This window comes from Photorhabdus luminescens subsp. luminescens (assembly GCF_001083805.1).
GTDB lineage: Bacteria > Pseudomonadota > Gammaproteobacteria > Enterobacterales > Enterobacteriaceae > Photorhabdus > Photorhabdus luminescens.
Map to the genome: position 1 here is coordinate 403699 of NZ_JXSK01000002.1, position 57671 is coordinate 461369.

Annotated in this window: 54 protein-coding genes, 1 other RNA gene and 1 pseudogene (2 of these 56 only partly in view); 23 read left to right on the forward strand and 33 right to left on the reverse strand. The window is 42.4% G+C overall.

The window, feature by feature from the left end; genetic code table 11:
• The 3 genes from TI10_RS06720 to acrR form a co-directional block, all read right to left on the reverse strand.
• Positions 1–19: the start of an energy-coupling factor transporter transmembrane component T family protein gene (locus TI10_RS06720; RefSeq protein ID WP_049582550.1), read on the reverse strand. It extends 611 nt beyond the left edge of the window; only the first 19 of its 630 coding nucleotides appear in the window; its start codon is at positions 17–19; the stop codon falls past the left edge of the window.
• The gene (locus TI10_RS06725) at positions 16–690 is read right to left on the reverse strand and encodes an energy-coupling factor ABC transporter ATP-binding protein (protein WP_049582551.1); all 675 of its coding nucleotides are present in this window, start codon (positions 688–690) and stop codon (positions 16–18) included. Before TI10_RS06725 ends, TI10_RS06720 begins: the two co-directional genes overlap by 4 nt.
• A 410-nt stretch (positions 691–1100) precedes the next feature.
• On the reverse strand, positions 1101–1742 hold the full coding sequence (gene acrR, locus TI10_RS06730) for a multidrug efflux transporter transcriptional repressor AcrR (protein ID WP_049582552.1): 642 nt from the start codon (positions 1740–1742) through the stop codon (positions 1101–1103).
• A 129-nt stretch (positions 1743–1871) separates the two neighbouring features.
• Between acrR and TI10_RS06735 the strand changes: the two genes are divergently transcribed.
• The 3 genes from TI10_RS06735 (at position 1872) to TI10_RS06745 (ending at position 7489) form a co-directional block, all read left to right on the forward strand.
• Complete coding sequence (locus TI10_RS06735; RefSeq protein WP_049582553.1) at positions 1872–3065, forward strand: efflux RND transporter periplasmic adaptor subunit; 1194 nt, start codon at positions 1872–1874, stop codon at positions 3063–3065.
• An 18-nt stretch (positions 3066–3083) separates the two neighbouring features.
• Entirely contained in the window at positions 3084–6233 is a 3150-nt protein-coding gene (locus tag TI10_RS06740) for an efflux RND transporter permease subunit (protein ID WP_049582554.1), read from the forward strand.
• Between the two features lie 1052 nt (positions 6234–7285).
• Positions 7286–7489 carry an HHA domain-containing protein gene (locus tag TI10_RS06745; protein WP_011147992.1) on the forward strand — a complete coding sequence of 68 codons (204 nt, stop codon included), beginning with the start codon at positions 7286–7288 and terminating at the stop codon, positions 7487–7489.
• A gap of 100 nt (positions 7490–7589) precedes the next feature.
• Here TI10_RS06745 and ffs read toward each other — a convergent pair.
• Positions 7590–7686, reverse strand: an RNA gene (gene ffs / locus TI10_RS23545) — signal recognition particle sRNA small type.
• A gap of 134 nt (positions 7687–7820) precedes the next feature.
• The gene (locus TI10_RS06750; RefSeq protein ID WP_049582555.1) at positions 7821–8267 is read right to left on the reverse strand and encodes a YbaY family lipoprotein; all 447 of its coding nucleotides are present in this window, start codon (positions 8265–8267) and stop codon (positions 7821–7823) included.
• A 249-nt stretch (positions 8268–8516) separates the two neighbouring features.
• Here TI10_RS06750 and tesB point away from each other — a divergent pair, with 249 nt between their 5' ends.
• Complete coding sequence (tesB, locus tag TI10_RS06755; protein ID WP_049582556.1) at positions 8517–9380, forward strand: acyl-CoA thioesterase II; 864 nt, start codon at positions 8517–8519, stop codon at positions 9378–9380.
• Between the two features lie 69 nt (positions 9381–9449).
• Here tesB and amtB read toward each other — a convergent pair whose 3' ends face one another.
• The 5 genes from amtB to TI10_RS06780 all read right to left on the reverse strand — a co-directional run bounded on the left by amtB (position 9450) and on the right by TI10_RS06780 (position 15368).
• Positions 9450–10733 (reverse strand): ammonium transporter AmtB, encoded by a 1284-nt coding sequence (gene amtB, locus TI10_RS06760; protein ID WP_049582827.1) that lies wholly within the window; start codon positions 10731–10733, stop codon positions 9450–9452.
• 22 nt (positions 10734–10755) lie between these two features.
• Complete coding sequence (gene glnK, locus TI10_RS06765) at positions 10756–11094, reverse strand: P-II family nitrogen regulator (RefSeq protein ID WP_049582557.1); 339 nt, start codon at positions 11092–11094, stop codon at positions 10756–10758.
• A gap of 179 nt (positions 11095–11273) precedes the next feature.
• Positions 11274–13058 carry a SmdB family multidrug efflux ABC transporter permease/ATP-binding protein gene (locus TI10_RS06770; protein ID WP_049582558.1) on the reverse strand — a complete coding sequence of 595 codons (1785 nt, stop codon included), beginning with the start codon at positions 13056–13058 and terminating at the stop codon, positions 11274–11276.
• The gene (locus TI10_RS06775; RefSeq protein WP_049582559.1) at positions 13051–14820 is read right to left on the reverse strand and encodes a SmdA family multidrug ABC transporter permease/ATP-binding protein; all 1770 of its coding nucleotides are present in this window, start codon (positions 14818–14820) and stop codon (positions 13051–13053) included. The genes TI10_RS06770 and TI10_RS06775 overlap by 8 nt, the downstream gene beginning before the upstream one ends.
• Positions 14821–14906: 86 nt before the next feature.
• Positions 14907–15368: an Lrp/AsnC family transcriptional regulator gene (locus tag TI10_RS06780; protein ID WP_049582560.1), complete on the reverse strand. Its 462-nt coding sequence runs from the start codon at positions 15366–15368 to the stop codon at positions 14907–14909.
• A gap of 127 nt (positions 15369–15495) precedes the next feature.
• Here TI10_RS06780 and TI10_RS06785 point away from each other — a divergent pair, with 127 nt between their 5' ends.
• On the forward strand, positions 15496–16548 hold the full coding sequence (locus TI10_RS06785) for a PLP-dependent cysteine synthase family protein (RefSeq protein WP_049582561.1): 1053 nt from the start codon (positions 15496–15498) through the stop codon (positions 16546–16548).
• A gap of 32 nt (positions 16549–16580) precedes the next feature.
• A complete protein-coding gene (gene queC / locus TI10_RS06790; protein WP_049582562.1) occupies positions 16581–17279 on the forward strand; it encodes a 7-cyano-7-deazaguanine synthase QueC in 699 nt (232 codons plus the stop codon).
• Between the two features lie 29 nt (positions 17280–17308).
• Here the strand turns inward: queC and TI10_RS06795 are convergent, their stop codons facing one another.
• From TI10_RS06795 to bolA, 9 genes are all read right to left on the reverse strand, one after another.
• The gene (locus TI10_RS06795) at positions 17309–17716 is read right to left on the reverse strand and encodes an acyl-CoA thioesterase (RefSeq protein ID WP_046394481.1); all 408 of its coding nucleotides are present in this window, start codon (positions 17714–17716) and stop codon (positions 17309–17311) included.
• A 154-nt stretch (positions 17717–17870) separates the two neighbouring features.
• The gene (locus tag TI10_RS06800; protein ID WP_049582563.1) at positions 17871–18245 is read right to left on the reverse strand and encodes a ComEA family DNA-binding protein; all 375 of its coding nucleotides are present in this window, start codon (positions 18243–18245) and stop codon (positions 17871–17873) included.
• Between the two features lie 150 nt (positions 18246–18395).
• Positions 18396–20267, reverse strand: a complete 1872-nt coding sequence (gene ppiD, locus TI10_RS06805) for a peptidylprolyl isomerase (protein WP_049582564.1) — start codon at positions 20265–20267, stop codon at positions 18396–18398.
• 177 nt (positions 20268–20444) lie between these two features.
• On the reverse strand, positions 20445–20720 hold the full coding sequence (gene hupB, locus TI10_RS06810) for a nucleoid-associated protein HU-beta (RefSeq protein WP_011148005.1): 276 nt from the start codon (positions 20718–20720) through the stop codon (positions 20445–20447).
• A 228-nt stretch (positions 20721–20948) separates the two neighbouring features.
• On the reverse strand, positions 20949–23303 hold the full coding sequence (gene lon / locus TI10_RS06815) for an endopeptidase La (protein WP_049582565.1): 2355 nt from the start codon (positions 23301–23303) through the stop codon (positions 20949–20951).
• Positions 23304–23510: 207 nt separating this feature from the next.
• Positions 23511–24782 (reverse strand): ATP-dependent protease ATP-binding subunit ClpX, encoded by a 1272-nt coding sequence (gene clpX, locus TI10_RS06820; RefSeq protein WP_049582566.1) that lies wholly within the window; start codon positions 24780–24782, stop codon positions 23511–23513.
• Positions 24783–24918: 136 nt separating this feature from the next.
• Positions 24919–25542: an ATP-dependent Clp endopeptidase proteolytic subunit ClpP gene (gene clpP / locus TI10_RS06825; RefSeq protein WP_049582567.1), complete on the reverse strand. Its 624-nt coding sequence runs from the start codon at positions 25540–25542 to the stop codon at positions 24919–24921.
• Between the two features lie 272 nt (positions 25543–25814).
• Positions 25815–27119 (reverse strand): trigger factor, encoded by a 1305-nt coding sequence (tig, locus tag TI10_RS06830; protein WP_049582568.1) that lies wholly within the window; start codon positions 27117–27119, stop codon positions 25815–25817.
• Between the two features lie 378 nt (positions 27120–27497).
• A complete protein-coding gene (bolA, locus tag TI10_RS06835) occupies positions 27498–27812 on the reverse strand; it encodes a transcriptional regulator BolA (protein WP_049582569.1) in 315 nt (104 codons plus the stop codon).
• A 243-nt stretch (positions 27813–28055) separates the two neighbouring features.
• Between bolA and TI10_RS06840 the strand changes: the two genes are divergently transcribed.
• The 9 genes from TI10_RS06840 (at position 28056) to TI10_RS06880 (ending at position 37825) form a co-directional block, all read left to right on the forward strand.
• Positions 28056–28634 (forward strand): lipoprotein, encoded by a 579-nt coding sequence (locus TI10_RS06840; protein WP_049582570.1) that lies wholly within the window; start codon positions 28056–28058, stop codon positions 28632–28634.
• A gap of 53 nt (positions 28635–28687) precedes the next feature.
• Positions 28688–30166 (forward strand): muropeptide MFS transporter AmpG, encoded by a 1479-nt coding sequence (gene ampG / locus TI10_RS06845; RefSeq protein WP_049582571.1) that lies wholly within the window; start codon positions 28688–28690, stop codon positions 30164–30166.
• 249 nt (positions 30167–30415) lie between these two features.
• The gene (locus TI10_RS06850) at positions 30416–31177 is read left to right on the forward strand and encodes a nucleoside-specific channel-forming Tsx family protein (RefSeq protein ID WP_049582572.1); all 762 of its coding nucleotides are present in this window, start codon (positions 30416–30418) and stop codon (positions 31175–31177) included.
• Positions 31178–31526: 349 nt separating this feature from the next.
• Entirely contained in the window at positions 31527–32462 is a 936-nt protein-coding gene (cyoA, locus tag TI10_RS06855) for a cytochrome o ubiquinol oxidase subunit II (protein ID WP_049582573.1), read from the forward strand.
• 4 nt (positions 32463–32466) lie between these two features.
• On the forward strand, positions 32467–34458 hold the full coding sequence (gene cyoB / locus TI10_RS06860) for a cytochrome o ubiquinol oxidase subunit I (RefSeq protein ID WP_049582574.1): 1992 nt from the start codon (positions 32467–32469) through the stop codon (positions 34456–34458).
• Positions 34448–35062 (forward strand): cytochrome o ubiquinol oxidase subunit III, encoded by a 615-nt coding sequence (locus TI10_RS06865; protein ID WP_049582575.1) that lies wholly within the window; start codon positions 34448–34450, stop codon positions 35060–35062. The genes cyoB and TI10_RS06865 overlap by 11 nt, the downstream gene beginning before the upstream one ends.
• Positions 35062–35394, forward strand: coding sequence for a cytochrome o ubiquinol oxidase subunit IV (locus tag TI10_RS06870; RefSeq protein ID WP_049582576.1), 333 nt, complete (start codon positions 35062–35064; stop codon positions 35392–35394). Before TI10_RS06865 ends, TI10_RS06870 begins: the two co-directional genes overlap by 1 nt.
• A gap of 13 nt (positions 35395–35407) precedes the next feature.
• Complete coding sequence (cyoE, locus tag TI10_RS06875; protein ID WP_011148018.1) at positions 35408–36292, forward strand: heme o synthase; 885 nt, start codon at positions 35408–35410, stop codon at positions 36290–36292.
• 156 nt (positions 36293–36448) lie between these two features.
• Entirely contained in the window at positions 36449–37825 is a 1377-nt protein-coding gene (locus TI10_RS06880; RefSeq protein ID WP_049582577.1) for an MFS transporter, read from the forward strand.
• Between the two features lie 125 nt (positions 37826–37950).
• On the opposite strand, the gene TI10_RS06885 is transcribed toward TI10_RS06880, so the two are convergent.
• Positions 37951–38442 carry a YajQ family cyclic di-GMP-binding protein gene (locus TI10_RS06885; protein ID WP_049582578.1) on the reverse strand — a complete coding sequence of 164 codons (492 nt, stop codon included), beginning with the start codon at positions 38440–38442 and terminating at the stop codon, positions 37951–37953.
• Positions 38443–38577: 135 nt separating this feature from the next.
• Between TI10_RS06885 and panE the strand changes: the two are divergent.
• Both panE and yajL read left to right on the forward strand, forming a co-directional pair.
• Positions 38578–39490: pseudogene (gene panE / locus TI10_RS06890) on the forward strand (2-dehydropantoate 2-reductase).
• Positions 39453–40043: a protein deglycase YajL gene (gene yajL, locus TI10_RS06895; RefSeq protein WP_049582580.1), complete on the forward strand. Its 591-nt coding sequence runs from the start codon at positions 39453–39455 to the stop codon at positions 40041–40043. The pseudogene panE and the gene yajL overlap by 38 nt, the downstream one beginning before the upstream one ends.
• Positions 40044–40122: 79 nt before the next feature.
• On the opposite strand, the gene thiI is transcribed toward yajL, so the two are convergent.
• Positions 40123–41571 carry a tRNA uracil 4-sulfurtransferase ThiI gene (gene thiI, locus TI10_RS06900; RefSeq protein ID WP_049582581.1) on the reverse strand — a complete coding sequence of 483 codons (1449 nt, stop codon included), beginning with the start codon at positions 41569–41571 and terminating at the stop codon, positions 40123–40125.
• Between the two features lie 197 nt (positions 41572–41768).
• On the opposite strand from thiI, the gene xseB reads away from it, so the two are divergent.
• The 4 genes from xseB to TI10_RS06920 all read left to right on the forward strand — a co-directional run bounded on the left by xseB (position 41769) and on the right by TI10_RS06920 (position 46113).
• Positions 41769–42047 (forward strand): exodeoxyribonuclease VII small subunit, encoded by a 279-nt coding sequence (gene xseB / locus TI10_RS06905; protein ID WP_049582582.1) that lies wholly within the window; start codon positions 41769–41771, stop codon positions 42045–42047.
• A gap of 4 nt (positions 42048–42051) precedes the next feature.
• Positions 42052–42969, forward strand: a complete 918-nt coding sequence (gene ispA, locus TI10_RS06910) for a (2E,6E)-farnesyl diphosphate synthase (RefSeq protein ID WP_049582583.1) — start codon at positions 42052–42054, stop codon at positions 42967–42969.
• A gap of 64 nt (positions 42970–43033) precedes the next feature.
• Entirely contained in the window at positions 43034–44899 is a 1866-nt protein-coding gene (dxs, locus tag TI10_RS06915; protein WP_049582584.1) for a 1-deoxy-D-xylulose-5-phosphate synthase, read from the forward strand.
• A 575-nt stretch (positions 44900–45474) separates the two neighbouring features.
• Positions 45475–46113, forward strand: coding sequence for an Abi family protein (locus TI10_RS06920; RefSeq protein ID WP_336431666.1), 639 nt, complete (start codon positions 45475–45477; stop codon positions 46111–46113).
• Positions 46114–46267: 154 nt separating this feature from the next.
• Here the strand turns inward: TI10_RS06920 and TI10_RS06925 are convergent, their stop codons facing one another.
• The 12 genes from TI10_RS06925 to queA form a co-directional block, all read right to left on the reverse strand.
• On the reverse strand, positions 46268–46540 hold the full coding sequence (locus TI10_RS06925) for a type II toxin-antitoxin system RelB/DinJ family antitoxin (protein ID WP_011148029.1): 273 nt from the start codon (positions 46538–46540) through the stop codon (positions 46268–46270).
• A 189-nt stretch (positions 46541–46729) separates the two neighbouring features.
• Positions 46730–47221: a phosphatidylglycerophosphatase A gene (pgpA, locus tag TI10_RS06930; RefSeq protein ID WP_049582585.1), complete on the reverse strand. Its 492-nt coding sequence runs from the start codon at positions 47219–47221 to the stop codon at positions 46730–46732.
• Complete coding sequence (thiL, locus tag TI10_RS06935) at positions 47214–48203, reverse strand: thiamine-phosphate kinase (RefSeq protein WP_049582829.1); 990 nt, start codon at positions 48201–48203, stop codon at positions 47214–47216. Before thiL ends, pgpA begins: the two co-directional genes overlap by 8 nt.
• A gap of 99 nt (positions 48204–48302) precedes the next feature.
• Positions 48303–48719: a transcription antitermination factor NusB gene (gene nusB, locus TI10_RS06940; RefSeq protein WP_049582586.1), complete on the reverse strand. Its 417-nt coding sequence runs from the start codon at positions 48717–48719 to the stop codon at positions 48303–48305.
• Between the two features lie 26 nt (positions 48720–48745).
• A complete protein-coding gene (ribH, locus tag TI10_RS06945) occupies positions 48746–49216 on the reverse strand; it encodes a 6,7-dimethyl-8-ribityllumazine synthase (protein ID WP_049582587.1) in 471 nt (156 codons plus the stop codon).
• A 126-nt stretch (positions 49217–49342) separates the two neighbouring features.
• On the reverse strand, positions 49343–50452 hold the full coding sequence (ribD, locus tag TI10_RS06950) for a bifunctional diaminohydroxyphosphoribosylaminopyrimidine deaminase/5-amino-6-(5-phosphoribosylamino)uracil reductase RibD (RefSeq protein WP_049582588.1): 1110 nt from the start codon (positions 50450–50452) through the stop codon (positions 49343–49345).
• Between the two features lie 4 nt (positions 50453–50456).
• Positions 50457–50906, reverse strand: a complete 450-nt coding sequence (nrdR, locus tag TI10_RS06955) for a transcriptional regulator NrdR (protein ID WP_036775072.1) — start codon at positions 50904–50906, stop codon at positions 50457–50459.
• A 115-nt stretch (positions 50907–51021) separates the two neighbouring features.
• Entirely contained in the window at positions 51022–51990 is a 969-nt protein-coding gene (gene secF, locus TI10_RS06960) for a protein translocase subunit SecF (protein WP_049582589.1), read from the reverse strand.
• 10 nt (positions 51991–52000) lie between these two features.
• Positions 52001–53848 carry a protein translocase subunit SecD gene (gene secD, locus TI10_RS06965; protein WP_074524822.1) on the reverse strand — a complete coding sequence of 616 codons (1848 nt, stop codon included), beginning with the start codon at positions 53846–53848 and terminating at the stop codon, positions 52001–52003.
• 27 nt (positions 53849–53875) lie between these two features.
• Positions 53876–54205: a preprotein translocase subunit YajC gene (yajC, locus tag TI10_RS06970; protein ID WP_011148038.1), complete on the reverse strand. Its 330-nt coding sequence runs from the start codon at positions 54203–54205 to the stop codon at positions 53876–53878.
• A 92-nt stretch (positions 54206–54297) separates the two neighbouring features.
• Positions 54298–55422 carry a tRNA guanosine(34) transglycosylase Tgt gene (gene tgt, locus TI10_RS06975; RefSeq protein WP_036808812.1) on the reverse strand — a complete coding sequence of 375 codons (1125 nt, stop codon included), beginning with the start codon at positions 55420–55422 and terminating at the stop codon, positions 54298–54300.
• 150 nt (positions 55423–55572) lie between these two features.
• Positions 55573–56640 carry a tRNA preQ1(34) S-adenosylmethionine ribosyltransferase-isomerase QueA gene (gene queA / locus TI10_RS06980; RefSeq protein ID WP_049582591.1) on the reverse strand — a complete coding sequence of 356 codons (1068 nt, stop codon included), beginning with the start codon at positions 56638–56640 and terminating at the stop codon, positions 55573–55575.
• A 104-nt stretch (positions 56641–56744) separates the two neighbouring features.
• Here queA and TI10_RS06985 point away from each other — a divergent pair, with 104 nt between their 5' ends.
• Positions 56745–57341: an acyl carrier protein phosphodiesterase gene (locus TI10_RS06985; protein WP_049582592.1), complete on the forward strand. Its 597-nt coding sequence runs from the start codon at positions 56745–56747 to the stop codon at positions 57339–57341.
• A gap of 309 nt (positions 57342–57650) precedes the next feature.
• A protein-coding gene (locus TI10_RS06990; protein ID WP_049582593.1) for a peroxiredoxin C crosses the window boundary here: on the forward strand, positions 57651–57671 show its start. Its footprint extends 582 nt past the window's final position; only the first 21 of its 603 coding nucleotides appear in the window; its start codon is at positions 57651–57653; the stop codon falls past the right edge of the window.

Sequence of the window (57671 nt, forward strand, 5' to 3'; positions counted from 1 at the left end):
TATATCCAGACAGACTCATAGCATCATCCTTACATATTCAGGAATAGCAATAGAGGGTATGTCATCAACTACCACACGACCATCATCAAATACCAGAACACGATCAAATCCCGACAAAAAATCAAGGTCATGAGATACTACAATCACGGTTTGAGATAAGTTATCAATTGCTTCGGCAACACGGCGCTTGTTTCGTAAATCCAGCAAGGTTGTAGGCTCATCGAAAATAATGTAATCGGGCTCCATCACCAGAACACCAGAAATCGCAAGGAGTTGTTTCTGACCACCACTTAAAAGATGGGCAGGATACTCCCTAAATTGAAGTAAATCATATCGAGAAAGCGCCTCTTGTGTTCTTTGTTGAATCGTGTCCTTAGAAAAACCAAGATTTTTCATTCCAAAGGCCAAATCTTCTTCAACGACTGGAAAAACGATCTGATTGTCAGGATTCTGAAATACGAAGCCCACCTTACGCCGGATCGCTTTACCCTCCGTTCTGGTGTTCAGACCATCCACCAAAACATCACCACTTTTCGGTACCAACAATCCATTAAGAAGACGTGCGAATGTACTTTTGCCACAACCGTTACTACCTATGATGGCAATCCGTTTTTCCTTTAGCTGCAAATTTAATTCTTTCAATATCACTCGCTCGCCATAGGCATGCGTTACATTTCGTATTTCCAACATAGATGGCTATCCCTTAACAACCGCGGTCAACAATATAACACTGCTCTTACTTAATGCTGTGTGTCTATAAAATCCGTAGGGAAAACTCAATCAATGTACTGATTTCAGCGTCATCAACCAATTCCAACTTGCTGATATCACGAGCAGCTATTCCACGCTCGCCAAATCTAATCAGTACATTTTACACCGTCAGAATCTTCAAAATTTACCTTAGGTTATAGCTTTTTTTGACCTCTTACCTAACAAAACCGGCAACAGCATCTGATATTAGAAATATTTTTTGCTTAGTTCCCCAATCTCATCTCTTATATAACAGCAGATAAACAAAGAGCATAAGATAATGACTTTTTGCCATTAGCCACATTGTTAGCAATTACCAAAATAGAATTTTCCTCTATTATTCTAGTTCTTCATTTTTCAGTGATTTTCATATGCTCACTATATTTAAGCATATCGATAAAACTGTCTACTAACGACTCCGCTTCTTTTTGAATATCAAAACTATCTGGCGCAAATAACCAATTTTCCAATAAGCCCGTTATCAATCCTCTTAACATGATAGCCGCTCTACGCAAATGAAGATTATAAGGAAGCTGACCTGATACAATACAACCAGAAAGAGACTCTTCAATACGCACGTAGTCTGCAACACACAGCTCCTGACGGACTTCCACCAAGGCAGACATTTCACCGACAAACTCACATTTGTGGAAAAAAATCTCCATTAATAGCCGGTTTTTCGGATCGTCAACGACCGACGTCAGGATATGGATGATTAAAGTTCTTAAAATCAGGAGTGGATTATTAGGATATTTTGCTTGATACTCTTTTTCTAATTCGTCAATCTTAGAATCTGTTATTCTACAAGCTTCGGAAAACAGGTCTACTTTATTTTTAAAGTGCCAGTAAATTGCCCCTCGGGTTACCCCTGCTGTTGTGGCAATATCTGTCAGTGAAGTAGCAGAGACACCGCGCTCAGAAAACTCTTTTATAGCTGCGTCTATAATCTGTTGCCGGGTCTCCTCAGCTTGTTGTTTAGTTTTTCGTGCCATACACTCTAATTTTAACCTAAAATGGATTTACATACATTCGCGTATGTTTGTATTATAGCATGCTGTTATTAATGGAGTAATGGTTTTACGGATTGAAGGGTCAACATCTAAAAATATTGAGGTTTACTTATGCGAATAAACAGGGGAGTTTTGCCTCTGGCTACAGTACTGGTATTCTCAGGCAGCTTAGCTCTTTCAGGATGTAACGACAAAGGCTCTCAGCAGGGTGCTGGGAATCAACAGGCTCCTGAAGTCGGTATCGTGACGCTGAAAAATGAACCTCTGATGGTCACGACAGAACTTCCAGGCCGAACGTCAGCCTTCCGCATTGCAGAAGTTCGTCCACAAGTAAGCGGTATAATTCTAAAACGAAACTATAAAGAAGGTAGCGATGTAAAAGCAGGCACATCTTTATATCAGATAGATCCAGCAACTTACCAAGCTGACTACGACAAAGCTAAAGCTGAGTTGGCAAAAGCTCAAGCTAATGCAGAGATCGAACGTTTGACAGTCAACCGATATAAGTCACTGTTAGGTACAAACTATGTTAGTCAACAGGAATTTGATAAAGCCAGCGCCGACTACGCGCAGATGAATGCTATAGTACAGGCAGCAAAATCGACTGTAGAGACCGCCCGTATCAATTTGGCATATACCAAAGTTACAGCGCCGATTAGTGGTCGTTCCGGCAAATCTACTATAACTGAAGGCGCTCTAGTTTCTGTTGGTCAACCAACAGCATTGACAACTGTTCAACAACTCGATCCAATTTATGTGGATGTCACTCAGTCAAGTGATGATTATCTGCGTCTTAAAAATGAAATCGCCAAAGGTGTTGTGCAAAAAGGGGACAATAAGGCCAAAGTTCACCTGATCATGGAAAATGGCAAAAATTACAGTGAAACAGGTTACCTGGAATTCTCTGATATCACTGTAGATGAAACAACAGGCTCTATCACTATTCGTGCTATATTCCCTAACCCAAATGAAGAGTTACTGCCAGGCATGTTTGTTCGTGCAAAACTGGAAGAAGGTATTCGCCGGGATTCAATACTCGTTCCTCAGCAAGGAGTTACCCGTACACCTCGTGGTGAAGCTACTGTCATGGTGGTTGGTGCAAACGAAAAAGTCGAACCACGCATTATCACAGCTAACCAAGCTATCGGTGATAAATGGCTAGTAACTTCCGGTCTGAAAGCAGGTGATCGGGTCATTGTTACTGGTTTGCAAAAAATTAAACCCGGCATACCGGTTAAAGCAGAAGAAGTGGACTTAAATGTAAAATCTGCTGCAAACCAAGCTGAACCTGCGAAAAAGTCTTAATTTAGGAGTCGGTGATTCATGCCTAAGTTTTTTATAGATCGGCCAATCTTTGCATGGGTAATCGCAATTATCACCATGCTGGCTGGGCTGCTGGCAATTATGAAATTACCCGTGGCGCAATATCCTACTATCGCACCACCGGCGATTTCTATCGCCGCCACTTATCCCGGCGCAGATGCCACCACTGTACAAAACACCGTTACTCAGGTTATCGAACAGAACATGAATGGTATCGACAACCTGGTTTATATGTCTTCCGACAGTGATTCTGCTGGAAACATGAATATCACACTAACCTTTGAAGCGGGTACTGATCCCGACATTGCACAGGTACAGGTACAAAACAAGCTGCAACTCGCTATGCCTCTGTTACCACAAGAAGTGCAACAGCAAGGGATACGTGTAGATAAATCCACAGCCTCTTTCCTGATGGTTGCCGGATTCATCTCTGAAGATGGCTCCATGTCACAGGACGATATCTCTGACTATGTTGGCGCAACCGTCAAGGACCCTTTAAGTCGAGTAACGGGTGTAGGTGATACAATGCTTTTCGGTAACCAGTATGCCATGCGTATCTGGTTAAATCCTGACAAGCTCGTTAACTACAAAATGACGACCCTGGATGTAATAAATGCAATCAAAGCGCAAAATAACCAAATAGCCGCCGGTCAATTAGGAGGAACCCCCCCCGTTCCAGGTCAACGCTTGAATGCTTCGATCATTGCTCAAACACGTCTAACCTCACCGGAAGAGTTCAGTAATATTCTTCTGCGCGTCAATACTGATGGTTCTCAGGTCCGTCTGAAAGATGTAGCAAATGTGGAACTAGGTGCAGAAAGCTACAACATCATTGCCCGCTATAACGGTAAACCTGCTGCGGGTATCGGTGTCAAACTAGCAACAGGCGCTAACGCTTTGGATACATCCAAAGCAGTAAAAGAAGCGCTAAAAAATATGGAACCTTTCTTCCCTCACGGGCTGAAAATCGTCTATCCATATGACACCACACCATTCGTTAAAATTTCTATTAACGAGGTGGTAAAAACACTCGTTGAAGCAATTATGCTTGTGTTCGTGGTAATGTACCTATTTCTCCAAAATTTCCGCGCTACACTCATTCCAACCATTGCAGTTCCAGTCGTGCTCTTAGGAACATTTGCAATACTCGCTACATTTGGCTATTCAATAAATACACTAACCATGTTTGCTATGGTTCTTGCCATTGGCTTATTGGTAGATGATGCCATTGTTGTTGTAGAAAACGTTGAACGTGTTATGCAGGAAGAAGGTCTATCGCCAAAAGAAGCAACCAGGAAATCAATGGGACAAATCCAAAGCGCCCTAGTTGGTATTGCAATGGTGCTGTCTGCTGTATTTATCCCAATGGCCTTCTTCGGCGGTTCAACCGGTGCAATTTATCGTCAATTCTCGATTACCATCGTATCTGCAATGGTACTATCTGTGCTGGTAGCCTTAATCCTGACACCAGCTCTATGTGCCACTATGTTGAAACCCATTGCCAAAGGTAGCCACGGTAAGCAGACCGGCATCTTTGGTTGGTTCAACCGCATATTTGACAAAAGTACCCACCACTATACTGACAGTGTCGGTCGTATTCTACGCAATACAGGCCGTTATCTGGTAATTTATGTATTCCTGGTGGCTGGCATGGCCCTCATGTTCACACGTTTACCATCCTCCTTTCTTCCTGAAGAAGATCAGGGAGTATTGCTGACAATGGTTCAATTACCTGCGGGGGCAACACAGGAACAAACAGAGAAAGTTCTGGATAAGGTAAGCGATTACTTCAATACAGAAGAAAAAGATCGTGTGGTTTCTGTATTTACCGTTAGTGGCTTTGGTTTTAGTGGTCAAGGGCAAAACACTGGGTTGGGCTTTATAAGCCTGAAAGACTGGGGTGAACGTTCTGGCGCTGAAAACAAAGTACCTGCTATTGTTGCCCGAGCTAGTGCTCACTTCCAGAAAATCAAAGAAGGTATGGTTTTTGCGTTTAACATCCCGGCAATTGTAGAGTTAGGTTCAGCAACCGGCTTTGATTTTGAATTAATTGATAAAGCAAACCTTGGACATGACAAGCTGACAGAAGCCCGTAACCAATTACTTGGCATGATACAACAGCATCCAGATATGTTAGTAGGTGTTCGTCCTAATGGTCAGGAAGACACCCCCCAATACCGGCTCAGGATAGATCAGGAAAAAGCTGAAGCTCTCGGTGTTTCCATCGCTGATATTAACTCAACACTCAGCACAATGTTTGGTAGTAACTATGTGAACGACTTTATTGATCGCGGTCGTGTCAAAAAAGTCTACGTTCAGTCGGAAGCGCCTTATCGTATGCTGCCAAGTGATATCTACAAACTGTATGTCCGTAACAAACAAGGTGAAATGGTTCCATTCTCTGCCTTCATAGATACATCCAAAGAACCGTGGACCTACGGTTCGCCACGCTTGGAACGTTACAACGGTTTGCCATCAATGGAAATTCTGGGTGAAGCAGCTCCAGGTAAAAGTACCGGTGATGCAATGGCCCTGATGGAAGAACTGGCATCTAAGCTACCAAATGGGATTGGTTTCGACTGGACAGGTATGTCCTATCAGGAACGCTTATCCGGTAATCAGGCCCCAGCTCTGTATGCATTATCATTGATAGTGGTATTCTTATGTCTGGCAGCACTGTATGAAAGCTGGTCAATTCCATTCTCAGTTATGTTAGTAGTACCACTGGGTATCGTTGGGGCCTTGTTAGCAACAACATTCCGCGGTTTAGATAACGATGTTTACTTTAAAGTTGGCTTGTTAACCACTATCGGTTTGTCGGCGAAAAACGCGATACTCATCGTTGAATTCGCCAAGGATCTGATGGAAAAAGAAGGCAAGGGGTTGATAGAAGCTACGCTAGATGCAGTAAGAATGCGTCTTCGCCCAATCCTAATGACATCACTAGCATTTATGTTAGGTGTTATCCCCCTAGTACTAAGTAATGGTGCAGGCTCCGGCTCTCAAAACGCAGTGGGTACTGGGGTATTAGGCGGAATGATTGCAGCAACCTCACTAGCAATCTTTTTCGTACCAGTATTCTTTGTAGTTATAAGACGACGTTTCAGTAAGAAAACGGAGGAGATTGAACCTGCGTCAGAATCTCATTAAATACTACCAACAATAACCAGGAGGCCGTCAAATCGGCCTTCTTAAATATAATAGTTGCTTCCATCTGGCAAGATTCTGATTATTAATCTATCCGCTTAATCTTTAAGTAGTTTTGTTTAAATTTAATTATAATCACCACTTATGAGTATAAAATAGCTTTAAAAATCCAAGCATTAGTGACTTTAATAAAATTAATATGAAAGTTGTCAGACAAAAATTACTTTATCTTTTTTTACACTAAATGACAAAAAACAATACCAGCACATAGTGACTTATGTAATAATGATGCTATATTCATTGATTATTGTAGCCATCAGGCTATAATCTGCCGTTACCGGTATCTGAGGCTAATACTGTTTTATATAAACCTACATATTAACTCACACATACTAGCCGATATTTATAGTTTATTGAGTTAATGTATGAATTTTTGTTAAGAACTGATTCTGATTTACCAGAAGCAAATCAGAACCATCTGTAAAAAAGATAAATAATCCCAAAGAACGATTATAGATACATAATAATAATCTCTCGAAAAAAATTTTATAATACGTGTATATGCCTAGTGTTTAACTCAAAAAATTAAGTAATGGCGTATACAGGAAGATCAACATAGCATGGATGAATATTCACTCAAGATGGCATAATATTGATGAATTAAAATGCTTATGTGAGAATCTAAGGCAAGAAGCACTTCTGGTGCAAAGTACACAGAGATGAGACTGGTTATGAAAATAATTTTTACATCTCAGGATAATTTAAAGCTAAACAAATAGATTGAATACATATCAACTTTAGTTTGGTACTTTAAAATAAAATATTCTGATGATTTAAGCCTTCTCTCTTGAATTGATAAATGTATTGATAATACATACACTTACATGTTGTTTGGAAACAAATTAAGATTAGCGTTTCCAAACCTGTGGAATAGTAAAAAACTAATGAACGCTCAACCAGCGTCCTGTTACAGGATTTAAATTGCTCCTTGAGCAAAATTTGATTGAATATTTCCCTCAATAATTTTTTATATATGTTAAATAAGAAAGGCGATTATGACTAAAACTGATTATCTGATGCGTTTAAGAAAATGCACCACGATTGATACACTAGAACGTGTGATTGAGAAGAACAAATATGAACTTTCAGGAGATGAACTTGAACTATTCTACTCTGCTGCGGATCACCGCCTAGCTGAGCTGACCATGAATAAACTGTATGATAGAATTCCACCTTCAGTATGGAAATACGTTCGCTAAAATAGTCTTTATCAGATAGAAAGTGATCCGAGCCGGTAAAGTGCTATCGGCTTATTTTAGATCATTGATTTATTTAGGCTATCAATGAAATTGGCGAGGGCTCTGCCAGCGACATCCCGGCACACACATCCCCTGCTATGGCTGCTTCCTTCCGGACCTGACCAAGTTAACAAGTTAGCGTTGCGGGAGAACCAACAGAGCCCCCATTACGACGTGTTGCTTTAACTTCAAAGCGGCACCATTATCATTCATACCTACTCAAATAGCAAGATAAGCAGGCCCGAATGCTGATTTATTGCACATTGTAAGTCAATACAACCAAGAAAGTGTATTATCTAACGGCTTTCAACGTAATTTCGATATCTTTAGTCTTCCCATTATTAATCACTTCATATGCTGTATCTGTCACAAACATCAAGCGACTATGCAGCGAAACAGAAGCACTGACAACAATGCGTGCACCCGGCTTAATTTTATCTGGTTGATAAGGCAAAACAAAATGGAAAGGTGATTGTTTCCCACCTAAACGCTCTACCTTCTGAGACAGAGTAACTGAGGGTGCATCAAGCAAAGATACATCAGATAAAGCCACTGTCAGAACAGCATCTGCTGGCAATGCCATACGCTGTAGTATATTAATATTTCCTTCAACAAAAGACCGTTTCATTGGATTTTCAATCTTTTCCACCTGAGTATCTACTACCTCAGCACCTTTGGCGCTACACCCGGCCAAAGCAACCGCTAGTAATACGCCGGTGGAGAGCTGCCATAACTTCATACACATTCCTCCATTATTAACTAATCTATATAAATATTAAAATAAATTGAAATGTCAAATCATTAAATCTAAATCATTTGAATTATAGATTAAAAATTTGAATATAAAACGACAATAAATTTCATATTCTTTATTGCCCTACTGTCAGGACTTAAAACATTTACAATTAGTTATTTATTAATCATCTATTAATGAGACAATAATCATCCCTTGTACTCTCGATAACCTAATAGAAAACAAAGGCGTATTATGAGCAAGTCATTACAGAATCTGATAAATTTGATGAAATTGGAAAAAATTGAGGAAGGTATTTACCGAGGGCAAAGCGAAGATCTCGGTTTTCCTCAGGTTTTCGGGGGGCAAGTGATTGGTCAGGCACTATATGCCGCCAAACAAACCGTTGTCGATGACCGAATAGGCAATTCTTTCCATAGCTATTTCTTACGCCCCGGAGACAGTCACAAACCTATCGTCTATGATGTTGAAATTCTACGTGATGGAGGAAGTTTTAGCGCCCGGCGAGTCAGTGCCATTCAGAATGGCAAGCCTATCTTTTATATGACTGCCTCATTTCAAAGCCATGAAGAAGGTTTTGAACACCAGAATATAATGCCGGATGTGCCTTATCCAGAAGAGCTTATCCCCCAGGACGAAATCGTGAAAAAAATGTCGCATCTACTGCCACAGAAGATGCAGAATACTCTTCTTTTTCCCTGTCCGTTAGAAATGAGGCCTGTAAAATATCACAGTCCATTCAATTGCCTGCCAGAAGAACCTATACGCTATGTTTGGTTCCGCAGTAACGGCAATATGCCTGATGATCCCTTTATTCATCAATATCTACTTGGCTATGCCTCTGATTTTAACTTTCTACCAACCTCGTTACAGCCACACGGTGTCGGGTTCCTTGAGAAAAATATTCAGATAGCAACAATTGACCATTCTATGTGGTTCCACCGCCCGTTTAGATTAGACGACTGGCTACTATATGCTGTAGATAGTCCGTCAGCTTCCGGTGCTCGTGGTTTTGTTCGGGGACAGATTTACAATCGTGAAGGGATACTTGTTGCTTCCACTGTACAGGAAGGTCTAATTAGGAAACGCAACAGATAAATGAATAAGGCAGCAAACTAAGAACCCTCATTACATTTTGTGGTCTTATTGCTGCCCTCTTATTACAACTTAATTATAAGCACTCTCTCCATGAGAATTAATATCCAATCCTTCCCTTTCAATTTCAACCGTAACCCGTAGCCCTACCAACAAATCTGCGACTTTAAAAGCAATAAAAGCAACAACAACTGACCAAACCACACAAACCAGTATACTAAAAGCCTGAATACCAACTTGCTCCAACATGGTTATACCCTCTGCATGGCCGGTTCCTCCCAAAGATTTAGCCGTAAAAATCCCAGTCAGTAGACAACCCACAATCCCACACACGCCGTGTATACCAAATACATCACATACATCGTCAACACGTAACCATCGTTTTAAAGCCACCACCCCCCAAAGTCCGGTAAAACCCGCAATCAAACCAATGATTAATGCACCACCAACACCCACCATTCCGGCCGCAGGTGTAATACCAACCAGTCCAGCAATACAGCCTGAACAGGCCCCTAAAAGAGATGGTTTATTACGGAAAAGCCATTCTGCAAAAATCCATGACAGGATAGCGGCAGCCGTCGCCACAATAGTATTTAAAAATGCCAGAGCGGCTATCTCATTAGCAGCACTCGCAGAACCAGCATTAAAACCAAACCAACCAATATAGAGCACCGCAGTACCAGTGAAGACCATCGGCAAATTATGTGGTTTAAATGCCTCTTTCCCAAAACCAGTGCGTTTTCCCAGCAAGTAAGCACCAACTAATCCAGCGACAGCAGCGTTAACATGGACAACCGTACCACCAGCAAAATCCAATGCTCCATCCTGTGAAAGTACACCACCACCCCAAACCATATGCGCCATAGGCAGGTAAGAAAATGTCAACCACAGCACACTAAAAATTAACAAAGCCGAAAAGCGAATACGCTCCCCTAATGCGCCAATAATCAAAGCAACTGTGATACAAGCGAAAGAGCCTTGAAATGCCACATGAATTAGCTGATAAAAATCTCCACTTAAGTCAGTGAATGCTAAATTCTTTAGCATCATTTGACTAAAACCACCGAAAAAACCATTCCCTGGTGCAAAAGCCAGGCTATAACCGTAAATCACCCACAATACACATACTAACGCAAAGCTCACCATGACCTGAGCCATTAGCGATAAAACGTTTTTACTCCGTAGCAATCCACCATAAAACAGAGCAATTCCCGGAATGGTCATAAACAGAACAAGGACTGTACAAATCATCATAAAAGCATTATCAGCTTTATCAACAACACCTTCCGCTGCCTGAGATAATGATGGTAAGCAACTGGCTACAATACCGGCAGCCACAGAGAATTTTCTTTTCATATCTATCTTCTCTATCAGTGAGTTACAGTGCCGCATCGTTAGTTTCTCCTGTTCTAATACGAATAGCCTGTTGCAATTCGATGACAAAGATTTTACCGTCGCCAACTTTTCCAGTGAAAGCTGATTGCTGAATAGCATGAATTACCTCCTCAACCAATTCATCTGCTACAGCAATATCTATCTTTATTTTAGGTAAAAAATTGACACTATATTCCGCTCCACGATAAAGCTCCGCATGTCCTTTCTGACGCCCAAATCCTTTTACCTCTGTTATGGTCAACCCCTGAACACCAAGACCAGAGAGAACTTCCCGAATATCCTCCAATTTGAATGGTTTTATAATTGTCGTAATGAGCTTCATACATCCCCCTTCCATCCAGCTATTATGTTTGCAATAAGGAAATAGCAAGGGATGTGCCAGAAACTAAAAACATATAAAAATCAAATGATAATAAAGAAAATAAAAATTATGGAGAATAAGAAGGGAGGAGAACAGAGAATATGCCCTCCCGCGAATGCACCAAATTAGTGCAAACTTAATTAAATTAGCACCTCTTTCCCAGAGATTGTGCCACAATCATTTAGCGTTTCACCTACTTGTTGCAACTGATACATCTGGTAGTAACGCCCACGACTCGCTAATAATTGTTGATGGTACCCCTGTTCAATAATTGCACCACGATGCAGCACCAGAATAGTATCAGCCTCCACAATGGTAGACAGACGATGAGCAATCACGATCAACGTTGTTTGTTGACGAATCAATCTCAAGGCTTGCTGTACCGCCTGCTCCGTACCAGAATCAATATTTGCAGTCGCTTCATCAAGGATCAAAATTTGTGGCGTTTGCACTAACACTCTCGCCATAGCAAGTAATTGTTTTTGACCGGCTGACAATGTATTACCTTGCTCTCCCAAGAGAGTATGAAGTCCATCAGGCAATGTACGTATTAATTCAGCTAATTGAACAGTTTCCAATACTTGCCAAACCTTCTCTTCTGAAATATTCCGACCAAGCGTAATATTTTCAAAGAAAGAGTCAGCAAGAACGACCGGGTCCTGCTGAACTATTGCCACTCCATTACGTAATACAGAATGAGACAAGGATGATACTGGCCGGCCATCAAGATAAATTTCCCCTTTCTGCCACGGGTAATACCCCATCAGCAAATTTGCCAACGTACTTTTACCACTACCGGTATGACCAACCAAAGCAACAAAACCATGAGCCGGAACCTGTAAATTAATATCTTGCAAAACTATTTTTCCATGCCGGTAGGAAAAACTAACATTTTCTATATCAATTCGACCACTGGATAGCGGCTGACTATCTATGCCATAACCTTGTTGAGGGCTATCCATTAATTCAAATATTCTCTCACCAGAAACGACCGCTTGTTGCAGAATCGATTGCTGAGATGTCAGTTCAATGAGCGGTTCATTCAACCGCCCTAAATAATTAATAAAAGCATACAATACCCCGACACCAATCGCCCCTGGCCCACTAATTCCAAACAACACAATGAGACCGCACAATACCATAGCAGATAGCAAGCTCAGTAATGGGCGTAACAAAAGCCCATCTAATCTCAACGCTTGCATTCTCGCCTGATAATGAGCCCGATTGGTTGACAGCATACGCTCACCAAAACGCGCCTGTTGACGGAACTGCTGAACAACACTCATTCCATTAATGACTTCGTTAAACTCGTCATTAATATCAGCCAAATAACTACGTACCCGACGGACGATTGGTGTACTAAGATACTGATATATCGCCATAACAATCAATACGACAGGAAAAATAAGAATTGCAATTAATGCCATACGCCATTCCAGTATAAACATGGCAATCAACATCGCACCAATCAATGCCATACTGCGAAATACCGTAGGAACTACATTGACATAAAGATCTTTAATGACTTCAGTATCATTCGTTACACGGGAAATCAACTGCCCTACCGGTTGATTATCAAAAGCACTCAGAGGCTGGCGCAATGCTGCATCCATCACATCTGTACGAAGCTGCTGAACCACATCGACCGACACTTGATTGAACAATAAAGCCTGAAAATAGTGTAACGCAGCCGTAATCAGTTGCAGAACAATAAAGGTTATAGCTAGCCCGATAACCACTCTAGTAGGCATATTACCCGTTGCAACCATATTATCGATAAAGTAACTAATTAGGATCGGCCCACTGACTTCCGCAATTGCAGCTCCCCATAACATGAGTACAGCCAGCCCCAATGGCTTACGATAATTTTTTCCATAAACCAGCAGACGCTTTAGAGACGGCCATAATCGACGAACTTTAGTCATCTTTATCTCCTTCTACTGTTTCCTCGTCATCCAATGCTGCTTCAAGTTGCTGATAACAATACATATCACGATACCATCCTGGCTGATCTGCCAGTTGCGAATGCTGTCCCTGATGTATAACAGAACCTTGCTGCATCACCAGGATATTATCAGCATCAGTTAATGCAGACAGGCGGTGAGCACTAATAATAACCGTTCGTTGTTGCCTCCACTGACTGAGGTTTTGTAGGATATTGTATTCAGTTTGACCATCAACCGCAGATAAAGCGTCATCCAGAACCAAAATCTCTGCATCTAAAAGTAGCGCTCTCGCAATGGAAATACGCTGCTTCTGCCCACCAGAAAGCATTACCCCACGCTCGCCTACTTCTGTCTGATACCCATCGGGTAAACGAAGAATATCTTCATGAACATTGGCAAGGCGGGCAACTTCTTCAATCTGTTCCTGTGTTGCATCAGGACGTCCCAAAGCGATATTCCTGGCAACGGTATCTGAAAATAAAAAGGGGGTTTGATTGACAACAGCAAATCGTGCTCGCCATTCATCTAACCTGATATCCGCAATTTTGAGCGACTGGAAAAGAATTTCTCCATCAGTCACATCAAACTGTCTCTGTATCAGCGCAAGTAATGTGCTCTTACCTGAACCAGTTGGACCACAGATCCCTAATAACTGTCCAGGTAATAACTGGAAATTAATTTGATTAAGAACAGTTTTGTTACTTTGCGGATAATTAAACGCTTTGATATTCACATCCAAAATACCGCGCTCAGGCAATAGATGACCAATACCATCCTCAATGACCGGAGGCTCCTGCAACAAGCTACGGATACGACTATAAGCAGCGCTTCCCCGTTCAACGATATTAAACATCCATGCCAGCGCTAACATTGGCCAAATCATTAAGCCAAGGTACATCACAAAACTAGTAAGCTCACCAAGTGTTAAAACACCATTTAATACCATCCAACTACCACCACCGATAGCCAATAAGTTTGACATACCAATGGCAATAAAAATTGTTGGATCAAATCGGGCATCTACCCTAGCAACATACATATTCTTACGGCCGGCTTCCACTGCAACTTGTTCAAACTGATTCGATTGCAAATCTTCAAGGCCAAACGCCTTAATCATGCGAATACTGGTTAGACTTTCTTGAGCCTGGTTATTCAGAGCAGAAAATGCGCCTTGTGCAGATTTGAAGCGACGATGAAGTTGATCACCATATCGTTTGATAATGATCGCCATAATCGGCATAGGCAACAGAGACAGTAAAGTTAATTGCCAACTAATTTGTATACTCATCATAATCAGCACTGCACAGCCCATAACGAGCGAATCAACTAACGTAAGCACACCTTCACCCGCAGCAAATACCACCCGATCCACATCATTAGTAGCACGAGCCATTAAATCCCCCGTGCGATGACGCAGATAAAATTCAGGGTTTTGTCGGCTAAGCTGTTGGTAAAAATTATTCCGTAATTTAACTGCTAATTGATATGACGCCCCAAACAACCATAAGCGCCATATATAACGCAAGATATAGACAATCGATGCAATAACCAGCATAACGCAAATCCACATCATCAATTGGTAAAATGACATAGACGCAGTACTGATCCCATCAACGATTACCCCCACCAGATACGGCGGAATTAGCAATAGAATAGAGATAATAATAAGCAGAGTCACTGCCCCAAGATAACGACGCCACTCGCTACGGAAGTACCAACTTAATTGAGAAAATAACCTCACACGTGTATATCCCGAAATGAAATAGATAATAGAAATGCTGAACGACACTCAGAATAATTGACTTAACGCAATGAATTAATAATTGGTTAATCTGGTATCGGCAATGCTGTAGTGTATTTGATTTTTTCCATTGCAAAACTCGATGTCACATCAATCAACCCCGGAACACCATTCACCATACGCTTGTAGAAAAGATCATAACTTTTCATATCCACAACTTCTACGTGCATTAAATAATCACATTCACCAGCCATACGATAAAAAGCGAGGACTTCTGGCATTTGCTTTATAAATGCAACAAATTGCTCATACCAACTACTGTTATGCTGCTGAGTTCTGATCATAACAATCACTGTCAACCCTAGTCCTAATTTTTCACTATCAAGCAAAGCAACTTTGCCAACGATATAGCCTTCATCTTCCAGTCGTTTTAGCCGTTTCCAACAAGGAGTAGAGGTAAGATTAACAGCTTCCGCCAATGCATTCAGAGACAGACTACAATCTTTCTGTAGTAACTTAAGCAACTTGCGGTCTGTTTTATCCAACATAGCTACCTCTTATAGAAAATTTTTCCATAAAGAAACCACACATTAAGAAAAATAACAATCTATTTCTCCCAGTATCAAGTTAATCTACCCACCGCCAATTATTTTTAAATTACAGAGTTAATAATTAATGTCACACAGTTGGACCACCAAGGCAATCAGAGAGATTAAAGCAGACCATCAACGCAGTTCTGACACTCATCTTATCCGCCTTAATTTGCCAGTTTTTCCAGGTATCCATTTATATCTAAAAGATGAAAGCACCCATCCAACCGGTAGTCTGAAACACAGACTTGCTCGTTCTTTATTCCTTTACGCACTGAGTAATGGCTGGATAAAGGAAGGTACCCCGGTTATTGAATCTTCATCAGGTAGTACTGCTGTATCTGAAGCCTATTTTGCCCGCCTGCTTGGATTACCTTTTATTGCTGTTATGCCCTCATACACTGCGAAACGTAAAATTCAGGAAATTGAATTTTATGGTGGTAAATGCCATTTTGTTAATCATTCAGCACAAATTTATGACGAGTCAGAACGACTAGCAAAAGCACTAAACGGTCATTATATGGATCAATTTACTTACGCCGAAAGAGCGACAGACTGGCGAGGTAACAACAATATTGCTGAAAGTATTTTTCGCCAAATGCAAATGGAACCATTTCCTGAACCAGATTATATCGTTATGAGCGCTGGTACTGGGGGAACTTCTGCAACTTTAGGACGCTATATCCGTTACCAAGGGCATAACACTAAACTGATTGTTGTCGATCCAGAAAACTCTATATTTTATGACCATTACCGTCAAAATTGCTGTGATATTCATGGCAATTATAGCAGCAAGATTGAGGGTATTGGCCGCCCTCGAGCAGAGCCTTCTTTTATCCCTTCTGTTATTGATGACATGATCCAAATACCCGATTGCGCCAGCATTGCAACAATTTACTGGCTGGAAAAATTACTTGGCCGAAAAGTTGGCGCATCTACAGGGACCAATGTCTGGGGAGCTCTTCTGATTGCTAACCAAATGCATGAGCGTGGCGAACAAGGCGCAATAGTAACTTTACTGTGCGACAGTGGTGAACGTTATCTTGATACTTATTACAATCCAGATTGGGTAAAAAATAACATCGGCGATATCTCACCCTATCTCAAACAACTATCCAATTTCCGCAGTTATAAGTAACATAACCATTTTATTCTAATGAGGATGTTACAATGAGACGAGCTGTTGTTGTATTCAGTGGTGGACAAGATTCCACAACCTGCCTGATTCAAGCAATTAATCAATATGACGAAGTACATTGTGTCACTTTTGATTATGGTCAGCGCCATCGCGCCGAAATTGATGTTGCACGTAATATCAGCCATTCTCTTGGCGTTGTTGCTCATAAAGTACTGGATGTCACATTACTTAGTGAACTGGCTCTCAGCAGTCTGACTCGTGATAACATCCCTATTCCCGATTACAGTGAAAGTGCAAAAAGTGCTATACCCAGCACATTTGTCCCTGGCCGCAATATTTTGTTTCTGACACTGGCTGCTATATATGCTTACCAGGTTGAAGCAGAAGCGATTATTACTGGCGCATGTGAAACTGATTTCTCCGGTTACCCTGATAGCCGTGACGAATTTGTCAAAGCACTGAATAAAGCTGTAATCCTCGGCATTGCCCGTGATATCCGTTTTGAAACTCCATTAATGTGGCTCAACAAAGCTGAAACTTGGGCATTGTCCGACTACTACCAGCATTTAGACTTTGTTCGTAGTCAGACACTCACTTGCTACAACGGCATTCAAGGTAATGGATGTGGTAAATGCGCAGCTTGTCATCTCAGAGCTAACGGATTAGAACAATATCTAAATGCGCCTGAGAAAATAATGACTGAAATGAAAGCAAAAACACATTTAGTTTAATCCAAATGGCAATGAGAACTTTTCCCCTCTCATTGCCCTGTTTTCACCAAAGCTCCCATTATTTCACGTAATTCACCCTCAATAGACAATGCCCTTTGCGTTTTTCTATCAATCCAGACAAACGTAGTCTTGGCATCTGCAATGAGTTGATTGTTCCTTCTGCGTATGATTTCCTGAGAAAATACACCACTTCTGTTTCTCAGCTCCGTCAATCGGCAATCCACTTCCAATTCATCGCCAAGGACTGCTGAACTGCGATAATTAATATTAATGTTGACCACTGCAAACCCAACATTGTTTTTCTGTATCCATTCCACTACAGAATGCTTATGCAGCCATTCCCACCGAGCACTTTCCAGAAATTCCAAATAGCGAGCATTGTTCACATGTTGAAACAAATCTATATGATAACCATGAACTTTTATAATTGAACTCATAATATTGCCTTTATGTTAAAGTCACTCATCTGACCAGGTTGATTTCACAATAGCAAAACAAAAAATTCACACTAGTTAAAGTGTTTTATTTGCAACCTTGATCACAACATCCCCATTCATAAAAAAATCATGAATGAGGATGATAGATAATATACTAGTAACTCAACTTACTTCTGTTTCGCTCAATGAAAACAGGTCCTATCCCCTGAACCTCCTGTAGTTGCTCCACCGCAGTAAATGCACCATGTTTTTCCCGATATTCAACAATTCCTTGTGCTTTTTTTACTCCAATACCATTTAGTGCTTTTGCTAATTCTTCCGCACTTGCAGTATTAATATTCACTTTTCCTTTTTCTTCTACTTTCGCTGCGTCCTGCTGTTGTAGCTGCTTTTCCGATGAAGAATGACTGGTAGTACTGGCTGTTTTAGCTACTTTATCTTTTACTTGCTCAGTGGCAATCGCGAATTGCCCCCCACACGCATAAAGCAAGCCAGCGAGCAAAACAGATAAAATTCCCGATTTTTTCATACTAATTCCTCCATGTTTTATGAGCAGACAAAAGATTGCCACAGATAAATTTGAGCACAATGGACAAAGAGCAGATATGCGAAAGGCCGCGAAAGCGGCCTTTATTGACAAGGTAATTACAAAGATATTTGCGATACTCTCCGCAAATTTTTATTCGACATGACCTAACTTAATTTTGGCTTTTTCACGCAGACTAATCAGTAAAGACTCTAGCATAGCGTTACCCATTTCACTCTGATAGCTATTAGCCATGCTTTTAATTTGCTCTTCAGATACAACACCTGGAGTAACTTTATCCAGTTGGATCAGCACAACGTCATCCAAACTATTTTTCGTCAAACCATATTCTGCCTTACCTTCTTTTGGCCGAGGTAAAGCAAATACTGCGCCAACTAACACATTATCTTGAGATGTACGCTGAATAACTTGAGGTTCGCCAAATTGAATACCTGCATCTTTCAAGGCTTGCTCACCTCTACCTTCTTTTAAGGCGGTCAGTAATCTCTCACTTTCGACTTGAAGTTGTTTTTCAGCTTTCTGACGTTTAACCAGTTCAGTAACTTGCTCTTTAACTTTCTCAAAAGGCTGTACCGTTTCCGGCTTATAATTATCTACACGCAGAACAAATGCACGATCACCTTCAACGGAGATAACATCGGAGTTAGTCCCTGTTGGCCCCTGTCCATCAACAAGATTACCTTCAAAAATGGCATGAATGACAGCACCAAAATTAATCTCTGCCGGCACACTATTGCGATCAAACCAATCAGTCGTCACAACCTTAATACCTGAAACTTCCTCAGCCGCAGCTAAAGATTCATTATTACTGGTAGCAGCATCACTGACCTTCTGTTGCAGAGCATAAAAAGCATCTACTGCTTTTTCCTGCTTAACCATTTTCTCAATTTCAGAGCGAACTTCAGATAACGGCTTAATTATTTGGGGCTTAACATCATCCAAATGGAAAATAGCAAAACCATTAGAAACCTTAATTACAGAAGAAATTTGGCCTTTCTCTTTCAAATTAGCTTGTTTCAACTCTTCAGGAAGAGCATCTTCTTCTATCCAACCGATCTCACCACGATTTTTCGCTGAAAACTTATCCGTAGATTTTTTAGTCGCTAATTTACCAAAATCAGCGCCCTTATTTAGCTCATCAAGCACTGTTTTGGCTTCAGCTTCAGTTGCAAGCTGAATCAGACTATATTTTTTCTGCTCTGGTTGAGTATAACGTTTCAAATTATGCTCATAGTAAGCATCAACATCAGAGGATGTAGCTGAAACTTTATTCATTTCATCTACAGCATCCATTTTGATATAGCTGACTTTCACTTCTTCTGGAGCAATAAAGCTGCTCTTATTTAGATTATAGTAATCTTGCAAATCTTTATCTGTTACTTTCTGCTGCGCCTGAATTTTCTTCAGCTCCAGTGTAGCCATACGGACAGTTCTTTGTTGCAGAAGCAATTCAGCATTGGGTTTCACCTCACTAGGCAATGCTATTTCACTACCAGAAAAAGCCATAATTAATTGTTGATTAACTAAATTCTGGCGTGTTTGTTCAGCAAAAATATCTGGACTCATATTGGAACGGTTGAGCAACTCCAGATATTTGTTGTTATCAAATTTACCGTTTGTCTGAAAGTAAGAAATATTGCGGATAGAATCCTTAACTTGCTCATCGCTGGCAGATAAACCCAATTCACGGGAATATTGTTCAATCAACGTATTATTAATTAGACGCTCCAAAGCCTGATTACGAATCTGCTTCATGCTTTGTTCGTCACTTGCCAACACCGAGAATTTATCTCCCAATTGATTTTGCAATGCGTTTCTCTCTTGCTGAAACGCCTGTTCCAATTGAGTACGACTGATAGTCTGGCCATTCACTTCGGCAGCATAACTACCAGCTCCACTTGTCAAGTAGCCCCCAACCCCCGTCAAAACAAAAGACAGGATAATGAGAGCCAGCACGATTTTAAGCACAGGACTGTTTGCCGCCGTGCGTAGGTTGTCCATCATAAAGAGGCAAAACTCCGCTTTGGTGAAATTGAAAACGCCATATTACGCTAATTCAAGCGTTAAGAGAAAAAAAGCGCACCAATCAATTGATGCGCTTCTATTTTAACTTACCAAACCTGTCTCGTCAGTCTATGTTTGCCAATATAACAAGGACTAATAAACAATTTTTGGTCAGCGTCACCCATTAACAGCGTCTTTCAAACCTTTACCTGGACGGAAAGCAGGTACTTTAGCCGCAGCAATTTTGAGCTCTTTTCCTGTTTGAGGATTACGGCCTGTACGTGCAGAACGTTCACGAACAGCAAAAGTACCGAATCCCACCAGAGCAACATCATCACCATCCTTCAATGCACCCGTTACCGAAGAAATGAATGCATCTACTACACGCCCTGCGGCTGCTTTAGAAATATTAGAGTCAGCAGCAATTTTGTCGATCAGTTGTGATTTATTCACTCTTATCATCCCCATATAGTTTTTACTACTGCATCAGCATCCTAACGGATAACCCGATAGCAGTGCCGTTATATCAATCCTTTCCGATATTGGCAAGAAATCATAAGACAACAAAATATTTATTAGATAGCTCATCCAAGTTAGCAATACAAAAAAGCTGGTAAGCCTGAATTCACTTACCAGCCTATATTTCATCCATCATTATTGAGATAGTTTACTATTTCTGTCCTATTGAGCTGACACTAATTCTGCGCCAAACACAGGATCCTGCAATGTAATAGCCAAAACATCTTCAATACGTTTTACTGGATGGATCTGTAGATCTGCAATAATATTTTGGGGAATTTCTTCCAGATCACGTTTATTCTCTTCCGGAATTAAGACCGTTTTGATTCCGCCTCGATGAGCAGCCAGTAGTTTCTCTTTCAAGCCACCGATTGGCAGAACTAAACCACGCAATGTGATTTCACCAGTCATAGCAACATCAGCCCGAACTGGATTACCGGTCAGACAGGAAACCAATGCTGTACACATAGCAATACCCGCACTTGGGCCATCTTTTGGCGTCGCACCTTCCGGAACATGGACATGAATATCCCGTTTCTCATAAAAATCAGCGTTGATACCCAACTTATCAGCACGAGCACGAACAACGGTTAATGCTGCTTGAATGGATTCCTGCATAACCTCACCGAGTGAGCCAGTATAGGTTAGCTTACCTTTCCCTGGAACACACGCGGTTTCAATAGTCAGTAAATCACCACCAACTTCGGTCCATGCAAGTCCTGTGACCTGACCAATACGGTTTTCCGTATCTGCACGGCCATAATCCACACGTTGAACACCCAGATAATCTTTCAAGTTATCTGCGTTGATTTCAATATGTTTTAAATTTTTATCCATTAACAATGCTTTTACCGCCTTACGACATAGCTTAGAAATTTCTCGCTCTAAACTACGCACTCCGGCTTCACGAGTGTAATAACGGATAATGCCAATAATAGCACTGTCATCAATAGCTAATTCACTCTTTTTCAGAGCATTACGTTCAATCTGCTTAGGCAGCAAATGACGTTTGGCAATATTCAATTTTTCATCTTCGGTATAACCCGAAAGACGAATAATCTCCATACGATCCAACAATGGCGCCGGAATGTTCATAGAATTGGATGTTGCAACAAACATGACATCTGACAGATCATAATCAACCTCCAGATAATGGTCGTTAAATGCAACGTTCTGTTCCGGATCTAAAACTTCCAGTAAGGCAGAAGCAGGATCACCACGCATATCGGATGACATCTTATCAATCTCATCCAGCAGGAACAGGGGATTCTTCACTCCAACTTTGGACATTTTTTGAATCAATTTGCCCGGCATAGAACCAATATAGGTACGGCGATGACCACGGATTTCAGCTTCATCACGAACCCCCCCCAGTGCCATACGCACATATTTCCGCCCGGTCGCACGTGCAATGGACTGACCTAAAGAGGTTTTACCCACCCCAGGAGGCCCAACCAGACATAAAATCGGCCCTTTAATTTTACTAATTCGGCTTTGTACTGCCAGATATTCAAGGATACGCTCTTTTACACGCTCCAAACCATAATGGTCGGTATCCAGAGTTTCCTGGGCTTTAACCAAATCTTTTTTAACTTTACTGCGAGCAACCCACGGAACCTGTACCATCCAATCAATGTAACTACGGACAACCGTCGCTTCCGCTGACATAGGAGACATCATCTTCAATTTTTGCAATTCAGCTTCGGCTTTTTCACGAGCCTCTTTAGGCATTTTTGCTGCTTCAATTTTTCGCTTCAGGGTTTCATACTCATCAGGCGCATCATCCATCTCACCCAATTCTTTCTGAATTGCTTTCATCTGTTCATTCAGGTAATACTCGCGCTGGCTTTTTTCCATTTGTTTCTTCACGCGATTACGAATGCGTTTTTCTACCTGTAACAAATCAATTTCCGACTCCATCATTGCCATCAAATATTCAAGACGCTCAACGACATCAGACATTTCCAAAACTGTCTGTTTATCACTGAGTTTCAATGGCATATGCGCAGCAATTGTGTCAGCCAATTTAGCGGCATCTTCGACACTATGAAGTGAGGTCAAAACCTCTGGTGGAATTTTCTTATTTAACTTGATGTAGCCTTCAAACTGATTAATAGCTGTCCTGATCATAACTTCCTGCTCACGCTCATCAACGAGCGGCGAATCAAGATACTCAGCATGAGCAGAAAAATGTTCGCCATCGTCAGTCAGAGTCGTAATGCGGGCACGTTTCAACCCTTCGACAAGCACTTTTACCGTACCATCAGGCAATTTCAACATCTGTAAAATAGAAGCTACTGTACCAACGGAGAAAAGGTCATTAACCCCTGGCTCATCAGTTGAAGCTTCTTTTTGCGCAACCAACATGATCTGTTTGTCATGATCCATTGCTGCTTCCAGGCAGTGAATAGACTTCTCACGCCCTACAAACAATGGGATCACCATATGCGGGTAAACCACCACATCGCGCAGAGGCAATACAGGGATTTCTATGCGTTCGGAACGCTCAAGATTCATAGAGCTCTCTCTTCGTTTAGCTTTCGCCAGTTTTTAGGAATCTCGTGAAACACGGTTCTCACGAGTTTCACTCCATAGAATATAAAATATATGGGGACAGGAATTTGACATTCAATGGTATGGCACTTTAATAAAAACAAAATGAGGGTAATCCCCTCATTTTATTCAATAATATCTCGTTTAGCGAATTCCCTGCCCTAGACTCAGTTATTCACCAGAAACCTGGGCATCCGGTTTGCTGTAAATCAGCAAAGGCGCAGATTGACCATTGATAACAGATTCGTCTACAACAACTTTTCCAACGTTTTCCATTGATGGTAGATCATACATCGTGTCCAGCAATGCACCTTCAACAATAGAACGTAGGCCACGGGCCCCCGTCTTACGCACCATTGCTTTCTTAGCAATAGCAGTCAGGGCTTCACTTCTGAATTCCAGATCAACACCTTCAAGGTTAAACAGTGCTTGATACTGCTTGGTCAACGCATTTTTAGGCTCTTTCAAAATCTGAATCAACGCTTCCTCACTCAATTCACTGAGCGTGGCAACAACAGGTAACCGCCCAATAAATTCAGGGATAAGCCCAAATTTGATCAGATCTTCTGGCTCAGCCTGTGCAAGCAATTCGCCTTCAGTAGCCTTTTCTGATTCACCTTTGACTTTCGCGCCAAATCCAATACCCGTACTGGTATTTAAACGCTGACCTATGACTTTATCCAGACCTGCAAACGCACCACCACAAATAAATAGGATTTTAGAGGTATCTACCTGTAAAAACTCCTGTTGCGGATGTTTACGCCCCCCTTGAGGAGGAACCGCCGCAATTGTACCTTCAATCAGTTTCAACAACGCTTGCTGTACACCCTCGCCTGAAACATCCCGAGTAATTGACGGGTTATCAGATTTACGCGAAATTTTGTCAATTTCATCAATATAAACAATACCGCGCTGGGCTTTTTGCACATCGTAGTCACATTTTTGCAGTAATTTCTGAATAATGTTTTCTACGTCTTCTCCTACATATCCCGCTTCGGTCAGCGTAGTCGCATCTGCCATGGTAAAAGGAACGTCAAGATAACGAGCCAATGTTTCAGCTAATAGCGTTTTACCACTCCCTGTTGGCCCAATAAGCAGAATATTACTTTTACCTAATTCAACACCGTTACTAGTATCGCCATTACGTAACCGCTTGTAATGGTTATAAACAGCAACCGCCAACACTTTTTTCGCCGTTTCCTGGCCGATAACATAATCATCCAAATGTTGACGAATTTCATGAGGAGTTGGCAATGCACTACGCTCACGATGTGGTACAAGCTCTTTAATTTCTTCGCGAATGATGTCGTTACACAAATCCACACATTCATCGCAGATATACACTGACGGGCCAGCAATCAATTTTCGCACTTCATGTTGGCTTTTCCCGCAGAAAGAGCAATACAGCAGCTTTCCTGAACCGTCTTTGCGCTTATCTGTCATCAGTCACAACCTCACTTTATCAACTGCCCACCCAGACTCATCTGGCAAAGCAGGAAACTTCTGCTATTACCCCGAACAACTAGCCTTACCAAACAGTAAGCCGAATGTTTATATTATAGCTTCCGGGAATAATAAATTAATCGCGATGGGTGAAAATCTTATCAACCAACCCATACTCTACGGCTTCATCTGCTGACAAGAAACGATCACGTTCTGTATCTTCTTTGATCTTTTCAATAGGTTTTCCCGTATGTTGCGCCATCAACTCATTCATACGCGATTTCACTTTCAGTATTTCCTGAGCGTGAATTTCAATATCCGTAGCTTGTCCCTGGAAACCACCTAATGGCTGATGGATCATAACCCGGGAATTTGGCAAACAGATACGTTTTCCCTTTGCGCCAGCAGTCAACAAGAATGCCCCCATTGAACATGCTTGCCCCATACAAATAGTACTGACATCCGGTTTAATAAACTGCATCGTATCATAGATGGACATTCCCGCAGTAATCACACCACCTGGTGAATTGATATATAAGAAAATATCTTTTTCCGGATTCTCTGCTTCAAGGAATAACATCTGAGCTACAACCAAGTTTGCCATATGATCCTCAACCTGGCCGGTCAGGAAAATAATACGCTCCTTTAATAAGCGAGAATAGATATCGTACGAACGTTCTCCACGAGCAGTCTGTTCGACTACCATCGGCACCAAAGCCATGTGAGGCGCATATTGATCCCGCTTGTCGCTATATGACATTTTCGTCTCCTAATAGAATTCATGTTGGTGCCATTCATAACCAATTCTACTTGAGATAAGCGATGATGACCATGATTCAAAGTTAGCCAATCAAGGGGGAATTCCCCCTGAAAAATTTTGCAATCATATACATAATATTAAAAAGGATCTGGGGTTAAACCCACTTTTTTCAAGAAAAATCTTGCCTCTTACTTATAAAAAAACCCGCAGATTTATCTGCGGGTTCATTTCACTAAGACAGCCAATTCATTATCTCATGACAAAACTAAAACTTATGCCATTTGATTCTGATTCATTAACTCATTGAAAGTGGTTTCTTTTTCAGAAACTTTCGCTTTACCCAGAAGAACTTCAACCGCTTGTTCTTCCAGAGCGATATTACGAACATTGTTCATCAATTCTTGGTTTTTACCATAGAATTCGATCACTTCTTGAGGATCTTCATAGGCAGAAGCCATTTCCTCGATTAATGCTTTAACACGCTCTTCATCAGCTTTCAGTTCATTACTGCTGATAACTTCACCTAATAGCAGGCCAACCACAACGCGACGTTTAGCTTGTTCTTCAAACAGTTCACGAGGCAGTTCCAGAGCTTGTTTTTCATTGCCGCCAAAACGCTGAGCAGATTGACGGCGCAGAACATCAATTTCGCTATCAACAACAGCGGCCGGAACGTCGATTTCGTTAGCTTTAACCAAGCCTTCGATAACCTGAGATTTAATACGGTTACGGACTGCGTTTTTCAGTTCACGTTCCATATTTTTACGTACTTCTGCACGCAGACCATCAACGGTGCCATCAGCAATACCGAAACGTTTGATGAATTCTTCATTCAACTCCGGCAGTTCACGTTGTTCCACTTTTTTCAATGTGATAGCAAATTTAGCCGCTTTACCTTTCAGATTTTCAGCATGATAATCTTCTGGGAAATTGACATCAACGGTAAATTCTTCCCCAGCTTTACGGCCAACAATGCCCTCTTCAAAACCTGGGATCATACGGCCCTGGCCCATAGCCAGAACAAAATCGGAAGCCTTACCACCTTCAAACTCTTCGCCATCAATAGAGCCATTGAAGTCAACCGTAACACGATCTTCAGCGCCAACCGCTTCTTCGGTTTCTTTCCAATTAGCCTGCTGCTTACGCAATGTTTCCAACATTGCATCGACATCTTCGTCTTTTACTTCAACAACAGGTTTTTCAACTTCAATAGCTTCCAGATCTTTCAATTCAACTTCTGGATAAACTTCAAACTCTACAGAGTAAGTAAAATCTTCACCATTTTTGAATTGTTCTGGTGCATAACTTGGCGCACCTGCTGGATTAATTTTTTGTTCGATGATGGCATTGATAAAGTTACGTTGCATCAGATCACTCAGAACGTCCTGAATGACAGAAGCACCGTAACGTTGTTTAACGATGTTCATAGGCACTTTGCCTTTACGGAAACCATCGATACGAACTTTTTTTGCTACATTGACCAACTCACTACTAACTGCTTTTTCAACATCGGCAGCAGGAACGGTGATTGTCACACGACGCCCAAGGCCTTGAGTGGTTTCAACAGAAACTTGCATCTTTTTACCTCAAAAAAATCATAGTGCTCGGTCAACTCCAGAGACCATACAACCAGCACATATTTTATGTACCAATTGCAACACTCTCTAAGAACCGGGGCGGTCGCATTTAAAAACCGAGAATCCCTGATGTCAGAAGCGTCCCGAAACCATTCTAAAAATTAGACGCGACATTATAGCGATGCAGACGGTGTGAGTCGAGAATTGCTGAAAAAAGGCCGAACTATTCATCAACTTCACAAGATAACGATTATTCAGCGGCTAAATTTGCATCCAAAATAGATCATATATAAAACATAAAAACGGCCCGAAGACCGTTCGCTGAATTCATTCTATTGTGCAAGAAAACGACCCAAATTAAATATCAATCAGAGGATTTCAGGCAACAATATTACCCCCACGACATACCGGTGACGCTAAAACAGTATCCTGTAATTCATTCCACTCTTTTTCTGTATAGGTATGCAACGCCAAAGCATGAACACCTGCGGACAATTCTGCCGATAATGTGCTGTAAACAGAACGATGACGGTTCAGCATACGTTCACCAGCAAATTTATTACTGATGATGACGACTTTAAAATGGCTTTCAGAACCTACGGGTACATTGTGACGATAACTTTCATCAATGACCTCAAGATATGAGGGATTAAATGCAGCCTGTAATTTCTCTTCTATATCCTGGCACACCATATCATTCTCCTTAACCGCACAGCAGTCGTACTGCCAACCATACTAATAATTTTAGTCTATTCTCCATGAGTTATAGCATCAACGCATTAAAATATCTTTTAATCGAATCCCACATCATAAGGTTTTTATATGCGTTTACCCCATCAGGGATATGCCATGATTAAAAGGCAGTGTTATTATTGACGCAATTTATGCTATTGATAAGTATTACTGGATATCCTTATCACCGATGAGAAAATTAACATGTTGAAAAGAATCTTATTTCCACTCATTGCGCTTTTTCTTCTCGCTGGTTGCGCCGCTCCCAGCAATACCCTGACCATCGAACCTAAAATTACATTGCCAACAGCAGACCCAACGATGAGCGCAATTACCATCAGTATCAGCGGTGCCGACAATCGTCAATCTCAGACACTTGCTCAAGTTAACCGCAATGCAAAGCTGGAAATACTGAAACCATCCCGTGATCTGCGCTTTCTACTCCAGGAAATCCTGGAAAAACAGATGACCGCCCGCGGTTATATGATTGGCTCTCCAGCCAATGCCAATCTGCAAATTATTGTCAACAATTTATATGCAGACGTTAAAGAAGGCAGCCTGCGCCATAATATTTCAACAAAAGCCGATATTTCCATCATTAGTACAGCGCAAAATGGCAGTAAACAAGTTAAGAATTACCGCACTAGCTACAATGTACAAGGTCCTTTAAGCGCAACTAATGAGAAAATTGCCGATGCAGTCAATACTGTATTATCAGAAGTCATAACCGATATGGCTCAAGATCCTTCCGTCAGTAATTTCATTAAACAAAACGCCCGTTAATTAAAGGATTAATTATTTACTCTGCCCGCTGAGGGCAGAGTTTTGGGAGGCACATGTCTTATCGTTATCTCACCGTTTTTACCCAACATAATTCACGAATTCTGCTTTTACTCGGCTTTGTTTCTGGCTTACCACTCGCATTGACTGCCAGCACCCTGCAAGCATGGATGACCGTTGAAGACGTTGATCTTAAAACAATTGGCTTCTTTTCTCTTGTCGGCCAAGCGTATGTTTTCAAGTTTCTTTGGTCCCCTTTTATGGACCGATTTACCCTCCCTTTTCTTGGGCGTCGTCGCGGCTGGTTGCTTATTACACAGTTATTACTTATAGCCAGTATCGCTGCAATGGGTTTTCTCCAACCATCCCAACATTTATGGTGGCTGGCCACATTAGCGGTAACCGTTGCTTTCTGCTCTGCATCACAGGATATCGTATTTGATGCTTATAAAGCCGATTTATTGAGTAGCGAAGAGCGGGGTGTAGGTGCTGCCGTTTCAGTACTTGGTTATCGGTTAGCCATGTTGGTTTCAGGCGGATTAGCACTATGGATCGCAGACCGCTATATTGGTTGGCAACACACCTACTGGTTAATGGCTGGATTGATGCTAATCGGCATTTATGCGACGTTAAAAGCTAAGGAGCCTGAACTTGACGCTCTGCCGCCAAAAACACTCCAGCAAGCCGCAATAGAACCATTAGCCGATTTTTTTAATCGCAATAATGCATGGCTGATACTACTGTTAATTGTCATGTATAAAATGGGAGATGCCTTTGCTGCTAGCCTAAGTACCCCATTTCTGATCCGTGGTATTGGCTTTGATGCTGGTGAAGTTGGATTGATCAATAAAACGCTAGGATTAGCAGCAACTATCGTTGGCGCATTATATGGCGGTTATTTGATGCAACGATGGAGCTTATTCCGCTCGCTAATGATCTTTGGCATCCTTCAAATGATTTCCAATATTGGATACTGGCTGTTATCCATTACTGACAAAAATATCTACACTATGGGCAGCGCGGTTTTTCTGGAAAATATCTGTGGCGGAATGGGAACCGCTGCATTTGTCGCCCTACTTATGACGTTGTGTCATAAATCGTTCTCTGCAACACAATTTGCTTTATTATCTGCTTTATCTGCTGTTGGACGAGTCTATGTCGGCCCAATTGCGGGTTGGCTCGTTGAATTACATGGCTGGCCAAACTTCTATCTATTCTCTATCGCGGCCTCTGTTCCAGGATTATTACTGTTATTTATCTGCCGCCAAACTCTGGTTTATACCCAGCGAACTAATGATTTTATGCCACGTATTGAGTTCAAAAGTTTCTATCGTCTAGCGCTTGGCTTATTATCATTAGCAAGTATCTTGCTCACATTTTGGTTACTTATCATCATCACCAATGCTCTTAACTGGACTCATGCACCTGATCTGGCCGAAACATTACTATTATGGGGAGCACAGATCGGTATCACAAGCATCATTCTCGGTAGCTTTCTAGATTATCTTGCATTCAAAAGGTGCAAATTGGCTTAAAAGGTGAAAATATTAAGCTAATTTATCAAAGGTTGACGACTGTCAGCCTTTGATATCCCTGCCCTATTTTAAAATATTTAAGTGATAGCGATCACACTTCAAATAGTCATTTGCCAAAAGTGCTATTTTCGAGTGATTATTTGATTGTTCAATATTCATATCTGCGTAGAATCAGACTACCATTTTAAGGGTTATTTAATATAGCTTTAAAACCCAAAACCTCTTTTCATGGATGCGTTAGAGAAATTTATGAGAACAACCATTCTGGCTACTGCTTTATTCACCACCGTCTCAGTTCCAGCTTATGCTGAATATCAAGGGGGCTTTGCTAATATCAGCATGAACTACCTCGACTGGACCAACCATACCACACACAAGTCAGGGCAAACCTCTCATAAAGACGACTTTGCCTATTTGGAACTAGAAGGCGGAGCCGGATTTGACTGGGGTGAATTATACGGGTTCTTTGATCTGGAAAATGCTTTCAACAGTCAGCATGCTGAACCAGGGGATAACCAAAGATACACTTTTAAGACAACCGGTCGCTTCTATCTGGCTGATACAGGTTTCAATCTCTATGGTCATGTTTACGGCACTTACTCGCTCCCAGGTACAGCACATGGCGGGAACTTCCATGAAGTAAATACCCTCTATGGTATTGGCTACAACACTGATTTCGCTGGTGTCTGGTTCAAACCGTTTGTTGCGCTGCACTATGTTGACCAAACTTTCTACTCCGGTAATAACGGCTATGTCGTTGGTTGGGTTGCGGGTTACGACTTTCAACTCTGGGAAGAAAAATTCAGCATAACTAACTGGAATGAAATAGAACTTAACCGGAATGAACGCTACGGCAACGGTGGACGGAACGGTACCAATGGGGCAATAGCGTTATGGTGGACACCTCACCCATCCTTCACAACCGGCATTCAATATCGATACGCCGATCATAAATTAGGTGAAGACTTCTGGCAGGATGCGATTGTCTACTCCATTAAATATAATTTTTAATTATTGACTTTAATTGTGAGCTGCCAAAAGCGGCTCACAATTAATTTAATTCCTAAATAAAATGACCGCGGTGGAAATTTTTAAAGCAAATTTTTTTATTTTTTTCCTTTTGCCTAAAAAATATAAAATGATTCAGTACAAATTCATATTTCCGCACTATTTCGTTACAATTAAATAACCTTTTTAAGCTAACCTCTGATTAATCTTACAGTTGCATGTGATCCCAGTAACATAAAGGGTTAACAACCCCTCAACTAACTATTACAAATGTTTACACTCCAGTAGCCTTACCGTAGAATGCCCGCACTGATGAAACGACAATAGAGCTTTTGTTATTTGGAGTCGTTAGATGAGACTTATGAAATACAATAAAAGTATTGGGATATTGTCAATACTGGCGGCTACTCTTATGCTGAGTGGCTGCGATATGGTATTGATGAATCCCAAAGGCGCTATCGGCGCTGAACAAAAAACGCTGATACTTACGGCTATTGGCCTGATGCTAATCATCGTTATTCCGGTGATCATCATGGCATTCACTTTTGCCCTGCGTTACCGCGAAGCCAACAAAAGTGCTACCTATCACCCTAACTGGGCACACTCAAATAAAATTGAGTTGGTAGTATGGACCGTTCCTATCATTATCATTATTATTTTAGCAACCATTACCTGGAAAACAACCCACGAGCTTGACCCATATAAACCACTGGTCAGTGATGAAAAACCAGTGACTATTGAAGTGATTTCTCTTGATTGGAAATGGCTATTCGTTTACCCGGAGCAAGGTATCGCTACAGTTAACGAAATTGCTTTCCCTGTCGGGGTCCCGGTTAACTTCAAAATCACCTCTGATTCTGTGATGAACTCATTCTTCATCCCACAGTTAGGTGGTCAAATCTATGCAATGGCTGGTATGCAGACTAAACTTCACTTAATTGCCGATGAACCTGGCACTTATAAAGGTTTGTCCAGCAGCTATAGCGGCCACGGCTTTTCCGGCATGAAATTTACCGCTACCGCTACCGCAGATCGTGAAGGTTTTGAACAGTGGGTTCAAAAAGTGAAAGCCTCCTCTAAAACCTTGGATACCATGCAAGCATTTAACGAGTTAGCTAAACAAAGCCAGAACCATCCGGTTGAATACTTCTCAAGCGTTAAGCCTAACCTGTATCAAGACATTATTGCCAAATTTATGGGCAACATGAATATGCATGGCGGCCACGGTGCAACGACAGGTCATAACATGAATATGAGCGAAACTGCTCATGCCGGAGTTGAGGAATAAAGTAATGTTGGGAAAATTAACACTTGATGCAATCCCATTGCATGAGCCCATCGTCATGGTCACTCTTGCAGGGATTCTCTTCGCAGGGCTCGCGATTGTCGGAGCCCTGACCTATTTCCGTAAATGGAAATGGCTGTGGAGCGAGTGGTTAACCAGCGTTGACCACAAGAAAATCGGTATTATGTACATTATCGTGGCGCTGGTCATGATGCTCCGCGGCTTTGCCGATGCCATCATGATGCGTGGTCAACAGGCTGTCGCCTCTGCGGGTGAAGCCGGTTTCTTGCCGCCGCATCACTATGACCAGATCTTTACCGCCCACGGGGTCATCATGATTTTCTTCATGGCGACACCGTTTGTCGTCGGCCTGATGAACATCGTGGTTCCACTACAGATCGGCGCTCGTGACGTGGCATTCCCATTCCTGAACTCACTGAGCTTCTGGTTCTTCGTCGTTGGCGTTGCGCTGATTAACATCTCTCTGGGTGTAGGTGAATTCGCTCAAACCGGTTGGTTAGCTTATCCTCCGCTCTCAGGTATAGAATATAGTCCCGGCGTTGGAGTCGATTATTGGATATGGAGTCTTCAGATATCCGGTATCGGTACCTTGCTGACAGGCGTTAACTTCTTTGCGACGATCCTGCGTATGCGTGCGCCTGGCATGTCGATGATGAAAATGCCTGTATTCTCTTGGGCAGCACTCTGTACTAACGTACTGATCATCGCCGCATTCCCGATTCTGACTGTTACCATTGCCCTGCTAACTTTTGACCGCTATATGGGCACCCATTTCTTTACCAATGATATGGGCGGTAACATGATGATGTATATCAACCTGATATGGGCTTGGGGTCACCCTGAAGTTTATATTCTGGTGCTGCCGGTCTTTGGTGTTTTCTCTGAAGTGACTGCGACGTTCTCGAAAAAACGACTATTCGGCTACACTTCTCTGGTATGGGCAACCATTGCCATCACCGTATTGTCGTTTATCGTATGGCTGCATCACTTCTTTACGATGGGCTCCGGTGCGAATGTTAACGCCTTCTTCGGTATAGCCACCATGATTATCTCGATTCCGACAGGCGTTAAGATCTTCAACTGGCTGTTCACAATGTATCGAGGCCGTATTGAGTATAAAACACCGATGTTGTGGACTGTTGGCTTCATCGTCACCTTCTCTATCGGTGGTATGACTGGCGTTCTGCTGGCAGTTCCAGGTGCAAACTTCGTTCTGCATAACAGCTTGTTCCTGATTGCACACTTCCATAACGTGATCATCGGTGGTGTTGTCTTCGGTTGTTTCGCTGGTACTGCTTACTGGTTCCCGAAAGCTTTTGGTTTCACACTGAACGAAAAATGGGGTGTCCGCGCATTCTGGTTCTGGATCACCGGCTTCTTTATCGCCTTTATGCCAGTTTACGCGCTCGGCTTTATGGGGATGACCCGTCGTATCAGCCAAGATATCAACCCTGAATTCCATACTCTGCTGGTCGTTTCCGCGATTGGTGTTGCACTGATTGCCGTTGGTATCCTGTGTCAGGTCATTCAATTCTACGTTAGTATCCGTGACCGTGACCAAAACCGTGATCTGACCGGTGACCCTTGGGGCGGACGTACTCTGGAGTGGGCAACATCTTCTCCACCGCCGTTTTATAACTTTGCTGAAGTTCCACATGTTCAAACCCGTGATGCATGGTGGGATATGAAAGAAAAAGGCACAGCTTATAAACGTCCTGCTCAGTATGAAGAAATTCATATGCCTAAAAATGCCGGTGCAGGTGTAATTATTGCAGGTTTCAGTTTGCTGTTTGGTTTCGCCATGATTTGGCATATCTGGTGGCTGGTTATCGCAAGCTTTGCAGGCATGATTATCACTTGGATCGCGAAAAGCTTTGATGAAGATGTTGATTACTACGTACCCGTTGCTGAAGTTGAGCAAATCGAGAATCAACACCATGAACAAATTAGCAAGGCAGGTCTGAACCATGTCAACTGAAACTATGACTAACCACAATCATGCCCACGAGCATCACGGGCACCACGATGCGGGAGCCACTAAAGTATTCGGTTTCTGGATCTACTTGATGAGTGACTGTATTTTGTTCGCATGTCTATTTGCGACTTATGCAGTACTCGTTAACGGAACCGCAGGCGGCTCATCTGGCAAAGAGCTTTTCGACCTTTCTTTCGTATTGATCGAAACTTTCCTACTGCTATTCAGTAGTATCACTTATGGCTTTGCCATGTTAGGCATGAATAAAGGAAAAGTCGGCCAGGTTAACGCCTGGCTCGCCATGACTTTCCTGTTCGGCCTTGGCTTCGTGGCGATGGAATTGTACGAATTCCATCACTTGATTATTGACGGCCACGGCCCTGACCGCAGTGCATTCTTGTCTGGATTCTTCGCACTGGTTGCTACTCACGGTATCCACGTTACCTGTGGTCTGGTCTGGATTATCATCATGATAATCCAAGTAACCCGCCGCGGTTTAACTGATGTCAATAAAACCCGTCTGAACTGCCTGAGCTTGTTCTGGCACTTCTTGGATGTGGTATGGATCTGTGTATTTACCGTTGTTTATCTGTTAGGAGCTATGTAATGAGTCATTCCAATACCGCTCATACTGGAGCTAGCCACGGTAGCCTGAAGTCTTATCTGATCGGCTTTATTCTTTCAGTAATCCTGACAGTGATTCCGTTTTGGATGGTAATGGATGGTTCTGCCTCCCATACGACTATCCTGACAACAGTAGTCGCTCTGGCTGTGGTGCAGATTATTGTTCATTTTATCTACTTCCTGCACATGAACACTTCGTCAGAAGAGCGCTGGAACTTAGTAGCATTGCTGTTCACCATTTTAATTATCGGTATTGTTGTTGTTGGCTCACTATGGATTATGTACAACCTCAACATTAATATGATGGTTGATTAAAGAGCTGCATAATATGATTAAGCAATACCTGCAAGTAACTAAACCAGGAATTATTTTCGGCAATTTAATTTCTGTGATCGGTGGTTTTCTACTCGCCTCGAAAGGGGTGATTGATTACCCTTTGTTCATCTCGACTCTGCTCGGCGTTTCATTAGTCGTGGCTTCTGGTTGTGTATTTAACAATTACATTGACCGTGACATTGATCGGATCATGGAAAGAACAAAAAACCGCGTCCTTGTAAAAGGACTTATTGATCCGAAAATCAGCCTGATTTATGCATCAATACTGGGTATTGCTGGCATAGTGCTGCTCTATGCAGCAGCCAATGCTTTAGCAATGCAATTAGCGATTATCGGTTTTGTTGTCTATGTAGGGGTTTACAGCCTCTATATGAAAAGGAAATCTGTTTATGGCACGTTGATCGGCAGTTTGTCCGGTGCTGCACCTCCGGTTATCGGTTATTGTGCAGTAACTGGTCAGTTTGATACGGGCGCATTGATCCTGTTACTGATTTTCAGCCTGTGGCAAATGCCGCACTCCTATGCTATTGCTATTTTTCGTTTCAAAGATTATCAGGCAGCCAACATTCCTGTACTGCCCGTGATTAAAGGCATATCTGTGGCGAAAAACCACATTATCCTTTATATCCTGGCATTTATGATTGCAACCCTTATGTTAGCCATCAGTGGTTACGCTGGTTACAAATATTTGGTTGTTGCAGCAGCAGTAAGCGTCTGGTGGCTAGGAATGGCGTTATCCGGTTACAAAACTGATAATGACCGCATTTGGGCTCGTAAATTATTTATATTCTCCATTGTGGCAATCACTTCCCTGAGTGTCATGATGTCTATTGACCCGCATGTGCCCTCAGAAGCCTTCCTAACTTACGTCCGGTAATTTTCCCTGATGGCAGTGGCCCCCCCTTCTGCCATCAGTTTCCTTCCAACCTATTATCTCCTCTCCTTAATACTTCAATATTATTAATTCAATTAACTATTTACCCCTTATTGAAAACCTATCTACAATGACGCATCAAAATATTTCGAGGTAATCATGAACGATAATAAAATGACGCCACTTGAGCTTCGGGCGACGTGGGGCCTAGGTTCAGTTTTTTCTCTGCGAATGCTAGGCATGTTCATGGTTCTTCCTGTATTAACAACCTATGGCCTTCATCTAAAAGATGCGACCGAAACACTTATTGGCATCGCCATTGGCATTTATGGTTTAACCCAAGCAATTTTCCAGATCCCTGTCGGCCTGATTTCTGACAGAATTGGCCGTAAACCCTTAATTGTTGGCGGATTATTGTTATTCGTCCTTGGTAGTATTATTGCCGCTCTCAGTGATTCCATCTGGGGCATAATAATTGGACGAGCGTTACAAGGCGCTGGAGCGATATCTGCTGCAATTATGGCGTTACTTTCTGATTTAACTCGTGAACAAAATCGAACTAAAGCGATGGCTTTTATTGGCATTAGCTTCGGAATAACTTTCGCCATAGCCATTGTACTTGGCCCAATTCTTACGAATGCCATTGGATTAAATGGTCTATTTTGGGGAATTACCATTCTGGCCGGGAGTGGCATTCTGATAACATTATTTGCTGTTCCTTCCACAGATAAACACATTCTCAATCGTGAATCAGGCATTATTCGCCACAGTTTCAGTAAGGTTCTGGCTGATAGCCAGTTGCTAAAACTTAACTTTGGCATTCTCAGTTTGCACACTTTGCTAATGGCAAGTTTTGTCGCCCTTCCCTTGGTGATGCAACAAGCAGGATTCCCTACCCAAAAACATTGGAAGGTTTACCTGATCACTATGCTAGTTTCATTTTTATCTGTTTTACCTTTCATTATTTACGCAGAAAAAAAGCGCCGCATGAAACAAGTGTTTTCACTGTGTATCACTATGCTGCTGATTGCTGAAATTGTATTGTGGGCGGCGGGACATCACTTATGGGTAATTTTCATCGGCATACAAATTTTCTTTATTGCTTTCAATGTAATGGAAGCTCTCCTGCCATCACTTATCAGTAAAGAAGCGCCCGCTGGTTATAAAGGTACAGCAATGGGTATCTATTCCACCAGCCAATTTTTAGGTGTCGCTTTAGGGGGCGGCCTTGGTGGTTGGTTATATGAGTTAAAAGGAGCACCGCTGGTATTTGCGGCAGGTATCGTTCTGACAATCATTTGGTTCATTATCAGCATAACAATGAAACAACCTCCTTATGTCAGCAGCATCAGAATTTCCCTACCAGAAAATATCGTCAATAAGGCATTGCTGGAACAAAAAATTCTTGTTCAGCCCGGCGTTTGCGACGTTGTTATTGTACCAGAGGAGCATAGTGCTTACATAAAAGTAGATACTAAGCTGACAAGCAGAACACAACTTGAACAATTGATAGCTAATAATAACACGATAGATTAAGTATCAAGCCCGATAACCCCTACTCACTCCGATTCGATATTAAGGAAGATTGGGAGTGGGGTATTCCTGGTCAGGAATACCCCACTCCACATTAAACTAGATATATCAATCCATTGGGTGGAAAATCAATCCCGGAAATTAGTAAACTGGAATGGCTGTCCCAACTCTGCGCCACGAACTAATGCCATTACACTTTGCAAATCATCACGAGCTTTACCTGTCACTCTCACCTGCTCACCCTGAATCTGTGCTTGCACTTTCAGTTTACTATCCTTAATCAGCTTCACGATCTTTTTCGCCGTAGGGGTATCAATCCCTTGTTTCAGAGTCGCTTCAACGCTGTAAGTCTTACCACTGTGCAACATATCCTCAGGGATATTCAATGCAGCGCCATCGATACCACGTTTAGCCAACTTCTCACGCATGATATCAACCAACTGATTTACCTGAAAATCTGACTCACTGGCAATCTTGATAGATTCATTTTTTTCATTTAGTTCGAAACTGGCGTTGACATTACGGAAATCCCAACGGCTAGCAAGCTCGCGCTGCGCATTTTCTACCGCGTTGCGAACTTCATGCATATCAATTTCTGAAACAATATCGAAAGATGGCATTATCCATGACCTCCTGATAATCAATAAGTTGGCATGATAACCGCTTTCCATTGCCAGCAAAAGCTCTATACTTGGATTAGTGGGATCTTATTATTTCTATCCATTATCATAATAGCGTCTCTCCCGGAGGATCGTATGAAGATAACCGTTCTTGGCTGCGGCGCTATAGGAAAACTGTGGCTGGCAGCATTATCACAACAAAAACATCAAGTACAAGGTTGGCTAAAAAGTTCCCGGTCTTATTTATCTGTTCATATTGATGAAATGAATGGGGAAGTATTCAACCAGACAATCCCAACTAATAACAGCAACCATCTTGCTAATAGCGAATTACTGATTGTCTGTCTGAAAGCATGGCAAGTCGCTGATGCAGTGAATAATTTACTCCCTAAGATTTCACCTAATTGCCCAATTTTATTACTACATAATGGCATGGGTACCCAAGAAGAACTATTATCAGCGCCTAATCCAATACTTCTTGGCGTCACGACACACGGTGCATATCAGGATGACCAACAGGTTTATCATACCGCTTCCGGGCTAACCCATATTGGCTCAGCAACGTCAAATGCAACTGGGCTTAGCTCTCTGGCTAATGTATTACACCAATCTTTGCCAGACGTTGCATGGCATAATGAAATTCACTCTATTAGTTGGCTGAAACTTGCTGCTAACTGTGTCGTAAACCCGCTGACTGCACTTTATGAATGCCGGAATGGAGATTTGCTTCGCTACCCGGAACAATTGAATATTTTGTGCGAAGAAATTATTCAGGTTATGCAACGAGAGAACATACATACCACGATCGATAACCTGATTGCCTATGTCTACGATGTGATTAAGCTTACCGCAAAAAATTACTCTTCCATGTTGCAGGATGTCCGCGCAAAACGTCGCACTGAAATTGACTATATCACCGGTTATTTATTACGCCGGGCTCGTGCACATGGTCTGGCAGCCCCTGAAAATACCCGTATCTATAACCTAGTTAAACATAAGGAAAGATGATTATGAACCCTTCAACACTCATCTGCCTGGCTCACGGTAGTGAAGAAACAGAAGCCGTTACAACTATTGATTTACTGGTACGCGCTGGCATCAGTGTTACGATCGCTAGCACCGCCAGCGATGGAGAATTGGTTTTAACTTGCTCCAGAGGCGTAAAATTGGTTGCTGATGTCCCTCTGGAAAAAGTTATTGATGAATCTTTCGATGCCATCATCTTACCCGGCGGTATGCAAGGCGCCGAGTGTTTCCGTGATAATCCACTCGTTATCGAAAAAATCCGCAAGGCACATTATCAAGGGAAAATTATCGCTGCAATTTGTGCCGTGCCTGCTATCGTACTTGAACACCATAATTTATTTCCTACTGGCAAAATGACCGGTTACCCCGGTTTGCAAGACAAAATTTCGTCCGACAAATGGATTGATTGCAGAGTCTGTTTTGATGATCACGTCAATCTATTGACCAGTCAGGGGCCAGCGACAGCTTTCGATTTCGCATTAAAACTCATCGAATTATTAAAAGGACGAGAAACAGCAGCAGAGGTGGCGGCTCAACTCATATTGCCACTGGGTGTATATTCTTATCAGGATTGAAAAAAATAGGCAAAAACATCTTACTTTATACGATTCGGGGTTCACGTAATAGGAACCCCGAAATGTATAATTAAAGCAATTAAGGCCGATAAACTTTCACGTTATCAAAACCCTGCTCAGATAAATAAAGTGCCTGCAAACGACTCATTACTCCACGTTCACAATAGAGCAGATAAGTCTTCTCCTTTGGCAAATCACCAAACTGACTACTCAACTTATAGAATGGCAATGATTTGATTTCCACACCATTTAACTGCAATGGCCGATCATCTTGTTCATCAGGAGAACGAATATCCAATAACACATCCGTTGGAGCGAATGCTGTCACCGTTTCAATTTCAACTACTTGCTCATTGCTTTGTTCTGCGATCTGGCGAATATCAATATTCTGAGCTTCACTGACAACTTTTTCCAAAATATTAAAATCGAAATTGGCTTCTTCCGCTTCAATTTTAGCTTTAACGGCTTTTACTGTCGGACTTTTGGAAATAACACCACAGAATTCAGGCATTGTACGGGCAAAATCCTCAGTGCCAATTTCACGTGCCAACCTGATAATGTGCTCTTTATCATGAGAAATCAGCGGTCGCAGAATCAATGTATCCGATGCATTATCAATTAAACGCAAATTAGTGAGTGTCTGGCTGGAAACTTGCCCCAAAGCCTCACCGGTAACAATTGCCTGCACACCATAACGCTCTGCAACTTTAGATGCCGCTCTTACCATCATCCGTTTAAGCACCACCCCCATTTGGCCGTCATCAATTTTTTCCAAAATTTCAGCGACAACAGGTTCAAAATCCACCGCAACGAAACGGACTTTATGGGAACTGCCAAAACGATTCCAAAGATAATGAGCAACCTGCTTCACGCCAATTTCATGAGCAGAACCGCCAAGATTGAAAAAGCAATAGTGAACACGGCAGCCACGACGCATTAGCATATAGCTGGAAACACCAGAATCAAAACCCCCAGAAATTAGAGATAATACATCTTCCTGCGTTCCGATAGGAAAACCACCAATCCCCTCATAACGGGCTTTTACCAGAATCAGCACATCCTGATCAATTTCCAGATTAACAGTCACATCAGGATGATTAAGTTTTACCTTCGCGGATTCAATATGCTGGTTTAAACCACCACCGACATAGCGCTCTACTTCATTGGAAGTAAATGCATGTTTACCACGGCGCTTTACCCGAACACAAAATGTCTTATTGTGGAGCGATTCGCCATAAGCTTCATAAGCTTGTTCAAAGATATGATGCATGTCACGAAACTCACGCTCCTCTACTTGCAGAATATGGTGAATACCGGGGATACGTGTCAGCGCATCACAAATTTGAGCACCAAGGTTTTCATCTTTAGTACGAACTTCGATATTATCCCAATGGCGAACCACTGCAATATTATCTCCTAACGTCTTAAGCACATTGCGAATATTACTGGCAAGAATTTTAATAAAGCGCAAACGAACAGTTTGGCTCTTGATCGTGATTTCCGGGAATAATTTAATAATAAACTTCATAGTGAGTTATAGTAGTGGTTAGGCGTTTTGATAAATAAACCTGACAGTATGCCCGGTCGTCAAATCAGGCTGCGCAGTATAACACTATCTCGTTGGTATAGCGCGTAGAAAACGCAAAATCAGTTAAGGATTTGTTTGCACCAGCATAATAAGATAGTCTGCAACCCTTAGGCGAACTCTGTAAATAGTAAAAAATTATGCCAAAGAAAAATGCAATATCAGAAAGTACAAACAGTACGCCAGAAACTGCACCGTCAATGACATTTGAAAGCTCATTAAAAGAACTGGAACAAATCGTCGCCCGGCTGGAATCAGGTGAACTGGCGCTGGAAGAAGCCCTAAGCGAGTTTGAGCGTGGTATTCAATTAGCCCGCCAAGGACAACAGACTTTACAACAAGCAGAACAGCGAGTGCAAATTCTGCTTAACGATGACCCCCAATCTCCACTGAGTCACTTCTCCCCGGATACTGAATAAGCCTATGTCTGAACAAAATTCAACCCAATTTAAAGAGCAGCTTAAAATCTGTCAACAACGAGTCAATAACGTTCTGATAAGCACACTATCTTCACTGGCATTTGCAGACAGCCCACTAGTTCACGCGATGCAACATGGTACTTTACTTGGTGGTAAACGCCTGCGCCCATTTTTGGTCTATACAGTCGGTGAAATGTTTGGATTATCCGCAGATAATCTGGATGCGCCAGCAGCGGCCGTTGAATGTATTCACGCCTATTCATTAATCCATGACGACCTACCTGCGATGGATAACGATGATTTACGCCGTGGACAACCGACCTGCCACATAAAATTTGGTGAAGCTCACGCAATTCTGGCGGGAGATGCATTACAAGCTCTGGCGTTTGAAATCCTATCTAAAAGAGAAATGCCGGATGTTACAACAACAGATCGCCTCGCAATGCTTGCTGAATTGGCAACAGCCAGTGGTATAGCCGGTATGTGCGGCGGCCAAGCCCTGGACTTGGCCGCGGAAGGCAAACACATTGATCTCCATATGCTGGAGCAAATTCATCGCCATAAAACGGGGGCGCTTATTCGTTCCGCCGTCAGAATGGGTGCATATGGCGCAGGTCAAAGTGGACATGATGCCCTGCCTGAATTGGATCAATATGCCCAAGCGATTGGTCTCGCATTCCAAGTTCATGACGATATTCTTGATGTCATTGGCGATACCGAAATGATAGGAAAACGCCAAGGCAGCGACCAACAGTTAAGAAAAAGCACTTACCCCGCATTATTGGGGTTAGAACAAGCACAAAAAAAAGCATACGAGCTGTATCAAGAAGCCTTAAAAGCCTTGAGCAAACTGGAAGATAAATCCTATAACACAACAATGCTGTGCGCACTTGCCAGCTTTATTATTGAACGTAACAATTAAGGTCTGCCGGTAAACTCACCCACTGGCAGCGCTATTTAAATAAACACTTCTTAACGAGCATCAAATGAGCATTGATATAGCCAAATACCCCACATTGGCATTAGCGGAAAATCCTGAAGAACTTCGTATGTTGCCAAAAGAGAGCCTGCCGAAGTTATGTGATGAACTTCGGCAATTCTTGCTAAACAGTGTCAGCCGCTCTAGTGGTCATTTCGCCTCCGGTCTTGGTACCGTTGAGCTGACTGTGGCGTTGCATTATGTCTACAAAACTCCTTTTGATAAATTGGTATGGGATGTCGGCCATCAAGCTTACCCCCACAAAATCCTGACAGGACGCCGAGATCGTATTAATACGATTCGTCAAAAAAATGGGCTTCACCCTTTCCCGTGGAGAGATGAAAGTGAATACGACACCTTATGTGTTGGTCACTCATCAACCTCTATTAGTGCGGGCTTAGGTATGGCAATTGCCGCTCAACGCGAAGGCAAAGGCCGCCGCACAGTTTGTGTTATCGGTGATGGCGCAATAACAGCAGGTATGGCTTTTGAAGCAATGAACCATGCCGGGGATATCGACCCGGATATGCTGGTCATTCTTAATGACAACGAAATGTCTATCTCAGAGAATGTTGGAGCGTTAAATAACCATCTGGCTCAACTTCTATCCGGTAAACTCTACACCACATTGCGGGAAGGCGGGAAAAAAGTCTTTTCCAACCTGCCGCCGATTAAAGAACTACTGAAAAAAACAGAAGAACATATCAAAGGCATGGTTGTTCCTGGCACTCTGTTTGAAGAATTGGGCTTTAATTACATTGGCCCCATTGACGGACATGATGTACTGACATTGACCCAAACGCTGAAAAATATGCGTGAGTTGAAAGGGCCACAGCTACTGCACATCATGACCAAAAAGGGCCGTGGCTATGCACCCGCCGAAAAAGATCCTATCAGTTGGCATGCGGTACCTAAATTTGATCCGACCACTGGCGCATTACCTAAAAGCTCCGATAACCGCCCTACTTTCTCCAAAATCTTTGGAGACTGGTTATGCGAAGAGGCCGCTATCGACAAAAAACTGATGGCAATCACACCCGCCATGCGTGAAGGCTCTGGTATGGTGCGTTTTTCCCGCGAATATCCTGATCAATACTTTGATGTCGCTATTGCGGAACAACACGCCGTGACTTTTGCCGCAGGTTTGGCCATTGGTGGTTACAAGCCGATTGTCGCCATCTATTCGACATTCCTCCAACGTGCTTATGACCAGGTTATTCATGATGTCGCCATTCAGAATCTGCCTGTTTTATTTGCAATAGATCGCGGCGGTATCGTGGGTGCTGATGGTCAGACACATCAAGGCGCTTTTGATCTCTCATTCCTCCGTTGCATCCCCAACATGGTCATTATGGCGCCCAGTGATGAGAACGAATGCCGCCAGATGCTACACACTGGCTATCATTATCAGCAAGGTCCAGTAGCCGTGCGCTATCCACGAGGAACCGGAACGGGTGCGGAACGCCAACCATTTGAACAATTACCAATTGGTAAAGGCGTTATTCGCCGTCAGGGTAAGAAAGTTGCGATCCTGAACTTTGGTACCCTATTACCTGATGCAATGACAGCAGCAGAATCACTAGATGCGACTGTTGTTGATATGCGCTTCATTAAACCACTGGATAAAGAATTGGTATTAGACATGGCCGATAACCATGATTTATTGGTCACGTTGGAAGAAAATGCCATTATGGGCGGCGCTGGAAGTGGCGTTAATGAACTATTAATGCAGGAAGGCCGTCTTGTGCAGATTCTGAATATTGGCTTGCCTGACCAGTTTATACCACAAGGTAGCCAGGAAGAAATCAGAGCGGATTTAGGACTTGATGCCGCAGGTATTCAAAATAGCATCAATAAAAGGCTATTTTCCTGAGTGTATAAGGGTAATAGGGTATTTATCCTATTATCCTATTATCCTATTATCCTATTATCCTATTATCCTATTATCCTATTATCCTATTATCCTATTATCCTATTATCCTATTATCCTTACTATTATATATAGCAACATAGTTAATTAACCATATAATTTATTTATTGATAAAAATAAATGTGATTTTCATGCTAATTATGAAAATTTGGCATATTATAATTAATATCTTTGTAAATTTTATTTTCTATAATAAATAGAAATTCATCATCAAACAAATAATAACTCATTTATTTAAAAATAATAATTACATCTGTAGGTATAATTATTGTAAATGAAACATGGATAACTCGCAAAAAATGACGAACAAGGGTTAAATAAGTAAATAAGTAAATAAGTAAATAAGTAAATAAGTAAATAAGTAAATAAGTAAATAAGTAAATAAGTAAATAAGTAAATAAGTAAATAAGTAAATAAGTAAATAAGTAAATAAGTAAATAAGTAAATAAGTAAATAAGTAAATAAGTAAATAAGTAAATAAGTAAATAAGTAAATAAGTAAATAAGTAAATAAGTAATATAGGCAAATACAACCCTCTTGCCTATTTTGATGATTCATTTATCAACCCAAAGCATCTAGTACTACGTAAAAATGGTAGAAATAGCGCAAGAAATGAATGGCTAGAAAAACACTCAAAAGAGATATCAAAAAGCCGAGAGGATTTTATCAAATGGCATGAAAGACGATATAAAGGAATACCATTTTGGGTAGTTATTGAAATTTGGGACTTTGGTCTAATGTCGAAATATTACGCTATGCTTAAAGATAAATACAGGAATGATATTCTTGCTAGGTTAGGTATTCCGCCAGGAAATGGCCCAATATTACAGAACTGGCTAAGTGCAATGAATGTACTTAGGAATCGATGCGCACATCACTCCCGGATTTGGAATAAAGTTAACGAACCAAAACTCAAGCCACTACCAAATCATCCTTTTTTTAATAAATTAGGATTAACTGATGATTCCTATGAAAGAATGTACGGCATGACTGCTATATTATGGTTCTTGATTAAAGAGATCGGCCCAAGTTCAAAATGGATATCCACTGTAGCAGATTTAATAGATAGCAAGCCAGAACTACCCGGATGCAATTTAACAGCAATGGGGCTACCTAATAATGATGGATTCCCCCGAGCATTATTTGATATAGAGTGATCAACCAACCAGAATAGAACTGATGATGGTGGATTACTTATTTACAATGACTCTACTGATAACAAGAACATTAGTAATAAGAAAAAAGATCTTATTCAGATATTTCTCCCGTCAATATTTCGGTAGAAATTTTAAGTTTCGGCGGGATAACCACTTACTTACCGCAGTCTTTTTCAATGTCATGAATTAAATCATCCGCATCGTTAAAACGTGCATTCATTGAGCTTCTCGCCTCATTCATAGCCTCAACAGTAACTCTGTTAGGGATTTTCTTGATCTCGAAAGGTAGCGCCTTTTCTTTGGCCACCATCGTTACAGCAATGCGTAGAAAGTCAGACATTTTAATCCCAATAGCAGCTAAAACATCGGTTGCCTCTTGCTTAATTGCAGGATCTATACGTGTGCGAACATAAGTTTCAGTACCCATTTAATACCTCGTACATGCTGATTTTTGTAGTACTATCGTAGTCCTAATTTTGATATTAGGCAATCTTAGCCCAGAGAAGAAAATGCTGAAGTATAAAGCAAAAAGCAACGATATTACCTTTCAGTGGCAACCTGTTCAGGCGTTCGGGAATTACAGTAATTTCATTAGACTTTCCATCTACACCACACCTCAAAAAGTCAAAACCTGATAAAACGCCAATAACCAAACGATAACGAAAGAAAATACAGCGGCGATAATATCATCCAACATAATACCTAATCCGCCATGAATATAGCGATCAAACCAGCGAATTGGCCACGGTTTCCACATATCCAGAATTCGGAACACCACAAAACCGGTCAAAACCCATTGCCAGTTAACCACCGGAATTGCCATCAATGTGATCCACATACCGATAAATTCATCCCAGACAATACTACCGTGGTCATGAACCTTCATATCATCAGAAGTACGCTGACAAATCATTATGCCGAAAAACATCCCGACAATAATAACCAACCAACAAATCCATTCGGGAAACTGAATCAACAATAACCAGAATGGAATAGCCGCCGCCGATCCCATTGTCCCCGGCACAACCGGCGACAACCCACTGCCAAAACCTGTCGCTAATAGATGCCAGGGATTACTCATCCGTAAACGACGCTTTGCCTTATCCATGTGCTTCCTCGGTAATAAAGTGATCGAACCCTTTCAGATCTAATTTAATCTCTTTATTATTGCTGTAGTAACGAACTCCCTCCGATTCCGCCATAATCTGTCCAACACAGCTAAAACCAGCACCGGTATGCGCCAACGCAATTTCCAACGCACCGCGATTCCTCTCCGGGACGGTAAAACATAATTCATAGTCTTCCCCACCACTCAAAGCCCACATCAAAGCTTGTTGTGGTTCAACATATTGTTTCATCGCATCAGAGTAAGGAATTGCATCCAGATTTATTCTGGCTCCACATCGGCTGGCTTTCAGAATGTGACCCAAATCGGAAATCAAACCATCAGACAAATCAATAGCTGATGTCGCCAAGCCACGTAGTGCTTGCCCTTGCAAAATACGAGGTTGTGGCCTGAGATGGCGCTGAACCAACCAGTTGCGAGATACCGGATCAGAAATTTGCAGACGGTTTTGTAACAGGGCCAAACCCGCCGCACTATCACCCAATGATCCACTCACATAAATCCAATCGCCATTTTTTGCGCCAGTACGCAGTAACGCCCTGCCTACGGGAACCAAACCATGAATCGTCAACGTCAGACTCATCGGACCGCGGGTAGTGTCACCACCAATAAGCTGCATACCGTAATAACGCAATTGCTCAAACAAACTGTCACTGAAACTACTCAGCCAGCGTTCATCCACTTCTGGTAATGTTAACGCCAATGAAAGCCAGGCAGGATCAGCGCCGACCGCAGCCAGATCACTAAGATTCACAGCGAGAGATTTGTAAGCTAAATCTTCAGGGGAGATATCAGGTAAAAAATGAATGCCTGAAACTAAGGTATCCGTACTAACCGCCAATTGTTGTTTATCGGCCAACGTCATCAGTGCACAGTCATCGCCAATACCTAAATTTACATCACGCCGGTTAGTCTCCTGGCGATCAAAATAACGTGCAATGAGGTCAAATTCGCCACATGCCATAATAAAATCCCAAAAATTACAGATGATCATGAACATAAGGCCGGTATCCCGGCCTTACAAATCATCGTCTACGGTGGGAAAAACCCGACAAGCAGTAGCTTATCTTTTTCTGCGTACTGCCGGACCAGATTTATCCAATACTCCGTTCACGAATTTGTGACTATCTTCAGCACCGAAGACTTTTGCCAATTCGATAGCTTCGTTAATAGCCACTTTATAAGGGACATCATCACGATAACTTAGTTCAAACATAGCAACACGTAAAATGGCTTTTTCTACCTGACCTAACTCTTCGAGCTGACGGGAAAGATAAGGAGCCATCAAAGCATCCAGCCTAACTGCATTCACAGCTACTCCTGACAGCAATTCACGAAAATAGGTTACGTCAACGCCAGTGACGTCCTGCTCCGACAGAAACTGTAATTCAACATCAGCAATGCTATTGCCAGATAATTGCCATGAATATATAGCCTGAACAGCGCACTCACGAGCACGACGACGAGCAGCAGGTTTCACAAGATTCCCCTTAATTAAAACTAAAATCAGCCTTTAATGGCATTAATTACATTGACCATTTCCAGTGCGGTTAATGCAGCTTCTGCACCTTTATTACCCGCTTTGGTTCCAGCGCGCTCAATCGCCTGTTCAATGCTTTCTGTAGTCAGAACACCAAATGCCACTGGGATTTCACTGGACATCGCCACATTAGACAGACCAGAACTACATTCACCAGCAACGTACTCAAAATGAGCGGTACCACCACGGATAACTGTACCTAGCGCGACAACGGCGTCATATTTACGGGTTTCGACCAATGTCTTCACTGTCAATGGTAACTCGTAAGCACCAGGAACCCAGACAACAGTGATATTCTCTGAGGCAACCTGACCGATACGTTCAAGCGCATCTATCGCGCCTCCTAACAGACTGTCATTAATGAAGTTGTTAAAACGTGCAATGGCAATCGCCACACGAGCTTGTGGAGCTGCAACAACACCTTTGATTACGTTCATAGCCTTCCTTCTATCTGTTCATATCCGCAGGGGGGCGGATTCTATCATATTCTTTCGTTAGCCGCGCCTGCGGATTTAGCAACAGAGCATAAAAATAAGCAAACTAACTCATACTCACCTATTCAGTCAGTATACAGGCCGCAAGCGTAGACGAAGATCAGGTCCAACTTGCTGAACATCAAAAATGTCAAATTCCGGCGCCTCTGCCAGATTTTTGAGTTCAGGAATAGTAAACAATCCACAAGCCGTATCACCTAACACTTTTGGCGCAACGTAAAGAACCAGTTCATCCACCAACCCTAAAGTTAGCAATGCCCCCGCCAGCAATGCCCCGCACTCAGTCCAGACCGTATTAATCTGGCGCTTCCCCAATTGCATCATCAATGACACTAAATCTACTCCAGCACCATGAGCAGGTAACAGTATCTGTTCCACATTTTCAGATAATCCATATTCATCTGCTTTAGTGCGAGCCAGCCAACAATAACCGGGCTGTTGTATTACCTGATGCTGAGGACCAACACGATTCTGACTGTCAACAATAACACGCACCGGTTGACAAAGATTTTCCTCGGGATAAACCGCCTGAGTTTCCGTATCCAATTCATTCCAACGAACCGTCAAGTGAGGATCATCAGTCAGAACAGTGCTACTGGAACTCAGAATCGCGCTACATTGAGCACGAAATTTTTGCACATCATAGCGAGCTTGAGGTGATGTAATCCATTTACTTTCGCCAGAAATCAACGCCGTTCGCCCGTCAAGAGAAGAAGCCATCTTCAACTGAACATACGGGAACCCAGTACGCATCCGCTTCAAAAATCCCCGGTTGAGAGATTCAGCTTCCTCCATCATCAGCCCATGTTCTACTGCAATACCAGCCTGTTGCAGCTTATAAAGCCCTCTTCCTGCTACCTGTGGATTAGGATCTTGCATCGCCGCAACCACTCGGCTAACGCCAGCCGCAATCAACGCATCGGCACAAGGCGGTGTTTTACCGTGATGACTGCATGGCTCAAGCGTAACATAAACAGTTGCGCCTTTAGCTTTATCTCCGGCCATCCGTAAAGCGTGAACCTCCGCATGTGGCTCGCCAGAACGTAAATGAAAACCTTCCCCAACAATCTGTCCATCACGCACAATCACACAACCGACGTTAGGATTAGGTGACGTGGTAAAACGCCCTTGACGTGCCAATTCCAAGGCGTACGCCATATATTTTTTATCGTTATTCATCGACTTAACCTTGCAATTTAGCAATCTCTTCGCCAAATTCACGAATATCTTCAAAGCTGCGATAGACAGAAGCAAAACGGATATAGGCGACTTTATCCAATTTCTTCAATTCATCCATGACCAGATTACCAATCATTTTGGATGGAACTTCCCGCTCACCGGTAGCACGTAACTGAGATTTAATATAGCTAATCGCCATCTCTACATCATCAGAACTGACCGGGCGCTTCTCCAGTGCTTTTTGCATACCACGGCGCAATTTCTCTTCATCGAACGGCTCTCGGATATCGTCACTTTTTATTACTCTAGGCATAACCAGCTCAGCCATTTCAAAAGTGGTAAATCGTTCATGACACTCAAGACACTGGCGCCGCCGGCGCACCTGCGAGCCATCCCCTACCAAACGAGAATCGATCACTTTGGTATCAACAGCAGCACAAAATGGGCAATGCATATCGTTTCCTGATGGTTAATCCAAACTAAATTTACAGTTTATCCTTAATCTGAATAAAAAACACCCTGTCAGCCGGATACTCACAGGGTGTTTGAACAGCATCAAGGTCGAATAATTAAGGCAATAAAGATGGCTGATCAGCCCCTTCCTTCTCAACCTTTTGTTGGATCATGTGTTCACGCTTCATACCCAGTTTCAACGCTAAAGCGGAAGCAACGTAGATAGAAGATATCGTACCGATAGAAACACCGATTAACATCGCCAGTGAGAAACCTTTCAACATTGCGCCACCGAAAATATATAACATCAGCACCACCAGTAAGGTAGTCGCGGATGTCATGATGGTGCGGCTCAATGTTTGCGTCAGAGAGACATTCATAATTTCATACGACGTACCACGACGGATCTTACGGAAGTTCTCACGGATACGGTCAGAAACCACGATACTGTCATTCAATGAGTAACCGATAACCGACATCAGCGATGCCACAATTGTCAAGTCAATCTCGATATGGAACAGTGACAGAACCCCTAGCGTGATGATGACGTCATGGGCAAGGGCGAGAACCGCACCCAATGCTAAACGCCATTCAAAACGGAATCCAACATAAATCAAGATACAAATAAGCGCCGCCAGTAACGCCATTGCTCCATCTTGGGCGAGCTCAGCACCAACACTCGGCCCAACAATTTCAACACGAGTAACACTCGCATCTTTATCAATGGTGTCATTAATGACCTTAATAACCTTTTTACCCAGCTCCTCGTTAGCCGCCCCCGTAACCGGTGGCATACGCACCATCACATCACGGCTACTACCGAAATTTTGCAACAACGGATCTTCAAAACCCGCTTTTGCCAGGTTATCACGCATCTTATCCAGATCAGCAGATTGACTGAGCTTGATTTCGATTACCGTACCACCGGTAAAATCGAGTCCCCAGTTAAACCCGCGAGTTGCCATCACAAAAACAGAAGCTACCAACAGCAGCAACGAAATTCCGAAAGCAACGTTGTCCCAGCGCATAAAATCATAGACTTTACGACCGTAGTTCAATTGTTCAACAGTATAATCCTGTGCCACAACGTGCTCCTTAAATTGATAGCTTCTTAATACGCTTACCGCCGTATAGCAGGTTGACGATTGCTCGAGTACCTACAATAGCGGTGAACATAGAAGTCGCGACACCAATTGACGTTGTTATCGCAAAGCCTTTAATTGACCCGGTACCAACAGCATAAAGAATGACCGCAGTAATCAACGTGGTCAGGTTAGCGTCAATAATACTGGAGAAAGCCCCTTTATAACCTTCATGGATCGCTTGTTGTACTGTCCGGCCATTACGGAATTCTTCTTTGATGCGTTCGTTAATCAGTACGTTAGCATCAACCGCCACCGCAAGCGTTAGCACAATACCCGCGATCCCCGGCATGGTTAACGTCGCCCCTGGTAACAGAGACATGATACCGACAATCAACACCAAGTTAGCCAACAAAGCACTGCTCGCAATCACACCGAATTTGCGATAGTAAACCACCATAAACAGAATTGAGGCAATTAAGCCCCACAGACAAGCTTCTAAACCTTGTTCAATGTTTTGCAGACCAAGAGTTGGCCCAATGGTGCGTTCTTCCACAATCTGAATCGGCGCAATCAGAGCGCCCGCACGCAACAGTAAGGATAACTGACGCGCTTCGGTTGCATTGGAAAGGCCTGTGATACGGAAATTGTTCCCCAAGCGAGTCTGAATATTAGCAACGTTAATCACTTCTTCATGCTTAACTAACACCGCCCGACCATTAGCATCTTTCTTACCGCTGTCTTTATATTCCACAAACAGTGTTGCCATTGGCTTACCAACATTGTCTTTGGTGAAATTAGACATTGCTGTGCCACCGGCACTGTCCAGTGAAATACTCACCTGTGGATTACCGTATTCATCGGCATCCGAGATTGAATCTGTAATGTGATCACCGGTCAAAATAACACGCTTATATAGCACAACCGGATTACCATCACGGGTGTCTTTCACCTCAGAATCACCTGGTACACGGCCTGATGCAGCCGCGGTAGAGTCAATACTGGTATTAACCAGACGAAACTCCAGCGTTGCTGTCGCGCCAAGAATCTCTTTTGCACGAGCAGTATCCTGAATACCCGGTAATTCAACCACAATACGGTCAGCGCCCTGACGCTGAACCAATGGTTCAGCCACCCCCAATTGATTAACACGATTACGCAGAATGGTAATGTTCTGCTGCACCGCATAAGAACGGGCTTCGCGCTGACGCTCATCGCTCATCACCGCTTTCAGGGTATTATTGGCTCCAATACTGAAAACTAAATCACGGTGACGACCAGTAAGATAGTTTTCTGCCTCATCACGCGCTTTTTCATCGCGGAAGCGGATTTCTACACCGTAATTATCAATTTTACGAACAGTAGAATAAGGAATACCTTTTTCGCGCAAACCAGTGCGCAGGCCATCAATATTCTGCTCTTGCAGTTTGCCTAATGCGGTTTCCATATCCACTTCCATCAGGAAGTGCACTCCACCTCGCAAATCAAGGCCCAGCTTCATTGGCTCAGCGCCAACCTTACTTAACCAGGTTGGTGTCGCTGGCGCCAGGTTCAATGCCACCACGTACTGATCGCCTAATGTGGACATCAATACTTCACGGGCACGAAGTTGAATATCGGAATTATTGAAACGAGCAAGAATCGCACCATTTTCCAGCGCAATAGATTTACTCGCGATTTGATTTTTTTCTAAAACATTATGGACTTGGGCCAGCGTTTGCTCACTGGCGGCAATGCCTCGCGCGCCAGTGATTTGTACAGCCGGATCCTCACCATAAAGGTTGGGAAGCGCATAAAGCAAACCGATGAGGATCGCAGCGATCAGCATCAGATACTTCCACAAAGGATAACGGTTTAGCACGGCAGTTCCCTTCGGGAAAATCAGAAATTATAAAGCTTTCATTGTACCTTTCGGTAAAACGGCAGCGACGAAATCACGTTTAATGGTCACTTCAGTAGTATCATTCAGTGCTACAACGATATAACCCGTGTCAGAAACTTTAGTGACACGACCAATCAAACCGCCATTGGTCATCACCTCATCACCTTTGGAAATAGAATCCATCAGCTTTCTGTGTTCCTTGGTACGTTTCTGTTGTGGACGCAGGATCATGAAGTAGAAGATCAGGCCGAAAACAACCAGCATGATGATCAAAGAATACGGGCTTCCCTGAGCCGGTGCGCCAGCAGATGCTGCTGCTTCAGAAATAATACTCATTAAACTTCCCTCATTGTTATCAAATTCAATAGTAATCAAAAAACCAGCCGCAATATGCTATACACACTGAAACCAGTCAATCACTACTTAAGTCAAATACTTAATGCCGGAACGGGTTTACCAATCCGTTGATAAAAATCTTCAACAAACTGTTCAAGATTACCTTCTTCGATAGCTTGACGGATCTTAGCCATCAGGCGCTGATAATACCGCAAATTATGGATAGTATTCAGCCTTGCACCGAGAATTTCATTACAACGGTCGAGATGATGCAAATATGCCCGACTATAATTCCGACAAGTATAACAGTCACACTGTTCATCCAGCGGCGAAGTATCCTCTTTATGTTTGGCATTACGGATTTTAATCACACCATTGGTCACAAAAAGGTGACCATTACGGGCATTTCGAGTTGGCATCACACAATCGAACATATCAATGCCGCGACGAACCCCTTCCACCAAATCTTCGGGTTTCCCTACTCCCATCAGATATCGTGGTTTGTCTTGCGGGATTTGCGGACAGACATGTTCAAGAATACGGTGCATGTCCTCTTTAGGCTCGCCTACAGCTAAACCACCTACAGCGTATCCATCAAAACCAATCTCTACCAGACCTTTTACTGAAATGTCACGTAAATCTTCGTAAATACTTCCCTGAATAATACCAAACAACGCGTTTTTATTCTGTAATTCATCAAAACGCTTACGACTACGCGCCGCCCAACGTAAGGACATCTCCATCGAACGTTTCGCATAATCCCAATCAGCAGGATATGGCGTACATTCATCAAAAATCATGACAATATCAGAGCCTAAATCATACTGGATTTCCATTGATTTTTCCGGGCTAAGGAAAACCGGGGTACCATTGATTGGGTTACGGAAATGTACACCTTCCTCTTTGATTTTACGCATTGCGCCAAGGCTGAATACCTGAAAACCGCCTGAATCCGTCAAGATTGGCCCATGCCATTGCATAAATCCATGCAGATCGCCATGAAGTTTCATGATTTCCTGCCCTGGGCGTAGCCATAGATGGAAAGTATTACCAAGCAGGATCTGCGCACCGGTTTCTTTCACTTCCTCCGGCGTCATCCCTTTTACCGTGCCATAAGTCCCAACTGGCATAAATGCCGGCGTTTCCACCACGCCACGCTCAAAAATCAGACGACCACGACGGGCTTGGCCGTCGGTAGTTTGTAATTCAAATTTCACTTAACCTCCAAGCATCAGATAAACAGTCCGATGCTGTTATTTGAAACCAGACAAAATTAAAATTTACCGTTGAGCTGAGATATTCACATAACCCTATTTTCAACAACTTCAACAATATATTCCAGTCAATGCCATAATCATTACATTGAATTAAGAAATCTTTTCCTTGCAAGCCAAAGAATTACGACGAATAAACATAGCATCGCCGTAACTAAAGAAACGGTATTTTTCTGCAACCGCCTCTTTATAAGCATTCATCGTATTTTTATAACCCGCAAAAGCAGAAACCAACATAATAAGTGTCGATTCTGGTAAATGGAAATTAGTAATCAACGCGTCTACAACCTGATATTCAAAACCCGGATAGATAAAAATTTGCGTGTCATTAAAAAACGGCGCAATTAACCCATCCTGACAGGCTTTCGCGGCACTTTCCAGCGATCGCACTGAGGTTGTGCCAACGGCAACAACGTTGTTACCTCGCGCCTTACATGCCAACACTGCATCAACCACATCCTGTGGCACCTCTGCATATTCGGCATGCATGATATGGTCTTCAATGGTCTCCACCCGCACAGGTTGGAAAGTACCGGCGCCAACATGCAATGTCACAAAAACCATTTCCACGCCTTTCTTACGCAGCGCTTCCAACAATGGTTCATCAAAATGAAGACCAGCGGTTGGCGCAGCTACCGCCCCAGGTCGTTCACTGTATACAGTTTGATACAACTCACGGTCTGCCTCTTCATCAGGACGATTAATATAAGGCGGCAAAGGCATATGACCTATGTCATCCAAAATGGACAGCACATCGCGTTTATCATCAAAACGTATTTCGAACAGACTATCATGACGGGCCAACATGGTTGCTTTAAGACTTTCATTGTCGCCCAACAATAACTCAGTTCCCTCTTTTGGCGCCTTGGAAGCACGCACATGTGCAAGTACCCGTTTATCATCCAACACCCGTTCAACCAGCACTTCCAGCTTACCGCCTGTAGCTTTTCGACCGAAAATACGCGCAGGTATGACACGAGTATTATTGAAAACCAGTAAATCTCCGGCATTCAGCTTATCGAGAACATCCGTAAAAATACCATGCGTTAATGCCCCCGTTTCACCATCAAGCGAGAGCAAACGGCAGCCACTGCGTTGTGGTTGAGGGTAATGAGCAATCATTTCGTCAGGAAGTTCAAAAGTAAAATCGGAGACACGCATTATATTTAATCATTCAGAAAAACAGGCGGACTAGTCTAGTGCCGCAACCCTAAGGGTGCAACAAATAAGCACATAACTTCGCGGATTTATATTATAATCACCAAATGAATTTTCTCGCTCACCTTCATTTAGCTACTCTGGCTGACAGTTCCCTGCTAGGAAATCTGATGGCGGATTTTGTACGCGGTAATCCAGAGGGGCAATACAGCGCTGATGTGGTTGCAGGTATTCGCATGCATCGGCGGGTTGACGTATTAACAGATACCCATCCATTGGTTATTCAAGCCCGTCACTTGTTCAGTAATCCATATCGACGGGTTGCGCCGATCACTTTAGATATTATCTGGGATCACTTCCTCTCTTTGTATTGGGATAAATTAGTTCCCACTTACTCATTACCGGCATTTATTCTCCATGCTCGCAACCAAATTGAACCTCATCTTTATTACACTCCCGAAAAATTTCAGGAACTGAATGAATTTTTATGGCCGCAAAACTGGCTTATCCGCTATGCAGATCTTGCATTTATCGCAGATGTATTAACAGGCATGGCTCGAAGACATCCCAGATTATCAGCTTTATCTGGATCATTTCAGGATATAGAGCAACATTATGCTGATTTTGAAGCACTATTCTGGCAATTTTATCCCTATATGATGGAAAAAGCAGAAAATAAGGATTTTTACTGCTTATCCCAATAGGTATTTGCATTCAAAATATCGCCTTTGTTTAAGCCCAGCTTAAACATGATTTATCTAAAGTCAGTAGAACTCACTATTTTCTACTCAATGAAACTCGTGTCAAACTAAGTAACTATGTTCCAAAGTTTACGAAGCAAACAACCTCATCCAAGCAACACAGAGAGCCATTACAGTAAAGAAAATAAAAATAAGGTATTGATAGGTAAAATCTATTGCAAAGATTAGTATTTTATCCTTTATTGGTGTACGCTAATTCCTTATTCTATATCCAATTTTTACATAAACCCCGTAAAACTACAGGAGTAACTCATGGTTCTGGTAACTCGTCAA

What these genes read in the sequence shown, in the direction of transcription:
- TI10_RS06725 (WP_049582551.1), bottom strand. Translation starts at nt 690, where the DNA reads ATGTTGGAAATACGAAATGTAACGCATGCCTATGGCGAGCGAGTGATA.
- acrR (WP_049582552.1), bottom strand. Translation starts at nt 1,742, where the DNA reads ATGGCACGAAAAACTAAACAACAAGCTGAGGAGACCCGGCAACAGATT.
- TI10_RS06735 (WP_049582553.1), top strand. Translation starts at nt 1,872, where the DNA reads ATGCGAATAAACAGGGGAGTTTTGCCTCTGGCTACAGTACTGGTATTC.
- TI10_RS06740 (WP_049582554.1), top strand. Translation starts at nt 3,084, where the DNA reads ATGCCTAAGTTTTTTATAGATCGGCCAATCTTTGCATGGGTAATCGCA.
- TI10_RS06745 (WP_011147992.1), top strand. Translation starts at nt 7,286, where the DNA reads ATGACTAAAACTGATTATCTGATGCGTTTAAGAAAATGCACCACGATT.
- TI10_RS06750 (WP_049582555.1), bottom strand. Translation starts at nt 8,267, where the DNA reads ATGAAGTTATGGCAGCTCTCCACCGGCGTATTACTAGCGGTTGCTTTG.
- tesB (WP_049582556.1), top strand. Translation starts at nt 8,517, where the DNA reads ATGAGCAAGTCATTACAGAATCTGATAAATTTGATGAAATTGGAAAAA.
- amtB (WP_049582827.1), bottom strand. Translation starts at nt 10,733, where the DNA reads ATGAAAAGAAAATTCTCTGTGGCTGCCGGTATTGTAGCCAGTTGCTTA.
- glnK (WP_049582557.1), bottom strand. Translation starts at nt 11,094, where the DNA reads ATGAAGCTCATTACGACAATTATAAAACCATTCAAATTGGAGGATATT.
- TI10_RS06770 (WP_049582558.1), bottom strand. Translation starts at nt 13,058, where the DNA reads ATGACTAAAGTTCGTCGATTATGGCCGTCTCTAAAGCGTCTGCTGGTT.
- TI10_RS06780 (WP_049582560.1), bottom strand. Translation starts at nt 15,368, where the DNA reads ATGTTGGATAAAACAGACCGCAAGTTGCTTAAGTTACTACAGAAAGAT.
- TI10_RS06785 (WP_049582561.1), top strand. Translation starts at nt 15,496, where the DNA reads ATGTCACACAGTTGGACCACCAAGGCAATCAGAGAGATTAAAGCAGAC.
- queC (WP_049582562.1), top strand. Translation starts at nt 16,581, where the DNA reads ATGAGACGAGCTGTTGTTGTATTCAGTGGTGGACAAGATTCCACAACC.
- TI10_RS06795 (WP_046394481.1), bottom strand. Translation starts at nt 17,716, where the DNA reads ATGAGTTCAATTATAAAAGTTCATGGTTATCATATAGATTTGTTTCAA.
- TI10_RS06800 (WP_049582563.1), bottom strand. Translation starts at nt 18,245, where the DNA reads ATGAAAAAATCGGGAATTTTATCTGTTTTGCTCGCTGGCTTGCTTTAT.
- ppiD (WP_049582564.1), bottom strand. Translation starts at nt 20,267, where the DNA reads ATGATGGACAACCTACGCACGGCGGCAAACAGTCCTGTGCTTAAAATC.
- lon (WP_049582565.1), bottom strand. Translation starts at nt 23,303, where the DNA reads ATGAATCTTGAGCGTTCCGAACGCATAGAAATCCCTGTATTGCCTCTG.
- clpX (WP_049582566.1), bottom strand. Translation starts at nt 24,782, where the DNA reads ATGACAGATAAGCGCAAAGACGGTTCAGGAAAGCTGCTGTATTGCTCT.
- clpP (WP_049582567.1), bottom strand. Translation starts at nt 25,542, where the DNA reads ATGTCATATAGCGACAAGCGGGATCAATATGCGCCTCACATGGCTTTG.
- tig (WP_049582568.1), bottom strand. Translation starts at nt 27,119, where the DNA reads ATGCAAGTTTCTGTTGAAACCACTCAAGGCCTTGGGCGTCGTGTGACA.
- bolA (WP_049582569.1), bottom strand. Translation starts at nt 27,812, where the DNA reads ATGGTGTGCCAGGATATAGAAGAGAAATTACAGGCTGCATTTAATCCC.
- TI10_RS06840 (WP_049582570.1), top strand. Translation starts at nt 28,056, where the DNA reads ATGTTGAAAAGAATCTTATTTCCACTCATTGCGCTTTTTCTTCTCGCT.
- ampG (WP_049582571.1), top strand. Translation starts at nt 28,688, where the DNA reads ATGTCTTATCGTTATCTCACCGTTTTTACCCAACATAATTCACGAATT.
- TI10_RS06850 (WP_049582572.1), top strand. Translation starts at nt 30,416, where the DNA reads ATGAGAACAACCATTCTGGCTACTGCTTTATTCACCACCGTCTCAGTT.
- cyoA (WP_049582573.1), top strand. Translation starts at nt 31,527, where the DNA reads ATGAGACTTATGAAATACAATAAAAGTATTGGGATATTGTCAATACTG.
- cyoB (WP_049582574.1), top strand. Translation starts at nt 32,467, where the DNA reads ATGTTGGGAAAATTAACACTTGATGCAATCCCATTGCATGAGCCCATC.
- TI10_RS06865 (WP_049582575.1), top strand. Translation starts at nt 34,448, where the DNA reads ATGTCAACTGAAACTATGACTAACCACAATCATGCCCACGAGCATCAC.
- TI10_RS06870 (WP_049582576.1), top strand. Translation starts at nt 35,062, where the DNA reads ATGAGTCATTCCAATACCGCTCATACTGGAGCTAGCCACGGTAGCCTG.
- cyoE (WP_011148018.1), top strand. Translation starts at nt 35,408, where the DNA reads ATGATTAAGCAATACCTGCAAGTAACTAAACCAGGAATTATTTTCGGC.
- TI10_RS06880 (WP_049582577.1), top strand. Translation starts at nt 36,449, where the DNA reads ATGAACGATAATAAAATGACGCCACTTGAGCTTCGGGCGACGTGGGGC.
- TI10_RS06885 (WP_049582578.1), bottom strand. Translation starts at nt 38,442, where the DNA reads ATGCCATCTTTCGATATTGTTTCAGAAATTGATATGCATGAAGTTCGC.
- yajL (WP_049582580.1), top strand. Translation starts at nt 39,453, where the DNA reads ATGAACCCTTCAACACTCATCTGCCTGGCTCACGGTAGTGAAGAAACA.
- thiI (WP_049582581.1), bottom strand. Translation starts at nt 41,571, where the DNA reads ATGAAGTTTATTATTAAATTATTCCCGGAAATCACGATCAAGAGCCAA.
- xseB (WP_049582582.1), top strand. Translation starts at nt 41,769, where the DNA reads ATGCCAAAGAAAAATGCAATATCAGAAAGTACAAACAGTACGCCAGAA.
- ispA (WP_049582583.1), top strand. Translation starts at nt 42,052, where the DNA reads ATGTCTGAACAAAATTCAACCCAATTTAAAGAGCAGCTTAAAATCTGT.
- dxs (WP_049582584.1), top strand. Translation starts at nt 43,034, where the DNA reads ATGAGCATTGATATAGCCAAATACCCCACATTGGCATTAGCGGAAAAT.
- TI10_RS06925 (WP_011148029.1), bottom strand. Translation starts at nt 46,540, where the DNA reads ATGGGTACTGAAACTTATGTTCGCACACGTATAGATCCTGCAATTAAG.
- pgpA (WP_049582585.1), bottom strand. Translation starts at nt 47,221, where the DNA reads ATGGATAAGGCAAAGCGTCGTTTACGGATGAGTAATCCCTGGCATCTA.
- thiL (WP_049582829.1), bottom strand. Translation starts at nt 48,203, where the DNA reads ATGGCATGTGGCGAATTTGACCTCATTGCACGTTATTTTGATCGCCAG.
- ribH (WP_049582587.1), bottom strand. Translation starts at nt 49,216, where the DNA reads ATGAACGTAATCAAAGGTGTTGTTGCAGCTCCACAAGCTCGTGTGGCG.
- ribD (WP_049582588.1), bottom strand. Translation starts at nt 50,452, where the DNA reads ATGAATAACGATAAAAAATATATGGCGTACGCCTTGGAATTGGCACGT.
- nrdR (WP_036775072.1), bottom strand. Translation starts at nt 50,906, where the DNA reads ATGCATTGCCCATTTTGTGCTGCTGTTGATACCAAAGTGATCGATTCT.
- yajC (WP_011148038.1), bottom strand. Translation starts at nt 54,205, where the DNA reads ATGAGTATTATTTCTGAAGCAGCAGCATCTGCTGGCGCACCGGCTCAG.
- queA (WP_049582591.1), bottom strand. Translation starts at nt 56,640, where the DNA reads ATGCGTGTCTCCGATTTTACTTTTGAACTTCCTGACGAAATGATTGCT.
- TI10_RS06985 (WP_049582592.1), top strand. Translation starts at nt 56,745, where the DNA reads ATGAATTTTCTCGCTCACCTTCATTTAGCTACTCTGGCTGACAGTTCC.